The sequence below is a fragment of the Nocardia stercoris genome (assembly GCF_003696265.1).
In the GTDB taxonomy this organism is placed as follows: Bacteria; Actinomycetota; Actinomycetes; order Mycobacteriales; family Mycobacteriaceae; genus Nocardia; species Nocardia stercoris.
Genome location: NZ_RFFH01000005.1, coordinates 112,500 through 169,115, shown reverse-complemented (window position 1 = coordinate 169,115; position 56,616 = coordinate 112,500). Strand labels below are relative to the sequence as shown.

The window sequence follows — 56,616 nt, the reverse complement described above, 5'->3', positions numbered from 1 at the left end:
CGAACCCGAATTCGTCACCACGCCCCCGTCCAGTCCGATCCGGCGGGTGCGCTCGTCACCGGGTTCTCGGAATGCAGATCCGTCACGGCGAATCTATCGCACGCTCGAACCCGTTCGCTACACCCGGAATTCGTCACAAGCTCCGATAGCATCCGCCCAGCTTCCGAACAGGGCTTTCCCGAATTGCCCGATGTTGTCCGACCCCGCTCCGGGCGGTCGCCTAGACTGATACGGGCAAGGGCTTCCGGCCTCGGTGTGCGGAACGGAAATTTGACAGACCTGGGGAAGTCGACGGTGGTGGGGACGTTGCGGGTGCACATGACCGGGTCCGAATGGTTTTCCGCTGTCCCCGGCGGCCTCAATCGCTATTTCACCGATCTCTACCTCGCGCTGGCCGGCTGCTCCGGGCTCGAGGTGACCGCGTCGGCGTTCGGTGAACCGGCCGGCGCCGGCGGGTCGTGGGGTCCCGCGAGCGGATCCACGCTGCGGCGGGTGCGCACCACATTGCTCGACCGTCGCGAACTCACGCCCGGCACGGTGCTCGACCGCCATTTCTGCCTCTACGGCCCGATCGCCGCGGGCGCGCGCGGAAAGCTGCCGCTGGTGGTGCACTTCCACGGACCGTGGGCGGCCGAGAGCGCGCAGGCGGGCGAGAGTTCCCGCGCGGTACGCGCGAAATACCTGGTGGAACGCCTGCGTTACGCGCGAGCCGACCGATTCGTGGTGCTGTCCACGCACTTCCGCGACCTGCTCGCGGGCGACTACGGCATCGACCCGGCGCGGATCACGGTCATCCCGCCCGGCGTCGACCTGAGCGAGTTCCCCGACTCCGCGCCCCCGCCGCAGGACACGCCCCGCACCGTGCTGTGCGTGCGCCGGCTGGAACGCCGGATGGGTATCGACGTGCTGCTGGACGCGTGGCCACGGGTGATCGCCGCGCACCCCGGCACCCGGCTCACGATCGTCGGCACCGGCACCGCCGAGGCCGAACTGCGCACGCAGGCGGCCGCGCTCGACTCGGTCGAATTCACCGGCCGGGTCGACGACGCCACCCTCACCGAGCTCTACGGCCGGGCCACTCTGACCGTCGTTCCGACCCGGTCCTTGGAGGGATTCGGCCTGGTCGCGCTCGCGTCGCTGGCCGCCGGCCGGGCGCCCGTCGTCACCGACTGCGGTGGCCTGCCGGATTCGGTCCGCGGCCTGGACACCTCGCTCGTGGTCCCCGCCGGGGACCGGGACGCGCTGGCCGAGCGACTGATCGCCGCCCTCGACGGCAAAGTGCCCAGCGCCGAACGCTGCCGGGAGCACGCCGCCTCCTTCTCGTGGGACGCCGCGGCCCGGCGGCACCTCGAGCTGTACCGGGAGCTGGCCGGATGAGCACCGACCGGACCGGGACTGAATCCTCGCGCCCCACCCCGGACGGCCTGCGTGGTCACGCTGCGCTACCGCCTCCGGCCGCTGACCGGGGTGGGGCGGTGGTCTTCGTCCTGCACACCGCGGCGCCCTCGGGTGCGGAACTGGCGACACTGCGCCTGGCGACCGCGCTGCGCGCGCATCACGACGTCGCCGTCGTGTACACCGAGGACGGCCCGATGGTCGCCCGCACCCGTGATCGTGGTCTCGAGACGCGGCTGCTCCGCAACGATTTCGACAGCCGCGCGATGACCATTGCGAAGGCCGGTGTGCGCAGTCTGGTGCTGGGCGCCCTCACCCTGCTGCGGGTGGGCTGGGCGCTGGGCGCCACCGCGCGGGAGCTGGAGGCATCGGTGCTGGTCGCACAGAGTACGAAAACCCTGCTGATGGGCGCGGTCGCGGCCCGCCGCGCCCGGATCCCGCTGCTGTGGCAGGTGCACGACCGGATCGCCCCCGACTATTTCGGCCGCCCGCTCACTTGGATCCTGCGGGCCCTGGGCCGGGTTCTGGCCGACGGCTATATCGCCAACAGCCGCGCCACCCTGGCCACGCTGCTCACCGCCGGGCGCCCGGCGGTGGTCGCCTACCCGGGTGTCGAACTCGAAACTGTTGCGTCCCAACGTGATCCACAGCGCGCCCCGGACGACACCGTGGTGGCGCTGGTCGGCCGGCTGGCGCCGTGGAAGGGCCAGGACCTGTTCCTGCGCGCCGTCGCGCGAACCCGGACCGCCCCGCGCCGGGTGATCCTGGCCGGCGGCAGCTTCTTCGACGAAGACGACTACCGCGCCGAACTCGAGCAGCTGGCCACCGAGCTGGCCCTGCCGGTCACCTTCACCGGCCACGTCGACGATCCGGCGGCCGTGATGCGCGACGCCGACATCCTCGTGCACTGCTCGACGCTGCCGGAACCGTTCGGCCAGGTCGTGGTCGAGGGCATGGCCGCAGGTTGCGCGGTGATCGCCGCCGCCCCCGGCGGCCCGGCCGAGATCGTCGAACCGGAGGTGAACGGCCTGCTGGTCCCCGCAGGCTCCCCCGGCCACCTCACCGCCGCCCTCGACACCCTGATCGCGGACCCCGCCCTGCGCACCCGCCTCGCCGCCGCCGCCCAGGTCCGCGCCGCCGACTTCGACACCACCGAATCCGCCCGCGTAGTAGCGGAATTCCTGCGAACCACCGACCTCGGCCCGATCTGGCGCCGCCGGCGAGGCCGACATGACTGACATCCTCCCCGGCCGCCCCGCCTCGGGCGACGACAGCCTGCCGCCCCCGCCTAACCTCGGTCCCGCCCACCCCGCACCGGGCCACCCCGTCCCGGGCCACCCGGCGCCGTCTGCCCCGGAACCCGGCACCGCCGCACGCACCCGCCAGGTACCCACCCCCGCGGACTCGGGTTACCCGGCACCCACCGCCCAGCCGCTCGGCTCCGGAACATCCGCCACCCGGCCGGCGGGCCGCGAAACGCCCGTCACCCGCACACCCGGCAACGGAACCCCCAGCAACCCGACGCCCGGCAACGGAACCCCCAGCAACCACACGCCCGGCTACCCGACGCCCGCAAATCCGACGCCCGGCTACGGAACATCCGTCAGCCGGACCCCCAGCTACGCGCCATCGGCCAACCAGACCCCCGGCAACGGGACACCTATCGGCCAAACACCCAGCCATGCAACACCTTCGAGCCACACCGGCCAAGGAACCCCCGCCGACCCGCGGCGCACCTACCCAGCATCCGCGAGCCGACCGCTCGGCCGCACGGCATCCGCCGACCCGACCCCGGGCTACGGAACGCCTGCCGACGGGACACCTGGCCGCGCGACGCCCACCGGCCACGCTCCCGGCCGCCCGACATTCACCGACCCGACCCCCGGCGACGGCCCATCCGCCAGTCGATCACCCAGCGCCGGAACATCTCTCGATCCGACCTCCGGTCATAGGGCACCCCTCGACCGAACATCCGGCGACGAAACACGCCTCGGCCGAACTCCCGGCCACACCGCACCCGTCAGCCAGACATCCGGCGAGGGAGCACCTCTCAACCAGAGTCCCGACTACAGGTCTCTCGTCAGCCGAACACCCAGCGACGGAACGCCTCTCAACCCTGGTCACCCGACACCGGTCAGCAATACGGCCGGTCACAGCACACCCGCCGACCTGCTGCGTGTCCACCCAGCAGCCGCGGGCCGACCGCTCGGCCGCATGGCATCCGCCGACCCGACCCCGGGCTCCGGCACACCTGCCGGCGGGACATCCGGCCGCGCTGTGCCCACCAGCCACACTCCCGGCCACGGGACATCCACCGACCCGACGCCCGGCGACGGCCCATCCGTCAGCCGAACACCCAGCGACGGAACACCTCTCAGTCAAACACCCGGCTACCCGGCACCGGTCAGCAATACGGCCGGTCACGGTACACCCGGCGGCGGGATACCCGGTTTCGGAACGGGCACCGGCGAGGCGCCCGAAACATCCGCGAGCCGGACACCGGTCTTCGGATCGCCCTCCGATCGGACAGACGGACGTGGAACTTCCCTCGGCCAACCCCCCGGCTACGCAACGCCTGTCGATCGGACCGGCCGCGACGACGAGGGGGCGGGCACCGACTCCGGCTACCTGACACCCGCGCGCCAGGTGTTCCGCGATGCGGCGCCCGGTCACCACGCGTCGCGCGAAGTGACGCCGTTCCCGCCGGGGTCCCGCGACGCCGCATCCGCGCACCAGGCGCCGCGCGAGCCCGTCCCCGCGCGCCCGCTCCCCCGCGACGCGGCGCTGACCCATCAGGCACCCCGCGACTCCGTTCCGGCGTACTCGGCACCGGTCTATTCCGCCACCCCGGCCCGCGCTCACCACGTGCCGACGTCCGGGTTGCCCCGGCCGCGGCCGCGGCGGATCCCCGGCACCCAGCGCGAGGTGCCCGTATTCCGCACGGCCGGACCGTATTTCACCACCTCGTCGGCCTTGGCGCCGGATCCGTACGTCACCGCGATCCTGCGGGTGCCCGGCGATCTGGACGCCTCCGGCGACTCGGACGCGCCGCGGAAACGCAAGGGCGGCAAGCTCGGTGTCCTGCGCGATATCGGCCTGGTGAGTTTCGGCAAGTACGGGCAGTACATCATCACGCTGGTCACCCAGCCGTTGATCGCGCGTCAGCTCGGACCGCACGGTGTCGGGCTGCTGGCGATCGCGATCTCCGCGTATTTCATCGGCTCACTGCTGGTCGATCTCGGGATCACCTCGTTCCTCGCGGCGAAGGTGGAGGGCGCGAGCCCGGCGGACGTCGGCGGGTTGCGCGGCACCTATCTGGCGATCCGTGCCTCCACGGTCGGGGTCATGGGGCTCGCGTTGCTGGCCGGTGAGCTGGCCGGGGTGAGCGGCAGCGTGCGAATGATCTTGATCGGCTTGTTCACCGGCGGCTTCTGGTCCATCTCGGAGGACTGGCTGCTGCTCGGCCAGGGCCGGTTCGGCGCCTCCACGCTCTATCAAGGCATCGGCCGCGTCGGCTATCTCGTGTTGCTGCTCACGGTGCTGCCGCGCTTTCCGACCGCGGCCGTGGCGATGGGCTGCATGTTCGCTTCGGCGATCATCACGGTCTCGCTCACCTGGTGGGACGCGCTGCGCACCTACGGTCTGCCCGGCCGGCCCGACCGATTGCGTGAGGTGCTCCGGATCGGCGCCCCCGTGGTCGCCTCCCGCGTGCTGGTCACCAGTTACGGGCAGGGTTCGGCCACCGTCTATTCCTCGGTCCTGGACGCGGTCTCGCTGGGTCTGTATTCGACCGGCGACCGTCTGGTCCGCGCCATCCAGTCCATGCTGGACCCGATCGGCTACGCCCTGCTGCCCCGGATGGCCCGCAACACCGAGCAGGAATCGTTCTGGCGGACCTCGATTCGCTTCCTGACCGCGGTGGTGACGATCGCGGTGCTGGCGGTGATCGCGGTCTGGATCTCGGCACCGCTGCTCATCCACGTCATGTTCGGCCCCCAGTTCGCCAGCGCCGTCCCGATGCTACGGCTGGAGGTGATCATCCTGCCCGCCACCGCGATCACGTCGTTCGCCACCACCGCGGTGCTGTCGGTGCGCCAGGACACGATCGGCGTGCTGGTCGGCGCGATCATCGGAACCTGTGTCGCGGCAACGGCTCTGGGCTTCACCGCGCTGGCCACCCATTCGGTGTGGACGCTGGTTTACGGAACGGTAGCGGCCGAATTGTCGGTCGCGATGTGGTACATCATCAGGATGCGCTGGCTCGTGCTGCGCGAGAAGGCCGTTCGAGGCCGGGCGGGCACGGACGTGCCCGGCTCCGGGGAAGGTGCGCAGTCGTGAAGATCCTCTACGTCGGTGACGACTGGGTGGGCAGCAACGCGCGTTCGCTGGCCGACGGCTTCCGCGAGGCCGGCCACGAGGTGGTCGTGGTCGACACGACCGCGGTCACCCTCCCCACCCGCTTCGGTGTGCCGTGGACCTATTCCAAGGTGGCCGGTGGCCGCGCGCCCTGGACCCTGCGGGCCGTGCACGACCGGATCGACCGTATCGCCGCCGATTTCACCCCCGACCTGCTGTTCGCCTTCAAATCGGTGCACCTGGACCAGGAGCGGCTGCTCACCGTCCCCGCGGCGATCCGGGTGCACTACAGCCCCGACGACGTCGCCAACCCGGAGAACATCACCCGCGACTACCTCGACTACGAGGAGTACTGGGACCTGATCGTCACCACCAAGCGGCACAACGTCCCCGAACTGCGGGAGCGCGGGGCCCGGGCGGTCACGTTCGTGGCCAGCGCCTACGACCCGGCCTGGCACCGGCCCATGGCCCGGCGCGGCGCGCAGCGGCACGCGGCCGGCTTCATCGGCGCCCGCCGCCCCGACCGGGTCGAGCTGATGACCGCGCTGGCGAACCGCTACGGCCCCAGCCTGGCCGTGTACGGCCCGGGCTGGCGCCGGGAACCGGATCTGTGGCGCGCCGACGCCACCCTGCGCGGCCCGGTGTACGGCGAGCACTTCTCCACGGCCGTGGCCACGATGACCGCGAACCTGGTGCTGCTCAACTCCGCCAACCGCGACACCCACACCTGCCGCACCTTCGAGATCCCCGCCGCGGGCGGTCTGTTCGTGGGCGAACGCACCTCCGAGCACGCCGAGCTGCTGGCCGAGGGCACCGAGTGTTTCCTGTTCTCCGACCGTGCCGAACTGCTGGACATCATCGACCGCTGCGACCGGGAACCCGCGCTGGCCGCCAAGGTCGCCGAGGCCGGATACCAGCGCATCGTCACCGGTGGTCACCGCTACGTGGATCGTGCGCGGGAGATCATCGATGCGGTGCGGTAACACTCGTGCCCCCCACACGGACATATGCGTGAGGAGGGAAGCGAAGCAGTGATGGAATCCGCACAGCCGGTGGTATTTCTGATCGCCGCCGCACTGGCGACGATCGCGATTGCCGCGATGTGGCTGCCCGGACCGATCCGGGTGATGTTGATCGCCCAGGTGGCGCACTGGGCGCTGTCCTATCTGTTCCGCCCGGAGCTGCTGCTGATCGTGCAGCCGCAACCCGGATTCGGCGACAACATCCCCGACCCGCGGCTGTACGCGCTGGGTTACGACCCGGGGATCGCGGCGGTCCTGCAACCGATCGTGTTCGGACTGTGGTTCTACGCGGCCCTGGTCGTGGCGTTCGTGATCTGGACCCGGGTGACCGCGCGCCCCGACGCGCCCTCCCCCACCGCGTATTTCGCCGAGGACCCGGTCTTCATGCGGATGCTGTGGGTGCTGTACGGCGCGGGCATGCTGGCCCGGCTGACCGCGGTCGCGACCGGAAACACCAGCCGCGCGGGCGAAGTGGCCGCCCCGAACCCGATCATCAATCTGCTCACCGTGCTCGGCACGGTCGGCGCGCTGGGCTTGATCGTCTACGCCCGCCCGGTCCGCACTCGGACCACGCTGCTGTTGATCTCCGGCTTGATGTTCGGCGAACTGGTGTGGACCGCGCTGGTGCAGTCCAAGACTCCGATCATGGGCGCCGCCCTGGCGGTGGCCGTGCGCTGCGCCATGCTCGGCTGGACGCGGGCCACCGTGATCGCGGTGCTCGTGCTGACGGTGACGGCGGTCGCCGGATTCGGTCTGCTGCAAGGGCTCAAGTCCACCCCGGACATGAAGTCCGGCGCCGCGGTGGTCGACGCGCAGTACCCGCCGTCGGCCCGGCCGTTCCTGAGCATGTCCCGCCGCTTCGACGGATTGGAAGCGGCCACCGACGCCTACTACGCGGGCCCGAACTCGTGGCTCAGCCCGGCGCAGGTGGGCGAGCACCTGGTCGAGGTGCTGATCCCCACCCAGTTGCTGGGTGCGGAGAAGTTCCAGTCCGGCACCGCGTGGGCCAGCGAGGTCCGGGGCCGTTCGGTCGACATGGACGGCGTGGAAGTTTCACTGGCCGAAGGCAATATCAACGAGGGCTACGTCCTGGGCGGCTACACCGGGGTGATGCTGGATGTCACGCTCACCTTCGCGTTGGCCGTGTTGTGGTCGCGCAGCATGTACTCGCGCCGGCTGCCGCTGGCCGTGACCGCGCTGGCGTTGATCGAGGACCCGGTGCTGTTCGAGCGTGGCGCCATGGGCACCGCCGAAACGCTCGGCAAGTCGCTGCAGACACTGGTGCTGATCGCGATCTTCTACCTGGCGACGGAAGAAATTCTCCGGCGACAGCGGGCCGGCACGCCCGCTCTCCCGATCGCAGTCGAACGAACGGAAATGAGGGTCGGACAATGAGTCTGAGCGACATCGTGCGGTTGATCCGGCGACGATGGCCGATCGTGGCGGTGGCGCTGGTGCTGTGTGTGGTGGCTTCGTACGGGTACCTGAAGACGTTGCCGAAGACCTATACGGCGACGAGCACCTGCTACGTCAAGATGGCCACCGGCACCTCGGTCAACGACTCCTATCAGGGCGGGATGGCCGCCCAGCAGCGTGTCCGGTCCTACCTCGACATCGCGCAGAGCGAAACCGTCGCGCAGCGGGTGAAAGATCAACTCGGCCTGCACGATTCGGTGGACGGCGTGCGCGGCCGGATCTCGGCCGCCTCACCGCCGGCGTCGATGCTGATCTCGATCTCGGCCAAGGATTCCACCGCGTCGGGCGCCCGCACCCTGGCCGACGAGGCGGTGTCGCAGTTCCGGGCGCTGGTCGCGCAGCTGGAGTACATCCAGGTCGACGCCGCCCCGGCGGCCCGCGTGGACGTGATCGATCAGGCCGCGCTGCCCGCGGCGCCGAGTAGTCCCGCGCCCAAGCGGATCCTCATGCTGGGCATCCTCGCCGGGCTGTTCTTCGGTATGACCGGCGCTCTTGCGGTCGACCGGCTCGACCGGCGGCTGCGGACCGCCGAGGAGGTGGCCAAGCTGGTGCCGGCGCCGATCCTGGGTGTGGTCGACGAGGGTCGTCCGGGCGCCGAAGGCGAGCTGCGCCGGCTGCGGTCCCGGATCGACGACCGGCCGGACACCGACGTGGTCCTGCTGACCTCGCTGTCGCCGCGCACCCAGCCGGAGGTGGCGATCGGGTTGGCCCGCGCCTACGCCGACACCGGTGCGCACACGCTGCTGATCGACGCCGACACCACCGGCGGCGGCCCCACTCCGCTGGTCCCGGTGCGCGCTCGCGCGGGATTGTCCGAGCTGCTCCGGGAATCGGCGCCGTTGTCGGACGCGGTGGTGTCCTGGGGCGAGGCCGGGGTGTGGCTGCTGGGCCTGGGCACGGCCGACCGCCGCACGCCCGACCTGCTGGCCTCCCAGCGCTTCGCCGACCTGATGAAGAAGCTGCGCGGCGACTTCGACCACATCGTGATCGCGGCGGCCCCGGTCACCGTGGCCGCCGACGCGATCGCGCTGGCCGGCCGGGCCGACGCGACCCTGGGCCTGGTGGAGCTCGAGGTGGCCACCGGTCCCCAGATCAGCGGCGCGGTGGCCACCTTCGGTGCCGACGACCCGCGCCTGACCGGCGCCGTGGTGTTCTCCCGGCCAGCGTCCGGGTCCCGTAACCCGTTGCAGCGCTTGTGGAAACGCGGATGACCCGAGGCGAGCGCCCGCGCCCGGCGGAGTCCGTCGGGCGCCGGCGGATGCTGGCGGCCACACTCGGGGTCGCCGCGGCCGGTTCACTGGCGGCCTGCGGCACCGGCGGCGGCTCCGACACCCCGGCCGATGTCGAGTTCCGGTCACCGCACGTCACCGACGCGCCGTCGGCGCGCAACATCCGTGATTTCGGCGCGGTCGGTGACGGCAAGGCCGACGACACCGCTGCCCTGTTCTCGGCCGCGGCGGTCGCCGATCGCCCGCTGGTGCTCTACATTCCGGCCGGCCAGTACCGGATCACCCGCTGGCCCGAGCTGGCCGACTACGCGACCGTGCTCGGTGACGGCGCCGACGTGACGACGATCCACTACGAGGGCGACGGCACCCTGGTGTCGCTGCGCAAGCGGCAGCGAGTCCGGTTCAGCCGCTTGGGTTTCTACCTCACAGGCCCGAACGCGACCGCCGTGCAGCTCACCGAGTGTTTCCGCTGCAGCTTCGAATCGGTGCTGCTGCGCGGCAATCACGTGTCGGGCAACTTCCCGAAGTTCGTGCAGCAGCGCGGTGTGGTCCTCGACAGCAATACCGGCGGGACCGCGTTCATCGACTGTGACATCAACAATTTCGGCTACGGCATCGTCACGTCCTGCATCCAGAACTACGTCACATCCTCGAAGTTGACCAGCAACCGGATCGGGGTCCTCGGTACCGGTGGCGACGACAACGCCGGCTTGGCGCTGACCAATGTCGAGTTCGTCTCCGACAACGATCCGCGCACCACCGACCGGCACGTGCTGGTGGACGGGCCGGCCAACGACTGGTGGTTCACCAACGTCTGGTTCGAGGGTTCCGACACCGCCCTGTCGATCGGCTCCGACAAGGGCGGCCCGGCCCAGTTCGGCATGGTCAACTGCAAGATCGCCGCCCGGACGGTCTGTGTGGACCTCAAGTTCAGCCGGCAGCCGTACCTGGCCAATGTGCAGTTCGACGCGGACGGCGACAGCCAGCCGACCGAACTGCGGATCGACCCGGTGCGCTGCACGGAAGGCACTGCGGTGAACCTGATCTCGGGTTTCCGCGACGACATCGACCCGCGGGTGTTCCCCGAGAGCTGGCACGTCATCGCGCGTGGCCGCTCCGGTGCCCGGTTCGCGGGCACGGTGCAGTTGCGTGCGACCGCCGCCGATCCGGGCGACGTCCTGCAGGTGCTCGACCGCGATTCCGCGGTGCTGGCCGCGGTCCTGCCCGGCGGCAGCTGGCTGTCGGACCGGCCGGACAACGGCATGGTGTTGCGGGATCCGGACGGCGGCTACTGGCGCGTGGGTGTCACGTCGGACGGGACGCTGCACACCTCTTCCCTCGGCAGGCAACGGCCGATCGCATGAGCGAACTCCCCGTGGTGCCGCCACCCGAGTCCGCGCGGGTGCGTGCGGCCGAGGGCGGCCGCGCGCGGGGCGGTCTGCGGCGGCCCCGGCACCAGCTGGGGCCGATCCGGGTCGGTGCGAGCACAATGACACTGCGACCACCACGCCTGTCCGATTACCGGCAGTGGCGCGACCGCCGGATCGCCAATCGTGAGCTGATCGAGCCGTATTGGTACACCTCGGATCTGGACTGGCCGCAACGGCACACCGGTGCCGCCTGGGTGCGTGAGTTCCTGATCTCGTGGGCCGAGGCCAGGGCCGGCCACCGCCTCCCGCTGGTGATCGAGGTGGACGGCACGCTGGCCGGGCAGATCGAGTTCTGCCGCATCGATCCCGATTCCCGCACGGCCGAGATGAGCATCTGGACCGACGTGAGCGTCGCCCGGCGGGGCGTGGCCCTGACCTCGAGCGCGATGATGCTGGATTTCGGCTTCGCCGAATTGGGCCTGCACCGGGTGATCGCACCCATTTCGGTCTCCAATCATGCGATGGCGCAAGGAATCCCGGTTCTGGGCTTTCGACCCGAAGCGACGATGCGGCTGTACTTCGACGCGGGCGGGGCACCCGCCGATCACGTGTTGTGGGCCGTGACGCGCGACGAGCAGCCGCCGGGCGGTCAGCTGGCGCGGCTCATGGCCACTCGTTCGGTGACCGCTGCGCCGGCACCGGCCGATCCGGCATCGGCGCGGCCCGGCGCGGCAACTGCCGATCGGGGTCCCGGAGCGGCCGTGATCGCCTCGGTGGGCCTGCGGCTGCTGGTCTGGTACGCGCTGCAGCGGATCCGGCGCCGCATGAGCGACAGCGCGGTCCGGCTTACGGTCGCCGGCCATCCGGATGTGGTGTTGCGCACCAGGGTTCCAGCGGATCTCACCGCCTGGCGGACCGCCCGGCTGCGCAACCGCGACCGGATCGAGGTGGGCCGCACCCCGGGCGCCTGGCTGCGGCGGCACTCGGGTTCGGCCTGGCGCCGGGAACTGCGGACCGGCCGCGGCGGGCTGCGCTCGGCCGCCGGTCTGGTGCTCGTGCTCGAGGTCGCCGGGTCCTACGCCGGCGAGTTCCGGCTCTACGACCTCGAGATGTTCGACCGCAACGCGAAACTGTCCGGCTGGGCGGACCCGGGGCGGGCGAGCGCCGCGGTCCGGTCCGCCGCCCTGTGCGCGGTCCTGGACTACGGTTTCGATTCCCTCGGGTTGCGCCGCGTGGCCACCGAGATCCCCACTGCCGATACCGATTCCGCCGCGATCGTCGCGGCGGCGGGCTTCCTGGAGGAAGGCGTCATGCGCAACAGTTACGGCCCCACCGGCCTGCGCGCCGATCACACCCTGTGGGCGGCCTTGCGACCGGACGGTGCGGCCTGATGCGAAAGTACCTGCGCAGCAACGCCCTGCAGTCCCGACTGCACGACCTGGTTCCCGGTGGTTCGCACACCTACGCCCGGGGCGCCGACCAATATCCCGAGGACATGGCCCCGATCCTGGTGCGCGGCGCGGGATCCCGGGTCTGGGACGTCGACGGCAACGAGTACGTGGAGTACGGGATCGGCCTGCGGTCGGTGACCCTGGGGCACGGCTACCGCCCGGTGGTGGACGCGGCCGCCCGCGCCGCCGCGGACGGCGTGAGTTTCTCCCGCCCGACCGAGCTGGAACTGCTTGCGGCCCAGGACTTCCTGGCGCTGGTCCCGGGTGCCGACATGGTGAAGTTCGCCAAGAACGGCTCCGATGCCACCACCGCGGCGGTGCGCCTGGCCCGCGCGGTGACCGGCCGGGAGACGGTGGCGATCTGCGAGCAGCCGTTCTTCTCCGTCGACGACTGGTTCATCGGCACGACCGCCATGTCGGCCGGTATCCCGCCGGTGGCGACGACCCGGTTCCCGTACAACGATCTCCCGGCCCTGGAACGCGTGCTGAGCGAGCAGCCGACGGCCGCGGTGGTCCTGGAGGCCGCGACCGCGCTGGCCGAACCCGAACCCGGCTATCTGGCCGGGGTCCGCGCGCTGTGCGACCGCTTCGGCGCGCTACTGGTGTTCGACGAGATGATCACCGGGTTCCGCTGGTCTTCCGGTGGGGCGCAACAGGTCTACGGCGTGGTCCCGGATCTGTCCTGCTGGGGCAAGGCGATGGGCAACGGCTTCCCGGTCTCGGCGCTGGCCGGCAAGCGGGAGTTCATGGAACTCGGCGGCCTGCGTACCGAGCGGGAGCGGGTGTTCCTGCTGTCCACCACGCACGGCCCGGAGACGGCCGGCCTGGCCGCGTTCCGCGCCGTGGTGGCCGCCTACGCGACCACCGATCCGGTGGGGCGGATGGAACGCGCCGGTCAGCGCCTGGCCGACGGGGTGAACGCGGCGGCCGCCGAGCTGGGGATCGCCGACCGGCTCACCGTCACCGGCCGCCCGTCCTGCCTGATCTTCGTCACCCGTGACGCGGAAGGTGTTCCGTCGCAACCGTTCCGGACACTGTTCCTGCAGGAGCTGCTGGACCGGGGCGTGCTCGGCCAGTCGTTCGTCACCTCCGCGGCGCACACCGACGCCGATATCGACCACACCGTCGAGGCCGCCGCCGCGGCGGCCGCGGTCTACCGGCGTGCCCTCGAGCAGGGCAGCGTCGCGGGCCTGTTGCGCGGCCGTCCGGTCGCGCCGGCCATCCGCCGGCACAGCGCACCCCGCCACATCGCTCCCGCCACATCGGATTCAGGAGACCGCTGACCGTGTCCACACCCCGCGTCGCGATCGTCCACGAACGCTTCACCGAATACGGTGGCTCGGAGGCGGTGATCGCCGAATTCCTCCGGACCTGGCCCGGCGCACCGGTTTTCGCGCCGATCGCCACCGACGAGTGTGTGAGCGCGGTCCGAGCCGCCGCCGGTGCGCCCGACGCGGTGTTCCACCCGGCCGCGCTGAACCCGGCCTACCGCGCCTTGGGCGGGCGTTCGCACGCGCCGCTGCTGCCGCTGGTGCCGCCGGTGTTGCGGCGGCTGCCGCTGCGCGACTACGACGCGGTCGTGATCAGCCACCATTCGTTCGCCGTCTCGGCCGCGGCCGCCACCGGCGCCCCGGTGGTCGCCTACGTGCACAGCCCGGCCCGCTGGGCCTGGGACAAGGCGTTCCGGGCCCGGGAGGCGGGCGGGCGCGGCGGTGAGCTCGCGCTGGCGGCCCTGGGCGGCCTGGCGCGCCGCGCGGAGCTGCGTGCGGTGCCGCGCTTGACGCATGTGGTGGCGAATTCGGCGGCGGTGGCGGACCGGGTCCGCGACTGGTGGGGTCTGCCGGCCGCTGTGGTGCATCCGCCGGTGCGGATCGACCGCTTCGCACCGGATCCCGCGCTGTCGCGGGGTGAGTTCTTCTTGATGGCGGGCCGCCTGGTGCCCTACAAGCGGGCCGATCTGGCGATCCGGGCCGCGCAGCGGGCCGGGGTGCGGCTGGTCGTGCTGGGCGAAGGGCGGTTCCGGCCCGCGCTGGAGGCGATCGCCGGCCCGGAGACCACCTTCCTCGGCGCGGCCCCCGACGATGTGCTGCTCGACATGTACCGGCGCTGCCGCGCGCTGCTGATGCCGGGCGTGGAGGATTTCGGCATCGTGCCGGTGGAAGCGATGGCGTGTGGCACCCCGGTCCTGGCGGTGGGGAGCGGTGGCGCACTCGATACTGTGCTGCCCGGCCTGTCCGGCGCGCATGTCACACCCGGCGACGACGATGCCGTGGTGGCCGGATTGGCTACGGCCATGCGCGATTTCGACGACAGCGCCTACGACGCCGCCGCGATCCGGGAGCACGCGGTGTCGTTCGCGCCGGAGGCGTTCCGAGCCCGGATGGCCGATGTGGTGAACGATGTCGTCACCGGAGTTTCGCCGCGCTGATATCCGAAACTTCTTGTTACATATATAGGTCTGCCGCGCGGTGTGGTGACCATTCCCACAGGCTGAATTCGGGCATGCGTTTGCGTACCGTTCCGCTTGCACCGTAAAGTTACTCGCGAGTCGGGGCACGAGGACGTACCCACTCGATCCACTTTTCTTCATCGGGCCGGGCGCCACGGCTTTACGGCGCCCCCCGATATCTGCATTGTGCCCGCATTCATTGTCGCGTGCCGGTACCGCAGGGCGCACGACCCGTTCGTGCATTTCGATCACTTCGCGTGACAGCGCGTTTCGAATTCGCAGGGGAGCGACAATGGTTTCTTATGTGGTAACCGGTGGTACCGGATTCCTCGGGCGCCGGGTGGTGGCCGGCCTGCTCGCCGACGATCCGCACGCCGTCGTGCACGTCCTGGTCCGCGAGGCGTCGGTGGCCAAGCTCGACGAACTGGCCGCGACCTGGGGGGCGACGGACCGGGTGTTCGCCCTGGTCGGCGACCTCACCAGCCCGGACCTGGGCCTGGCCGACACCCCGCCCGCGGCCGACCATGTCGTCCACCTGGGCGCGGTCTACGACATGACCGCGTCCGAGGAGTCCGCGCGTGCGGCGAACGTGGACGGCACGACCGCGGTGATCGCGCTCGCCCGCACCCTGGGCGCGCGATTGCATCACGTGTCCTCGGTCGCGGTGGCCGGTGATTACACCGGACTCTGGTTCGAGCACGATTTCGACCTCGGCCAGAATCTGACTTCGCCTTATCACCGCACCAAATTCGAGGCCGAACGACTGGTCCGGGAATCGCCGGACCTGAGCTGGCGAATCTACCGCCCGGCGATCATCGTGGGCGACTCGCGCACCGGTGAGATGGACAAGATCGACGGCCCCTACTATTTCTTCCCGGCCATCGCCCGAATGGCGGCCCTGCCGTCGGAACTGCCGCTGCCACTGCCGAATCCGGGCACCACCAACATCGTCCCGGTCGACTGGGTGGCGGCCGCCATGGTGCGCCTGATCACCACCGCCGGCCTCGAGGGCCGCACCTTCCACCTGACCGATCCGCGACAGCAGCAGTTCACCGACGTCTATCGCGCGTTCGCCCGCGCCGCGGGCGCGCCCACCGGCATCGGCACCCTGCCCGGTTCCCGCGCGGCGCTGCGGCTGCTGGGCCGGGTGCCGGGCACCACCGCGGCCCGCGATCTGGTGTTGCGCGGCAACGGCATTCCCGCCGAGGTCGCCCCGCATCTCACCTTCAACGCCCGGTTCGTCTCCGACTCCACCCAGGTCTACCTGAGCGGGCTGGAGGTGCCGCCGCTGGAGTCCTACGCCGACAAGCTGTGGAACTACTGGCGCGAGCACCTCGACCCCGACCGTGCCCGACGCCACCGCGACGGTGACCCGCTGCGCGACCGGGTCGTGCTCATCACCGGCGCCTCGTCCGGGATCGGGCTGGCCACCGCGCACGCGGTCGCCGCGCGCGGCGCCACCGTGCTGATGGTGGCGCGCAATCCCGAGGACCTGAGCGCGGCCGCGGCCGAGGTGCGCGCCGACGGCGGTGCGGCGCAGGAGTATTCGTGCGACATCACCGACGAGAAGGCGGTCGAGCTGCTGGTGAAGCAGGTGCTCGCCGACCACGGACGGGTCGACTATGTGGTCAACAATGCCGGCCGCTCGATCCGGCGGTCGGTGCTGGCGTCCACCGACCGGATGCACGACTTCGAGCGCACCATGGCGGTCAACTACTTCGGCGCGGTCCGGCTGATCCTCGCGCTGCTGCCGGCCATGCGGGAGCGCCGCTTCGGTCACTTCGTGAACATCTCCTCGATCGCGGTGCAGACCAAGGTGCCGCGGTTCGCCGCCTATGTGGCCAGCAAGTCGGCGCTGGACACCTTCAGCGATGTGGCCGCGGTCGAGAACGCCGATGCGGGAATCACTTTCACCTCGGTGCGGATGCCGCTGGTGCGCACCCCGATGATCGCGCCGACCGAGGCCTACCGCTCGATCCCGGTCCACTCCCCCGAGCAGGCCGCGCAGCTGGTGGTCCGCGCCCTGGAGGACCGGCCGGCCCGCATCGACACCCCGATCGGCACCTTCGCCCAGTTCCTGGAGACGGTGCTGCCGTCGGTGCGGAAGACGGTGCTGCAGCAGGGATTCCGGCTGTCCGGCGATTCGGCGGCGGCCCGGGGCGAGCGGCCCGCCGCTGCGTCGGCGCCGCTGGAGCGGCCGGGTGCGCTGCAGCGCCTCGCTCCCCTGGTCCAGCCGCTGATGAGCCTGCCGGCCCCCGCCGCCCAGCTCACCAACGTCATCCCGGGCCTGTCCTGGTAGCCGGGTTTTCACCCTCCCGTTGCGCCGCCGCCCGCCGGACATGCCACAGTCGACGTCATGAACGTTCGTGCTCGCGTGTCCGGTGTGGTGGCGGCGCTGACGGCCGCGGTGCTACTGGCGGGCTGCGGTTCCCCGGGCCCCGCGGTGCCCGACCTCAGCGGGCCGCTGCCCGCCGGTCCCTTCCCCGCGATCAGCACCGGTGACCTGCCCGACGCCGCGCCGGGCGAGGTACATCTGTTCGGCCTCAACGACTTCCACGGCAATCTGGAACCGCCCACCGGCACCAACGGCCATATCGGCCCGTACGAGACCGGCGGCGCCGCCTACCTCGCGGCGCACCTGGCCCGGCTGCGGGCGAAGTATCCGGCCGGCGCCGTGCTGGCCGCGGGTGACGATGTGGGCGCCAGCCCGCTGACCTCCGCGCTGTTCCACGACGAGCCGACCGTGGACTTCCTGAACTCGATCGGGGTGGCGGCCTCCTCGGTCGGCAATCACGAATTCGACCACGGTGTCACCGAACTGGCGCGCCTGCAGCACGGTGGCTGCGCCGCCGACGGCTGCACGCCCGGCCCGCGGTTCACCGGCGCCGCGTTCCGCTATCTGGCCGCCAATGTGACCGACCCGGCCGGCAATCCACCACCCGGGACCACGCCGTGGACCATCGTCGACGTGGGCGGCCACAAGATCGGCGTGGTCGGCACCGTCACCCCGGACACCGCGTCCATTGTGCTGCCCGACGGCATCCGGGGTTACACCTTCGCGGACGAGACCGACGCGATCAATGCCGCCGTCCCGGCCATGAAACAGGCCGGCGCCGAGACCGTCGTCGCCCTGCTGCACGACGGCGGCGCGCAGAACACCCACGGCGGCCCGGTCGACCCCAACGGCTGCACCGACATCTCCCCCACCGTGACCGCGTTGGCCCACCGGGTCGATCCGGCGGTGAAAGTGCTGATCACCGGGCACACTCACCAGTGGTACAACTGCGCGATCGACGGGAAGGTGGTGACCCAGGCCGCCTCCTACGGCCGGATGATCACCGATATCGCGCTGCGGTTCCACGACGGCACGGTCGACGCGAAAGCCGTGAATCGCTTGGTGACCCACAACCTCGCGCCCGATCCGGCGACGGCGAAGACCGTCGCCTACTACGCCGGGCTCGCCGACCCGCGCGCGAAGCAGACCATCGGCACCGCGACCGCGCCGCTGCCCGTGGAGTCCTCGCCGGGCGGCGACTCCCCGCTCGGTGACGTCATCGCCGATTCGATGCTGGCCGCCATGGCGCCGCAGGGCGCGGTCGCGGCGTTCATGAATCCCGGTGGCGTGCGGGCGGAACTGTCCGACGGTCCGATCAGCTATGCCGCGGCCTACGCCGTGCAGCCGTTCGGGAACGAGGTGGTAGCGGTGACGCTGACCGGCCGTCAGATCCTGGCGCTGCTGGAACAGCAGTGGGACAACGTCAGCAAGCCGGCCGTGCTCGACATCGCCGGCCTGACCTACACCTACGACGACAGTGCACCGAAAGGCGCTCGGGTACTGCAGGATTCGGTGCGGATCGGTGACGCGCCGCTGAACCCGGCCGCCGAGTACAAGGTCGCCACCAACAGCTTCCTGCAGGCCGGCGGCGACGGTTTCGCGGTGTTCCGGGAGGCCACGGGCACCGCCGACATCGGTCCTGCCGACCTCGACGCCCTGGCGGCGTACCTGAAGTCGGCCGGCCCGATCGGCGCCCCACCACCGCGCGTACAGCGGCGCTGACAGCACCTCACAACTTCGACGCCGCCAGTCCGGCCGCGGACCGGATGTCGTTGCCGTAGTACAGGTGTGCGGCCGGGTCGAGCCCGCCCGCACACACCGGGTCGCCCGGTGCGCAGTAGTCCGCGGCCCGGTCCGAGTACGGCCCGGGGACGTTCCAGCCGAGTGCGGGCAGCGGGTCACCGAACAGCAGGATCAAGCTGATCCGGCCGGCGAGGTCCGGCAGCAGCAGCGCGGTCTGCACGACCACCGCCCCCTGGGAGTAGCCGGCGAGGATGAACTGCTGCTGCGGGCAGAGCGCCGACTGTTCGGCCAGGTGCGCGGCGAGGTCGGTTCGGCCGTCGCCCACCGAGTTCGGGTCGAGAAGGTTTGCGGGATACCGCACCTGGTAGGCATCGATGTCCATCGGGAGCGTGGCTTGCAGATCGCGGTAGAGCAGATCTCCCACGGCGGCGCCCAGATCGCCGGGTTCGGTGGTACCCCTGGCGTACACCAGTTGTACCGGCGCGCAATCCGGATCGGCATGTGCCGGTACGGCCGGGGCAGACGGGCCGGCCAGCAACAGTGCTGCCGCGACCATCCCCGCGATGCGCCACGTGACGGACAGAGTTCCCTTTCGGTAGCCCATTTCTCTCACCTTCTCACGTCGTTGTGAGTGGGCGAGGCGGCTCGCATCACAATTCTGTCAGTGACTATTGTCCTCGCCCATGCCTCCATGGTAAGAACGCCGGCCACGCACGGCCGTCGGGTGCGCCGGACGGATACGCAGTCGCCGCGCAACCGTCACCAGCGAATCTTCGGCCACGCCAGCATATTCCGGAGAAACTCGCTCGGTGCCCGGCCGACGCCGGAACTCCGTGCCGCCGCACGGCAGCGACCGTGCCCGCGCGCGACCAGGTCAGTCCCGGGGCAGCTCGACCCCGTCGGCGGCGGCCTTGGCGGTGACCTCGTCGGGAAACACGTTGCGGAACAGGTACAGATCCTGACCCAGCCGCCACCCGGGCGCCAACGCCACCGCGTACCGCTCGAAGTACCCGAGCTGCTTGCCCATCAGGATCAGCTGCTCGGGCCCGAACGCCCCACGCCGCTTACCGAATTCGACCAGGCGGGCCGCGACCTTACCCATATCGAGTTGCGCGAGTTTACCTTTGAGCACCGGTGCGAGCGCGGTGGCGAGCTGGCGGCCGACAGTGGCGTCGTCGCCGGCCTCGCTGTCGACCAGATCCAGTTCGCGTAGGGCCCGCGCCACCGGACGGAAGTCGCCGTCGATGGCGCTGGCGTGGAACAGGGCCCGCACGAAGTCGCGCCACGGGCCGTCCATGCGGCCCACGATCCCGAAGTCCAGCATGGCGATCCGGCCGTCCTCGAGCAGCCAGAGATTGCCGGCGTGGACGTCGCCGTGGAACAGCCCGTGCACCACCACGCTCTCCACCCATGCCTTCACCAGCCGGCGGATCAACAGCTCCGGATCCGGGTGCGCGGCACGGATATCGTCGAAGCGGTCCAACGGCATCCCGTACATGCGTTCCATGCACAGCACCCGCGGGCCGCTGTGGTCCCAGTACACCTCGGGGATCGCGACCGCGGTGTTGTCACCGAAGGCGCTCAGGTTCTCCCGGGCGCGGGTCTGGCTGTCGGCCTCGTTGCGGAAGTCGAGTTCGGCGATGGTGGCCTCGTACAGATCGCGGACCACGCCCTCGGTGTTGGCGACCCGGGCGTTCTCCGACCGCCGCCGCAGCCAGCCCGCGAGCCGGTAGGCCGCGCGCAGGTCGACGATCATCCGCCGGGCGATATCGGGCCGCTGCACCTTCACCACGGCGGCACGGCCGTCGGCCAGCACACACGCGTGCACCTGGGCCACCGACGCCGCCGACAGCGGCTCGTCGTCGAAAACGGCGAACAGCTCCTCGATCGGCCGGCCGAGGTCGGCGGCCACGATCTCGCGGGCCGCCACCGCGGGGAACGGGGGTACGTCGTCGAGGCAGCGCAGGCACGCGTCGGCCAGTTCGCGCGGGAACGCCGCCGGTGAGGAGGCGATCAGCTGGCCCAGTTTCACGAACATCGGGCCGAGGGTCTCGAACCCGTCGACCACGCCGGCGGCCATCGCGGTCCGCCGCCGGGACGGCCGCAGGCCGGTGCGCAGCACCCGCTTGGCGATCGACCCGCCCAGCACACTGCCGATCACCGCTGTCCGCCGCCATTCGGCGAAGCCGAACTTCTCCAGCTCGGGCCGATGCACGGCCTCCGGTGCCGCCGTGTCGAACTCTCGAGCTGTCACAGTGGACCCACCTCGCGTCCGCATCCTCGCTTGTCACCCGTCCTTGTCGCTGTGCGCCGTCCCGAGCGCGATCGTGACGAGCGTCGGCTCCGGGTGTCGGCTGCCGCACAGTGTACGTCGGACGCCGCGCGGGACCGGGCCTGGAGCCCGCCGGTGCCGCGAATCCACCCAGGCGATCGCGGCACGGTACGTCCGGCACGCCGGGAGATGTCCCGGAGACAGCACAACGCTCCGGGAACAGGCACAGTAGCGCGCCCGCGTCCGCAGCGCAGCCGAACGTGGCGGCCCGCATCCGCCCGGCGGCTGCCCGGACCGGGTATCAGCATTCGTCGGAGGCCGGAAGTCCTTGCAGCCGTTGGTCGATCCAGGTGACCATGCCGGGATAGCCGGTGTAGTTGGCGAGTTCGTGCTCACCGGGCACGCCCCGGTACACCGTGGGCACGCCCAGATCGCACTGCTGCCGGAAGTACGCCTTGGCACCTTCCACCGGAACCCAGAACTCCTGGTCCCCGTGGTAGATGTACAGCGGCACCGGCGATTTCATGCCTTCCATCCGGCTCAGGGTGTACATCGAGTCCGCCAGTTCGCTGTGGAGCGGGTCGGGGAAGTCGGCGGCCACGTCCATCGGCAGCATGAACACACCCGCCAGGCTGAACTCGCCCGAGCAGGTATCCTTCAGGGGCGAGCTGGCCGCCCAGGCCGCCGCTTTGTTCATGTGCTGCAACAACTCCGGGTGCTCGCGGGCGACCCCGAGCGCCGCGGCCAGGAAGACGCCGGAGGCCAGATTGGCGTTCATGCTCTGCGCGAGCAGGCCGAAGTCGGCGGGCACCCCGCCCAGCGCCGCACCCACCACCACGTCCGACAGTTCGGGTGCGTAGGAACCCATCAGCGCCACCGCGCCGTGCACGGCGATCGCGCCGCCGGAGTATCCGGTCATGGCGAACTTGCTGTCGCCGAACTCGCCGGGCAGGTTCGAGCGCACCGCGCGGATCGAGTCGAGGACGGCGTGACCGGCCACATAGGGTTCGGCGTAGGCCATCAGGGGGCCCTCGTGGTCGGGGATCAGCACCGCGTAGCCGCGGGAGAAGGCCAGCTGCTTGGACGGCGGCAGGAACGACTCCTCCAGCGGCGCCGACTTGGGGCCGTACCCGTGGGCCAGGTCGTAGCCGGGCGTGCAGTTCCGGCCCAGCGCGTCGATGGGCAGCGCGTCCACCACCACCGGGCGCGCGCCGGGGCCGGTCCACGCATCCGCCGGAACCAGCAGGGTGGCTGTCGCGAACGACGGATTGCCGTGGGCGTCGGTGGTGCGGAACTTCAACTGCTCGGCGCGCTGCAGCGGCCACAGCGACAGTAGGGTGGCGGTCGGCGTGACATCGCGCGTCTCGAGCACATCCCCCGGCGCGTAGTCGGCGAGGTCGGCGGGCCAGTTGTCGAACATCGGGTCGCCGACCGGGTCGGGCTGGACGGCCGCGGCGAGCCGGGCGAGATCGGTGGGCAGTCCGGCCGGTGTGGCGAGGGCGCCGGGCACCGGATTCAGCGGCGGCGCCGGCAGCGCGCGCTGAATCCACTGCTGCAGTTCGGGCAACGACAGTCCCGGCAGTCCCGGCCCCGGATCATCGGGCCCGGGCAAGGCGAAACCGGGCCCGGCCGGACCCTGCGCCTGCGCCGTCGGCGGAACGCTCAGAACGAGAAATGCGACAACCACCCCGATGATTCGCACGGCCCGAGGTTAACTCACCGGTAGGCGCATCCAGCGCACATACACGCGATCGAGACAGGCCCGGCAATTTCGGCGACGCAACCGTGACCAGGCGATCTTGCAGTTGCACGTGTATCGGTAAGCACGCGAACCGGTTCGGTTGCCCCGCGACAACTTTCGCGGTACATGTTCGAGTGTGATGGTGGACCGCGCTCAGACGTCGTCGCATCGGCAACGTTGGGCGCAGCTTCCGTCGGCGACCCGGGCGACGGTCGAGGCGCTGACCGGTCCGGTCACGCGCGCGGACTCGGTCGTCGCCGGATTCTCCAGTCACCTGGCCGAAGTCATCGACACTCCGTCGGGCCGGATCTTCGTCAAGGGCATCCCCACCGACGATCCGGAGGTGTGGTCGCAGCACCGCGAGGCCGAATTGAGCCGCTATGTATGGCCGATCGGGCCGCGGCTGCGCTGGCAGGTCGCGTCGGGCGGCTGGAATCTGCTCGGATTCGACCATCTGGAAGGCCATCTCGCGGATTACCGGTCACCGGCCGACCTGACCGCGACCGCCGCCGCCATGGCGGAGCTGGGCCGGCTGGCGTGCCCGCCGGAGGTCGAACTCAAGGATGCGGTCGCCCGATGGGGCCGCTATCTGCACGATCCGGCGGAGATCGCGCTACTGGCCGGCGATGCCCTGCTGCACACCGACTGGAACTACAGCAATGTCATCGTGACCCCGGACGGTTCCGCGCATCTGGTGGACTGGCCGTGGGCGACGCGCGGCCAGCCGTGGATCGATCCGTGCTGCTGGATCGTGTGGCTGATCTTCGCCGGACAGTCCCCGGCCGAGGCCGAACGGTGCGCGGCGCGGGTGCCGGCCTGGCACATGGCCGGTACCCGCCAGCTGTCGGTATTCGCCGCAGCCCTGGCCGCGGAGTGGCGAGCAACCGCGCAACGACGCCCGAATGTCTGGACCCACAGCCTCCGCGACGCCGCTGTGCGCTGGGCCACACATCGAACTCGGGCCTGAACAACGCTGTCGAACAACCGATTCCGCCGTTGCGCCACCGCGGCACCACCGCGGCGCACCACCGGCCAGACCTGCGGTGAGCAACCCGCCAGCACCCGAAATACGCACCGCGCGTAGACATTCGAAGTTGCAGATGTACTTGCATATGACCGGTACGCGCACCTAGACTTTGCTTTGTCAGGCAGTACAGGGGACTACCAGTAAGCCGCAGGGTGAACCGGAGGACAATTTCCGCCGTCGGTTGACTCGCGGCCTGGCGTCAGGGGCGCTCGAATGAATCAGCAATCGAACCTCGGCCGACTCGGAATTCTCGACCGGAGCCGGCGCGAGCGTGACTTCTTCTCGCGTGAAACAGCAACGCGATTCGTCATCGACGCGGTGGAATCCACCGGCGCGGCGACTCGCGAAGATTTCGATATCGACCGGATCGTCACCACCGCGCACGCGCAGGTGAACGATTGGGATTTCGACTCGATGCAGCCGGATGCTTTCTGGCGGATCGCCTCGAGTTGCATCAAGCAGTAACGGTCGCGGGCCGCCCGACGAGCCGGTAGCGGCTCGTCGGATTTCGAGTACCTCGAGCTATTTCCGAATTCGAAAGGGCCGCACACCTTCCGGTGTGCGGCCCTTTCGGTTTTCCGTTTTTCCGTAATCGGTCAGCCGACCGCGAGTTCGGCGACCCGCTTCTCCAACATCTTCCGCGACTGGTCCGGCGCTTCGGCCTGCACGCTGAGCCGGTCCATGACCTGCCGGTACAACTCCAGGTCCGCCTGCCGGTCGAGGTAGAGCGAACTGGTGAGCTGCTCCAGGTACACGATGTCGGGCAGTTCGGCCTCGCTGAAGCGCAGCATCGTGAACGAATTGCCCACGGACGCATGAACGCCGGCCGAGTAGGGCAGCACCTGAATGGTGATGTTCGCCCGCTGCGACATCTCGATCATGTGCTCGAGCTGGGCGCGCAGGACGGCGTTACCGCCGATAGGTCTGTGCAGCACCGCCTCGTCGATGACCGCCCACAGCGAGGCGCCGTTGCGCCGGGTCAGCACTTCCTGCCGCTTGCGCCGCAACTCGACTCGCCGCGTGGCCTCGACACTCTCGTTGCCCTGCATGACGACGGCACGCGCGTAGGCCTCGGTCTGCAGCAGACCCGGAACCAGCTGGCCCTCGTAGGTACGAATCGACTTGGCGACGTGTTCGAGACCCAGATAGTTCTCGAACCACTGCGGTAGCAGGTCGTTGTAGCGATGCCACCAGCCCGGCTGGTTGGCCTGGACGACCAGCTCCAGGAACGCTTCCCGTTCGGCGGGATCGACGACGCCGTACAGCGTCAGCAGATCCCGGACGTCACGCTCCTTGAAGCCGGTGCGGCCCAACTCCAACCGACTGATCTTCGCGTGAGAGCCGCGGATGTGTTCACCCGCGGCTTCGCGGGTGATCCCGCGTTCCTCCCGCAACTTGCGAAGCTGTCCTCCGACCATGATTCGCAATGCCGTCGGACCACGTTCCGCGACAAGCGATTCCACGCGACCGGGTACTGCGACCATGAGGCTCTACTCCGATGCTCGACGACCACCGGCAGTGAGGCCCTGCGTTGGTCTACCCCTGACCGCACCGCGCCGATTGCACAATCCTACCGCTCACAGCGCCAGATCGTCGAATTCTCCACTCTTGGCGCCGGAAAGGAAGGCGTCGATCTCCGGGCGGGTGTACACGAGCACGGCGCCCTCGGGGTCGCGCGAGTTGCGCACCGCGACCAGGCCGTTCGCCAGTTCGGCCAGTTCGACGCAGTTTCCGCTGGGGTTACTGAACGTGCTCTTGCGCCAGCCGACACCCGACAGGCGGGCGGCCGTGGTCTGAGTCATGTCCGTCATGTCCGTCTCCATGCTCTCGATCCGAATGATTCGAATGGCCCGCGAGACAGCAGGCCAGGCGCGTTCACCGTGTGCCGACGATTGCAGATGTGTGTTCAGATGTTCTTGCATTTGAACACTGCACGCAGACAGTAACACGCGTGTTGCCAGAGATCGAGACCTTGGCCCAAACGGGAAGGCTTGCGCACCAATGCCTTTGATCTTGGTCAACAGTGGGAAGTGAAACCGCCACAAGCCGGGCATCCGCCCGGTCGACCATGCAGATGTACTTGCATCTGCAACCGACGCGGCCGTAAACTCGCACACACGACCAACAAGGCCGTACAGGCGCCCCGGGCCACACCAGCCACGGCCGGCAGCCTCGCGGTTTCGGCGTCGCCACCGCGTTCCATTACTGCCGAGAGGCTTCCATGACCCAGTTGCTGCCGCAGTCCGGTACATGCGAAATCGCCGGTCATTCCGATAATTCCGCCGATTGCTCGGCCGAACCGCGCAATCTCACCTACCGCCGGGCCCGCGCCCTGCTCGGTGACCACGACCGCCACATCGGCTGCCGGGTCTGGATCGCGGCCGCCGCCTATCTGTCGTTCGACGTCGACGACGTATAACCGGCAGCGACCGCCGCGGTCCTAGGACCAGGCGTGCATCCCCCACCGGCGGTAAGCCGGTGCCGGACCCACCAATTCGTGCAGTCGCCGGTGCCGGTGCCGGAACAGATAGGCCACCGCCGAACGCAGCGCCTCGTCGAAGCCGGGAATCATGCGCAGCGGTAGCCGACTGCGGAACACCACCCGGTCCAAGATCTCCGTGCGCTCCCCCACCTGGCGCAGCGCCCGCTCGTGGCGCCAGCTCCGCAGGGCCAGCGTGACCGATTCCGCGCGCACCCGGCGGCCCGGCTCCACATGGGTCACCCGCAGGTCGTCACAGTCGATCGGCACCAGACCGAACAGCAGCAGCATGCTCGGCCCCAGCCGGTGCCCCGCCCGTAACTCCGCCGGCCCGATCCGATACACCGAGCGCGGCAACACTTTCCGGACATAAGGCCACATCTCACCGCTCACCCCGGCCGGCGACGCGATCGACCGCCACACCGTATCGATGGGCGCGTCCACCTCACTACGGATGTCGATGCGCTGCAACCGGCTCATCTGGCCGATGCTATCTCCGACATTGCGGACCTGTTCGGCAAAGCTCGCGATCGGGTGCGACGTAACCGTCACCGGTGCCGCACAATTGGCAGTGCAACGACATCGGCCAGAGGAAACCATGAACGCGCGCAAGATCTTTCTGGCAGTGGCACTGCTGCCGCTGCTGATCACCGGCTGCTCCAGCGGACATTCGGCCTCCACCTCGCAGTCTGTCGCCGAATCCGCCCCGCCCGGCCAGCCCGGCCGCGTGCCGGCCGGCCCGGGTCCGGCCGACACCTACACCGTGGCGGCCCAGCCCGCACCGGGAACCTGTCAGTACCGTAAGACCACTGACGGCCAGCCGCTGCCGGACCCGGCCTGCACCCCCGGCGCCACGAACCCGCGCGTCACCGCGCAGACATATAAGGACACGATCTGTAAAACCGGTTACACCCAGACCATCCGGCCGCCGAGCAATATCACCACGCCGGAGAAGAAGGCCAACGCCGCGTCCTACGGTTACACCGGCGATCTGCGCGACGCCGAATACGACCACCTGCTGTCCCTGGAACTCGGCGGCGACCCGAACGATCCGCGCAACCTGTGGGTCGAACCCCCGTCTCCCGGCCACACCCCCGGCGCCGGCCCGAACAACCCGAAGGACAGCGTCGAGAACAAGTTGCACGTCCTGATCTGCTCGGGCAAGGTCGCACTGACCGACGCCCAGAACGCCATCGCGTCGGACTGGACCACCGCGCTGACGGTGCTGGGTCACCCCAACGGAAACTGATCACACCCGGGCGGGTTGCGCCTGCGGTTTCCCGATTCGGACGATAACGTTTCGGACATGGCAACCGACGTCGAGCGGCCCCGACTCAGCTGGCGCCTGGTCGCGCGACCCACCCTGGTGGTGACTCTGCTGTCCGCGCTGCTGGCCGTGATGTATCTCGGCTACATCATGGACCCCGAGGATTCCCTGCACGATTTCCCGATCGCCGTGGTCGCCCAGGACGACGGTGACGTCCTGGGCGGCAAGCAGGTGAACGTCGGGCAGCAGATCGCGGACGGTATCCGCGCCCAGGTGCCGGCCGACAAGATCGATCTGCGGATGCTGGAGATCAGCGCCGCCGAGCGGCAGCTGCAGACCGGAAAGATCTACGGCGCCATCATCATTCCGCACGACTTCAGCAAGCGGCTCGGCATCCTGGGGGCGGCCGGTGTGGTCCCCGGCGACGTGGAACGCCCGGTGATCACCGTCGTAACCAATCCGCGCACCGGCACCTACGCGACAGCGCTCTTCCAGCGCATCGCGAACACAGCACTCGCCCAGGTGCAGACCACGGTCGGCAAGCAGCTGCTCGACCAGGTCGGCACCGCGCTGCAGCCGCCACCCGGCGGTGGTGCCGCACCACAGCTCACCGGTGCCGCGCGGTTGCAGCTGGCCGAGCCGATCAATGTGGTGGTGTCCGAATACCGTCCGCTGCCCACCCATACCGGCCAGGGACTGACGGCCTTCTTCTACACCCTGATGCTGCTGCTGGCCGGGTTCACCGGCGGCATGATGATCAACACCATGACCGACGGGGCATTGGGCTACTTCCCGATGGAGTACGGCCCGTGGTATCTGCTCCGGCGGCTGCACCCGATCTCCCGGCTGGGCATGCTGGTGTTCAAGTGGGCGATCACCGCGGTGATGGCCCCGGTCGTCTCCGGCCTCTATCTGGTGATCGCCGCGCTGATGCACATGCCGCTGGATCATCCACTCGGACTGTGGCTGTACTCCACCCTCGCCGTCTTCGCGATCGGCGTGACCGCGCTGTCCGTGCTGGCGGCGACCGGAACCGCGGGCCTGCTGATCAACCTGATCCTGTTCGTCGTTCTCGGGCTGCCGTCGTCGAGCGGCACCATCCCGATCGAGGCGGTGCCGCGGAACATCGCCTGGCTGGCCACGTTCGAGCCGATGCACCAGGTGTACCTGGCCGTCCGATCCATCCTGTACTTCAACGCGTCGGGTGAGGCCGGTCTCACCCGGGGCGTGTGGATGACCGTGCTGGGCCTGGCCATCGGCCTGATCCTCGGTCTCGCGGTGACCGTCTACTACGACCGGAAGGGATGGCGCCGGATCTACCAGCCGCCGGGCGAACACGAAGCCCTCTAGCAGATACGCCACGAAAGGATTGCGAGCCATGCCCGAAGCCACCCACTCGGTGATCGTCGAGCGCCCGGTCCACGACGTGTTCGAGTATTTCGCGAACCCCACCAACAGCGCCGCGTGGCGCCCGGGGGTGCAGGAGATCACCGGTCCCACCACACCCGCGGTCGGCGAGATCTACCGGCAGACGGTCACCGGCCCGGGTGGGCGCGGGGTGTCCGCCGATGTGGTCGTCACCGATCTGGTCCCGGATCGGCAGGTCGTATTGCAGGGTGTGTCCGGTCCGCTGCGGCCGCTGGTCGAGTACAGTTTCGCGCCGGCCGGCACCGGCACCATCGTCACTTTCAGCCTGTCGGCGCACCTGACCGGCCTGAAGAGACTGATCATGGGCCGGGCCGTGCAGAAGACGATGGACGCGGAGGTCCAGCGGCTCGAGCGGGCCAAGCAGCTGCTGGAGCAGTGAGCCGGTTCAGATTCGGGTGAGCTCGTACATCCGGAACACGCGGTTGCGGGCCAGCCGTTGTTCCATGCCGTAGCCGGACCAGTAGTCGGTGACGAACCGCCACATCCGATCTCGGTCCGCCCCGGTCAGCCGACGTACCCGCACCTTGAAAACGTCTCCGCCGACATTGATCTCGGCGTCGGCGACGGCGTTGAGGTTGGCCGACCACGAAGGATGTTCGGGCCGGCCCCAATTGGAGCCGACCAGCACGAAGGTGTCCGGACCGTGCGGCACGTACAGCAGGGAGACCGTCCGCAGCAGGCCGCTGCGCCGCCCCGGAACCGTGAGCTGCAGTGACGGCAGCCCGGCCAGATCGAGCAAACCCCGGCGGCCGCCGGTCAGCCGGCGCACCCACGGCTCGACCGCGGTGATCACGGGCCGCAGGCGCATCGTCAGCGGACGGGCGGCGACGAACCGGCCGAGCCGGGCCAAGGGTTGATGCTCCACGTGCACAACCGTAGCCGACGGCCACTCCGCCTGTACCTCGACCGGCCGATAGCTGTACTGTCGCCACATATTCCAACGATCGGCATGCTGCGACGCCGATCGCGGTAACACTGCCCACGAACGCGACGGCGACTCGGACGGAGACGGCTGAAAGTGGCAGGTACATTCGATTTGTCGCTCTTGTCGGGACCGTTGCCCGGCACCTTGACCCTGCTCGGCGCCGCCGGTGCCGCCTGGTTGCTGATCGGCCCGGCCCGCTGGTACTTCCGCTACGGGCTACCGATCGCGGCGGCCGTCGCGGCCCTGGCCACCGGGGCAGGGTACTGGGTGGTAGAGAAATCCTGGCGGCCGCTGCCCGAACCGCTCGATCCGGCGCTGTACCTGCTGGCCGGGGCGACGCTGCTGGCTCTGTTACTGGTGATCCCGCGGATCGTGGTCGCGCCGAGTGCCGCGGTCGCGGTGACCTCCGTGGTCGCGGCCAGCGCGGTCCTGGTGGCGGCCGGCGCCCGCGCCAATGTCATCTACGGTTCGTATCCGAGCCTGCGGGCGGCACTGGGGTTCACCGACGTCGCGCACGTGGACCTCGATCAGGTTGCGCCGCAACCGAAGACGATCACCGGCCGGCCGCTGCAGTCGGCCTGGCGCGACCCCGGGGGCCTGCCCGGCGGCGGCCGCATCCTCACCACCGCCATCGACCCGTTGATCTCCGGCTTCACGGCCCGGCCGGCCCAGATCTATCTGCCACCAGCGTATTTCGCGAATCCGCGCCCACTGCTGCCGGTCCTGATCCTGCTGGCCGGGGCGCCGGGGGCACCGCAGGACTGGATCGTCAGCGGACGCCTGGTCGAGACGATGGACGAATTCGCCCACGCCCACGAGGGTCTCGCGCCCGTCGTGGTGGTCGCCGACGGAACCGGTTCCCCGCTGGGCGATCCACTCTGCCTGGACTCGAAACTGGGCAACGCCGCGACCTATCTGTCCAGCGACGTGCCCGCCTGGATCCGCGCGCATCTGCAGATCGATCCGTATCCGGCGGCCTGGGCGATCGGCGGCGTGTCCTACGGCGGCACCTGCGCACTGCAGCTGGCCACCAACTATCCGCAGATGTTCCCCACCTTCGTCGACATCTCCGGCCAGGACGAGCCGTCCCTGGGCGACCGGCAGCGCACCGTGAACGCGGCCTTCGGCGGCGACACCGACGCGCTGCTCCGGGTCAATCCGCTGGATCTGTTGCGCACCAGGTCGTTTCCCGGGTCGGCGGGCGCGTTCGCGGTCGGCGCGGACGACGCCTTCCACCGCCCGCAGGTCGAGCGCGTGTATCACGCCGCGCAGCAGGCGGGCCTGGACGTCCGGCTGGCACTGCAACCCGGCGCGCACAGCGCCGCCGTCGCTGCCGCCGCGCTGCACGACGAACTGCCTTGGCTGGCAACCAGACTCGGGCTCACCACCGATTGAGCGAGTTCAGCGCAGCACCCGGTAGTCGGCGGGACGGAAGCGCGCCCGCGCCCGGTACTGCGGGCTGAGCAGCGGCCAGTTGGCGGTGATCCGGCCGGTCGCCGACCGGTACCAGGAGCTGCATCGGGTCCACACACTGTCGGCGAGCCGGCGCTGGATCTCTTCGTCGTAGGTACGTTCCACCTCTTCCTCGACGTCGAGGCAGCCGCCGGTCCGGGCCAGGTGCTCGACATAGTCGGCGAGGTAGCGGGCCTGAGCCTCCAGGAAGTAGATGATCGAACCGCCGCCGGTATTGGTGTTGGGCCCGTACATGAGGACCAGATTCGGGAAGTGCGGCACGGTCAGGCCGTAGTAGGCGTGCGCGCCGTCGCGCCACTCGTCGTGCAGGTCGCGGCCGCCGGCGCCGGTGACCGCGATCGGGGCCAGGAATTCGGTGGCCCGGAACCCGGTCCCCCAGATGATCACGTCGGCCTCGTGCTCGGCGCCGTCGGCGGTGCGCAGGCCGCGCGGGGTGATCTCGGTGATCCGGTCGGTCACCACCGACACGTCGGGCTGGGTGAGGGCCGGAAGATAGTCGTCGGAGAACAGGACGCGCTTGCACCCGACGGCGTAGTCGGGCCGGATCTTGTCGAACAACCCCGGCACGGATTTCGTCTGATTGAGCATGTGCCGTAGCGACACCGCCCGGATCCCCGTGGCCAGCGGCCGCGCGTACACCCACGCCACCGAGAGCCCCTCGACCAGGCCGAACCAGGTGGCCCGCTCGACCAGTTCGGTGATCGGCAGCTTCTCGAACAGCCGGTGGTGCAGCGGGGAGAACTCCCGGTCGGGCCGGGGCAGGATGTAGGGCGCGGTGCGCTGGAACACCGTCGTGTGCCCGGCCAGGCGCCGCACCTCGGGCACGAACTGGACCGCGCTCGCGCCAGTACCGACCACCGCGACCCGCTTGCCGGTGAGGTCGACGTCGTGATCCCACCGCGCCGAGTGAAAAGCGGGCCCCGCGAACGTGTCCCGGCCCGGGATATCCGGCAGCGCCGGTCGCGACAGCTGCCCCACCGCGGGTACCAGCACGTCGAACTCGGCGCGCTCGCCGCCGGCCAGCTCGACCGTCCAGCGCCCGGTGCCGTCGTCGAAGCGCGCGCCCGTGACCTCGGCCCCGAAGCGCACGTGCCGCAACACATCGTGGCGGGCCGCGACGTCGCGGATGTACTGCAGGATCGCGGGCTGCCGCGAGAATCGGTGCGGCCAGCGCGGATTCGGCTCGTAGGAGAAGGAGTAGAACGGGGACGGAACATCGCACGCGGCGCCGGGATAGGTGTTCTCGCGCCAGACTCCCCCGACGTCGCCGGCCTTCTCGAACACCACGATGTCGTCGAATCCGCGCCGTTTCAGCTCGATCACCGCGGCCAGACCACCGAAACCGCAGCCGATGACGGCCACCGAGACCGCTCGCACACCGACAGGAGCCATCGCACCCTCCTACGGTCAGGTGCCGTGCGGCACAGCTACGACGACCGGCTCCGGTTCGTCGTATTCATCCTGACACGACCGCGGCCGCGCCGCCGCGAGGGGCCGGGAGCGATACCGCGAGGCTCAATGCGATACGCGGGGCGGATGCGCCTTGGCCCAGTCGGCCCACTGGCCCAGGGCGGAGGTGAGCCGGATACCGGCCTCGGCCGCGATCCGCAGCGATTCGGTCTGCGGGTCGAGGTCGTCGTCGCGCGACATCACCATCGTGCGATAGCCCTCGGCGAGGGCGTGGTAGTAGGCGGCCTCCCGGTCGAGGTGTTCGATCAGTTCGGCGGGCTCGAGCAGCCAGAAGAAGACCGAGCGCAACAACGGCTCGAGCCGCAGCGTGTGGTCGACTTCGACATCGGCGAGCCAGTGCCGCACCTCTTTGGCGCCGGCGTCGGTGATCCGGTAGTCCTTGCGGCCCCGCGGGCCTTCGCCGTCGATTTCGATCAGGCCGTCGACCTGGAGTTTTCGTAGTTCACCGTAGATCTGCGGATGTCCGGCAGGCCAGACCGAACCGAGCAGTCGATCGAACCGGCGACTGAGATCCCAGCCGCTGGCCGGCTTCTCGGCGAGCAGTCCGAGCAGGGCGTGCCGTAATGACATGAATACCCACCTCCGTCTTGTTCGCGCAGGTAAAGACGTGTGCAAGCTAACATGTCAACTCGGACATTCGGCGGAAACGCGCTCTAATCGGGCTACGACCGGCCGGGTGGTCAGCTGGCTTCGGCGGGCCGGCGCGCGAGCTGGTCGCCGCCCCCGCCGGCCCGCAGCGGGCTGCTGTCGATGAAGCCCGCCGCGACCGCGATGTCGACGGCCAAACCCAGCAGCGCCCGTTCGGCGCCCGCGGTCAGATCGTCCAGATCGGTGTGTGCCGGGCCGCTGTACTCGGCGAGCACCCGGGTCGGGGTGAGCTGTGACAGCGGCATCGGACCGAACCGCCGGTGCAGGGCGGCCAGGTGGTCGGCGATCAGTTCGGCACCGCTCGGGCCCAGGGCGGACGCGGTGTCGGGGCGCTCGATCCAGAAATCCAGAACCTCGCCGACCGTCGGCTCCTGCCCATCCCTGCGCTCGTTTGCCATCGGTTGCCTGTTCTGTGTGCCGCGCGGCGGACGCACCGTCTACTGTCCTGAATTCTTGCAGCCGAGTAGCGAAAATGCAGGGTAGTGCCGGAAACATACCGATCGCATGTTTTGTTCGCGAACTTGCCTGCGGGTAACCCATTCAGGGGCCTCGACAGTACACCGGGCCGCGTGGTGCCACCGGCCTTCCGCCGCGGATAATTGGCGCGTGAAACGTACTCGCGTGGCCCTCGTACTCGGCGGCGGCGGTGCGCGCGGCTTCGCGCACATCGGAGTCATCGGCGAGCTGCTGCGGCGCGACGTCGACATCGTCGGTATCGGCGGCACGTCGATGGGCGCCCTGGTCGGCGGGCTCTACGCGGCGGGCGCACTACCGCAGTTCGAGACCTGGGCCGCCGCACTCACCCAGCGCGACGTACTGCGGCTGATCGATCCGTCGCTCACCGCGCCCGGAGGTATGGTCCGGGCCGAACGGCTGCTCGACTTCGTGCGCGAACTGCTCGGCACGACCCTGGTCGAACAGCTGCCGATCCCGTTCACCGCGGTCGCCACCGACCTGATCACCGGGCGGCCGGTGTGGTTGCAGCACGGCCGGCTAGACGACGCGATCCGCGCCTCGATCGCCATCCCCGGCGTGATCACCCCGCATACGGTCGGCGGGCGCCTGCTGGCCGACGGCGGCATCCTCGACCCGCTGCCGCTGGCGACGGTCAACCATGTCGACGCCGACATCGTGATCGGCGTGGACGTCGGCGCGGATTCCGCCGCCGATCGGGTTCGGTTGCGCGCCAACGCCGAATCGCGACCGGTGGAGGAACTGGTGGATCGGTTGCGGCGCAGCACGAATCAGCTGATGGACACCGAGTTCGTCCGGACCGTGCGGGACCGGTTCCGGCCGGTGGAGTCCGAACAGGCGGTCGAGATCCCCGGTGTGGCAACGCAATCCGAGCTGCGACTGAACCAGATCGAGGTGCTGAACCGCGCGCTGGAACTCATGCAGACCAGCCTCACCCGGCTGCGGATCTCCGCCGACCCGCCGGATCTGCTGATCGAGGTCCCGCGCGGCACCGCCCGCGCCCTCGACTTCCACCGGGCCGCGGAACTCATCGCGGGCGGCCGGGAACGCGCGATCGCCGCGCTGGACAGCTCGGGCTACCCGGACCTGGTCCAGCCGGTCTGATCGCTACAGCACGACGATCCGGTCCTCGACCACGGTGCCGCCCACCGACACCCAGCCGTCGGAACCCCACGTCGTCCGCAGGCGGGAGCCCTGCCCCTGCACCATGTCCAGATCGGCGCTCAGCTCGGCGGTGAGGGCGGCGGCGGCCGCGCCGTTCGCCTCGTCCTCGGCGAGGCCGTACGCCGGTGCGAACATCCGCGCCCGGACCGCACCGCGGGTCTCGTCGTCGAAGGCCCAGATCAGGTGCAGGCCGTCGGCGAAGTCGGCGGTGTCGACAGTGCCGATCTCGTCCGTGCTCCCGAACTGATGCAGGGTGATGTCGCGAACCCAGTCCGGGTGGACCCGCGCCCAGGTCTGCGCGTCCTCCACCGAGACCTCGGCCGGTCCGGCCGGCGAGACCAGCCGGCTCACCGGGGTCACCGGCGACGATCCCACGTTCAGCCACCAGGCCGCGCCGAGCACCGCGGCCGCGCTGAACGACAGGTCCGCCGTGGCGGTGTAGCTGCGCAGCTCGGCGGCCCGCGCGTCCGGATCGCCGACGATGGCGGTCTCGGCGCCGTCGACCCGCGCGGCGAGCGCGTGCGGGTCGATGTGCTCGACATAGCGGCGCCGGACCACGCCGACCGGCTTACCGAACCGGCCCGCCGCGTCGGCGAACACCCGCAGGACCTCGATCTGAGCGCTGTCACTCTCGACGCCGGCCATGACGGCACGATACCGCCGCGACGGTGAAACGCCTGATCCGGCGTGGTATCGATAGAGTGACGGCCGGAGCGATCGGCCGTCGCGCCGCCCCACGCGAAAGGCAGCTGCTTGTGACCCGAGTGACCACGCGCCGCCCGACCCTGCGGATCACCGCCGGCGGCCCCATCCGCCGCCCCGACACCCTCGCGGTGGAGGAACCGCTGGAGATCCGCCTCGACGGCGAGCCGCTGACCGTCACCATGCGTACCCCGGGCGACGATATCGACCTGGTGCACGGATTCCTGTTCAGCGAGAACCTCATCGAGGACGCGCAGGACATCGTGTCGGCCCGCTACTGCGCCGGCACCGGGCCCGACGGGCAGAACACCTACAACCTGCTCGACATCCGGCTGCGCACGGCGGTCCCGGTCCGGCCGCGCGCCTTCGTGACCAGCAGTTCGTGCGGGGTCTGCGGCAAGACCGCGCTCGACGAGGTCACGACCCGCACCCGCCACCCGCTGCGGGCCCCGGCCGCTCCGCTCGTCGACACCGACCTGCTGGCCCGGATGCCCCGCGAATTACGCTCCCGCCAAAAGGTTTTCGACACCACCGGTGGCCTGCACGCGGCCGGGCTGTTCTCCGCGACCGGCGAACTGCTGGCCGTGCGCGAGGACGTCGGCCGCCACAACGCCGTCGACAAGGTGATCGGCTGGGCATTGCAGCACCGGCGGCTACCGGCGCCCGACCTGATCCTGGTCGTGAGCAGCCGCGCCTCCTTCGAGCTGGTACAGAAGGCCGTGATGGCCGGTATCCCGCTGCTGGCGGTGGTGTCGGCACCCAGTTCCCTGGCCGTGGACCTGGCCGGCGAGGCCGGGATGACACTGGTCGGCTTCCTGCGCGGCGACACCATGAACATCTACACCGGCGCCGAACGCATTCGGCTGGCGGGCGCGCCCGACGAGGTGCCCGATTCCGGCTACGAGACGGTGGCGCACCGGTAACCGGTCCCAGGCGGGACCGGAGGTCACAGGGCCAGGCGGACCAGCTCGATCCGGCTGGTCACACCCAGTTTCGGGAAGGCCCGATACAGGTGGTGGCTCACCGTGCGCGGACTGATGAACAGCTGCGCGGCGATGTCACGGTTACTCGAACCCTGGGCCGCGAGCCGTACCACCTGGCGTTCCTGCGCGGTCAGCGAGCCGATGCCGTCGGCCGCGGTCGCCACGGTCGGAGTCGCCTCGCCGGCGGCACGGAGTTCGGCTCGTGCGCGCTCCGCCCACGGCCGGGCACCGGTATGGGTGAACCGGTCCAGCGCGGTGCGCAGGTAGACCCGGGCCTCGGTCGCTCTTCGATTGCGGCGCAACCATTCCGCGTACAGCAGTTCGGTGCGCGCGTATTCGAACGGCCGGCCGGAATCGGTGTGCAGATTCAACGCCGACCGGAAATGGGTTTCCGCCGCATCGTCCTCGGATACCAGTGCGAGACAACGTTGTTCGATCGCGCGGGCCCACGGCAGGTTCACGATCGCGGCCCAGCGGGTGAAGCGGTTCAGTGGCGTGCGGGCCCGATCGGGATCGCCGAACCGGATCGCGGCCTCCACCTGGTCGGGCGCGCTGTAGATGACGTCCATCTGGTGCCGGGCCGGACCGGCGGCGTTCGCCTCCAGCCGGTCCAGCATCGGTTCGTAGCGCCCGAGCCCGAGATCCAGCACGGCCAGTGCCCAGTGCGCCACCGTGGCACCGTTGATCGCGCCGTCCACCGCGAAGGCGGACAGCGCCTGCCCGGCCAGCTCGCGGCACGGTTCCTCGTCGCCGCAGTACGCCAGGGCCAGGGCGCGGGCCGCCCGCAAGTGCGCGACGTAGTAAGCCTGGCCGGTGTCCTCCTCGAGGCGCAGCCCCTCGTCGCACGCGGCGATCGCGTCCTGGAAGTGGTTCTCGAAGGTGTCGGCCAGGGCCCGGATCTGCAGGGTGGCCGGTAGGCCGCCGATCGTGCCCAGCGTCCGCTGCTGGGCCACCACCGCCACCGCGATCTCCCGGGCCGCCGCGAATTCGCCGTTCACCAGGGCGATTCCGGCGCCGTTGATCCGGTTCGGCAGCGGGGTCCGCGGATTGCGGGCCGCGTCGACCATGGCCCGGATGACCGGCTGCGCGAGATCGTGCCGCCCGTCGGCCAGCTGTTCCAGCGCCAGCCCGCCGCGGGCTCGGTTGCGCAGCTCGTCGTTCGGCCACGGTCCGGCGCGCAGCAGATCCGCGGACCGGCGCAGTAGCTCGAGGTCGCCGACGAACCAGGCCAGCCGGATCGAATCGACGAGGATCGCCAGGTTCAGTTCGGGGTCGAGCGTGGCGATCCGGCCGGACGCGGCGATCAGGATGCCGTGCGCCTGCCGCAGCGCGCTGTTGCCGGCGGCGACCTGCGCCCGTAGCCGGGCCAGGACCGCACCGGCCGCCGGGTCGTCGGTCAGCCGTTCCGCCTTGTCGATCAATGTGCCGGCGCGCGAACGTAATCCGGCCTGCAGGGCGGCGTCGGCCGCGGCGGTCCAGCGGGCGGCCCGCCGCGCCGGGTCCCGGGACAGCGTCCCGGCCCGTTCCAGGGCCGCGGCCGCGGCGGCGAAGCCGTGCCGGGCGCGGGCCCGTTCGGCGGTGTCCTCCAGCTCCGCGGCGATGGTCTCGTCCGGTCCGGGTGCGGCCTCGGCGCGGTGCCAGGCTCGGCGGTCGGCATCGTCCGCGGCGTCCAGGACGGCGGCCAAGGCACCGTGGGCCGTGCGGCGCGCACCGGAGGTTTCCCCGTGGTAGGCGGCGGCCCGGACCAGCGGATGCCGGAAGGTGAGGACCGGACCGGTGACCGTGACCAGATCGCTGCGCTCGATCTCGTCCAGCGCTGTGTCGTCGAGATCGAGGTACGCGCCGGCCCGTTCGGTGACGGCCAGATCGCCGGTCCCCTCCGCGGCCGCGATCACCAGCAGCCGCCGCGCGTCCGCGGACAGCCCGGCGATCCGACGGCCGTAGGCGTCCTGGATCCGGCGGGGCAGCGGCAGCGTGCCGAGCGCGGTGCTACCGGCAAGCGAGCCCGGAAGTTCTTGCAGCGCCAGCGGATTGCCGCCGGATTCGGCGAGCACCCGGCCGCGTTCGTGCCGGGTGAGCGCGGGCGCACTGCTGTCCAGCAGCTGGGCCGCGGCCTCGGGAGCCAGCCCGCCCACCGGATGCGTGGCGAGCCCGGCGGGCAGCGGGAACTCGTCGCGCTGGGCGAAGACCAGGACCACGCCCTCGGCGTCGAGTCGCCGGGCGGCGAACAGCAGCGCGTCCAGCGACGCCTGGTCCAGCCAGTGCGCGTCGTCGACCAGGCACAGCAGCGGACCGTCGGCGGCGTACTCGGCGAGCAGCGACAGTACGGCCAGCCCGGTGAGAAAACGGTCCTGCCCGGCCGCGGTACCGCAACCGAAGGCGGACCGCAGCGCTTCGGCCTGCGGTCCGGGCAGGCGGTCGATCAGGCCGGCGGCCGGGCGCAGCAGCCAGTGCAGGGCCGCGAACGCCAGCTCGGCCTCGGATTCGATTCCGGTGCACCGCAATACGGTTACCCCGGCGGCGTCGGCGGCGAATCCGTCCAGCAGCGCCGACTTCCCCACCCCCGGCGGGCCGTGCAATACCAGTGCGGCACTACGGCCCCGGCGGGCCCGGGTCAGCAGTTCCGCGAAGGTCTGCCGTTCCCGCTCCCGGCCGTAGAGCACCGCACCACCAGTCATCCACCCACACTTGCCGATCCGTTGCGGGCGCGCGCCGCAACCTCCGAATCACACACACCCGTGCCGAACACGGCAGAGCATAGTACCGGCCGCCGCCGGCTCCCACCCGTGGCGAGCCGAGGGCGGGCACCGACCGACCGGTGCCCGCCCTCGTCCGCGTGTGCGGCCCGAAGCTAGCTGTTGCAGTCGACCGTTTCACCCGGGAACTGCAGGGCCAGGTTGACGGTGCCGAGATCGGCGACGTTCAGCGGAATCGGGCCCACCGTGACGCCGGAGGCCGGCACCGGGATGACGATCCGCCGCACGCACGGCCCGGAGTGGTTGACCTTGGTCAGCAGCACGACCTGCGGCTGAGGCGAGGCGAACTTCACCACCTCGGTTATCGCCGAGAGATTGCCGCGGGGATCGATCGAGCCGGCACCCACGGACACCATCGCCGCATCGGCCTCCGCCAGCTGCATTCTGGTTTCCGGCTCGGTGGTCGGAACCCCGTTGTTCGTGATCACGCCCCTCACATTGATCGAGTACTGACCACCCAACCCCGGCAGCGCCGCCGCCGGCGTGACCGCGACCGCGGCCGGCCACAGCAGCAGCGCGGCCGATGCGACCAGCGCCACCCGTACCGTGCCTCGTCGCGAGCGAATCCTGCGGTGTCCGGTGGGAGTTGATCGATTCATGACGACTCCAATCCATGTTGTATCGGAGCTCGGGTCGTCCCGACACGTGACGGATCGCGCCGTATCGTGGAGAGTGCTCGCCCGCGCTCTCGATCGTCCATTGATGCTGGGCCGCCGCCGAATCTATCGAACTCGGACGAAAACGTGCAGGTACCACACCGCGAACCCGACTTTTCGCGCCGAGATTCGCGATGTGGGACGGGCCGTCCCGCTCCGGCCTTCGCCCTACCCGAGCCGACATGGCGGGCCGAGAGGCGAAACGGCCGCGCGCACTCCCGTTCATTGCGCTGCAACATGTTCCAGTTAGGGTGGCCGCGTGTTGCTTCGCCGTTCCCCGGCTCTGCCCGGGCCGGCGCGGGATCCCCGCGCCGACAAATATCCGATGCCGACCGTTCCCGAGGGCTGGTACGCCCTGCTCCGCAGCGCCCAGCTGAAACCCGGCAAGATCGTGAATCTGCACTACTTCGGCCGGGCGTTGATCGCGTACCGGGGCGCCGACGGCCGGGCCACCGTGCGCGACGCGCACTGTCCGCACTACGGTGCCCACCTCGGGGTCGGCGGCCGGATGGTGGACGGCCAGGTGGAGTGCCCGTTCCACGGCTGGCGCTTCGACGGTGACGGCGCGTGCGTCTCGGCGCCGTTCGCCGCGCGACCGCCCCGAGTCCGGCTGGGCGGCTTCCCGATCCGCGAGCACAGCGGCCTGATCTTCGTCTATTCCGGTGCGGGAGAACCGGAATGGGAGGTACCCGAGATCCCGGAGGCCACCGGCGCGGGCTATGCCCGGCCGATCGACGACGCCTTGCGGGCGCGTATCCACATCCAGGAGATGCGCGAGAACATCGTCGATGAGTCACACTTCCACTACATCCACGGCCAGAGCGAACCCCCGGTCCAGGATCTGCTGCCCGACGGCCCGTTCGCCGAGATCCACAGCCGCTTCCGCAAATCCGTACTCGGCTACGAGCTCGACAACAGCTTCGACGTCACCATGTACGGACCCGGCGTCATGGTCGTGCGCACCACCGGCGCGCTGATCACCATGACCGCGATCGCCCTCACCAACCCGGTCGACGACACCACCAGCGAACTGCGCATGCTCTATTTCGTGCGGCGCCCGGCCGGAATCCCTTTCGCCGCACCGGTTCTCAAGCTGGCATTCCGTCTGGTCGCCTTCGGCGAGGTGCGCGAGGAGCTCGCGATCTGGGACCACAAGATCCACCGCGACCGCCCGGTACTGCTGCCGCACGAGAAGGGCATCAAGGCACTGCGCCGCTGGTACGCCCAGTTCTATCCGCCGCAGGCGCCTGCGGCGGAGACGGTACACACACCGAATCGCGAACTAGATCCGCAACCAATCAGCTAATGATTGCGTCCCGGTCCACGTTCCAGGGCCGACGCGAACCCGGACCGAGCGCCCCAGCCATCGCAGATAACAGTTCAGGCACGTATTCGAGCGGACATCGCACAACCGCTCAGCTCCCGCGAGCCACGGTCGCAACCCGCCTCCCGCACGGCGTAGTCTCAGCCGAGTCGACCCGAACCGGCATACAGCTACACAGCCGCAATCAGGAACGGAGCTGACCCGATGGCACTGGACTACGCCGATCGCACCGACTTCGAGAACGCCGATCGCGGCTTCATCGCGACACTCACGCCGATGACCATCGAGAACGCGAACGGTGACATCGTCTTCGATACCTCCGGGTACGCGTTCCTCGACGGCGATTGCCCGGACACGGTGAACCCGAGCCTGTTCCGCCAAGCCCAGCTGAACGTGAAGAACGGCCTCTACAAAGTCGTCGAAGGCATCTACCAGATCCGGGGCTTCGACATCTCCAACATGACCATCGTCGAAGGCGACTCCGGGGTCATCGTCATCGATCCGCTCATCTCCGCCGAGTGCGCCGCCGCCGGCCTGGCACTGTATCGCGAGCATCGCGGTGACCGGCCGGTCACCGGGGTCATCTACACCCACTCGCACGCCGACCATTTCGGCGGCGTCGAGGGGGTGCTGCCCGACGGTCGCGGCGACGTACCCGTCCTGGCGCCGGCCGGATTCATGGCTGAGGCGGTGGCGGAGAACGTGTACGCGGGCACCGCGATGTCGCGCCGGGCGAGCTTCATGTACGCGATCCGGCTGAGCCCCGGCCCGGAGGGCCAGATGAGCACCGGGCTGGGTATCCAGGCCTCGACCGGCTCGTTCGGGCTGATCCCGCCGACGATCGACATCACCGAAACGGGTCAGCGGGAGACCGTCGACGGCGTCGAGATCGTGTTCCAGATGACACCGGGTACCGAGGCGCCGGCGGAGATGAACTTCTACTTCCCGCGCTTCCGCGCGCTGTGCATGGCCGAGAACGCGACCCACAACCTGCACAATCTGCTGACCTTGCGCGGCGCGCTGGTCCGCGACGCGCGAGTCTGGTCGCACTACATCGACGAGGCGATCGACATGTTCGCCGCCGACTCCGATGTCGCGTTCGCCTCCCATCACTGGCCCACCTGGACCGAGGAGAACATCGTCGCGTTCCTGTCCGAACAGCGTGACCTGTACATGTACCTGCACGATCAGACACTGCGCATGCTCAACCAGGGGTTGACCGGCGTGGAGATCGCCGAGCAGATCGAACTGCCGCCCGGGCTGGCCGACGCCTGGTCCGCGCGCGGTTACTACGGCTCGGTGTCGCACAACGTGAAAGCGATCTACCAGCGCTACCTGGGCTGGTTCGACGGCCACCCCAGTTCGCTGTGGCAGCACCCGCCGGAAGCGGCCGCGAAGCGCTACGTCGACGCGTTCGGCGGGGTCGAGGTGGTGGTCGGCAAGGCAGCGGAATTCGCCGCCACCGGTGATCTGCGGTTCGCGGCAGAGCTGCTCAAACACGCGGTGTTCGCCGACCCCGGCAATCGCACGGCCAAGTACGCGCTGGCCGATGTGTACACCCGGCTCGGGTTCGGTGCCGAGAACGCGACCTGGCGTGGCTTCTATCTGACCGGCGCCAAGGAACTTCGGGACGGGGTGCTGCAGACCCCGCTGAATCTGGGTGGCGGCATGGCAGCCGCGCTGTCCGTCGAACAACTCTTCGACACCGTGGCCATCCGGATCAACGGCCCGCGTGCCGCCGCGGACTCGTTCGTCATCGACTTCCGGTTCACCGAGCCGAAGACGACGATGCGCCTGACATTGTCGAACGGTGTCCTCATCCGCACCGTCGATCCGCGTCGCAAAGCCGTTCCCGACCTGACGTTGACGCTCACCAAGACTCAACTCATCGGCCTGCTCACGGGTCAGGGCCTCGACGGTATCGAGCACACCGGCGACCCGGGTGTACTGCAGCGCCTGATCGGCCTGCTCGATCAGCCCGACCCCAACTTCGCGATCGTCACACCCTGACGCCCAGTGGGCGCGAATTCGACACCGTAGCAACGGATTCGGCGGCTCGAACCCGAGCCGCAACGGCGGCCGGGCTCAGTCCCGGCCGTGCTGCGCGGCGTAGCGCAGGAACGGCCCGAGCGTCTCGTCGCGGAGGTTCGGGCCGCTCACGGTGACGTTCGCGTCGCTGGAGGCGATCACATCGGCGCAGCTCAGCGAGAAGCGCGGATGGCCGCCGATCACGGCCGCGAAGTCCGCTTCCGCGGCGCCGTAGACGACGTGGGTGATGCCCGCCCACACCACCGCCGCACTGCACATCGGGCACGGCTCTCCGCTGGCGTAGATGGTGGCCCCGGCCAGATCGTCGGCCCGGCCGGCCTCGATCGCGGCGGTGATGGCGGTCAGCTCGGCGTGCTCGGTCACCATGCCGGTCGCGGCGACCCGGTTCTGCCCCTCGGCGACCACCTCGCCCCCGGGCGCGACGATCACGGCCCCGAACGGGCGATTTCCGGCGGCTCCGGCCTCCTCGGCCAGTTCGATCGCCCGCCGCAGCAGATCGTCGTTGTTCATCGCTCACCCTTCGTCGACTTCGGACACCGGCAACCGATTCTCGGCTCCCGGCCTGAGCGCACAATCATCGCCTCCCACCGGCGGAATTTGCCCGCTCGCCACCGACATTGTGTGTTGGATCGGTCCGGGGCCGCCGCGAACCGCCGGACTCGCTCGACCGACCCCCGGATACGACGAATCCCGGTGCGCCTCTGCGGCACACCGGGATTCGCGGTTGTCGAACCACCCGTGGGGTGACGGCGCGGTGCCCGTCTCAGTGGGTGTGGGCGGGCGCGGAGCCCGAGAGGCTGGCCGAGCCGCTGGCCAGGCTGCTGATGCCCTGACCGATGCTCACCAGGGCGTTGACCATGTTCAGAACGGCGGAACCGGTGCTGATGATGTCCATGCGATATCTCCAAAAGCAGCTGTGCTCAACTTGCAACCGAAACGGTATGAGCAAACTTCTGGCGACACAATCATTGGGCGAAATATGGGAGTTAGATCACGCCGATCAGGGCCGGTCAAGATGATTTGGCTACCTAGCCGCTACCTGATGGCAACCCTACTGGCCCGGCGGCGGCGCGGCGACCGCCGGGCCCACGGTCATCGCGAGCAGCGTCAAGGCGTCGTGCGCGGCGCTGCCCGGCGGGGCCTGATAGAGCAGCACCCGGTGACCGTCGGCGTGTGTCACCACCTCGTTGGCGAGGGTGATCGCGCCGATCACCGGATGCCGGAACGCCGTCTCGCCGCCCCGCTTCACCCAGATCTCGTGCTGCCGCCACATCGCCGCGAATTCCGGTGCCGCAGCACATAATTCGTCGGCCAACGCCGCGACGCCGACGGGGTCGGCCGGCTCGACCGCATGCAGATGCGCGACACTGTTGCGCGCCACCCGATCCCACTCCGGAAACACCTCCCGCGCCGCCGGATGACAGAACGCGTACCGAATCATGTTCCGCCGCAGCGGTGGCCAGTCCGCCAGCCCGCAGAACAACGCCAGCCCTTCGGGATTCGCCGCCAGCACATCGTTGACCTGATTCAACACGAACGCCGGGCCCGGCCGCACCGCCTCCAGCAACAGCATCAGCCCCGCCGGCGGCGGCTCCCGCCGCGCCGCGCGCCGCCGCGGCGCCCGCCCCGCCGCCCGATCCGCCAACGCCAGCAGATGCTCGTATTCGTCGTCCCCCAGCCGCAACGCCCGCGCCAGCGCATCCAGCACCGCGGCGCTGGGCGCGGTCTCCCGCCCCTGCTCGATCCGCGTGTAGTAGTCGACACTCACCCCCGCCAGCGCTGCCAACTCTTCGCGCCGCAACCCCGGCGTCCGCCGCAACCCGGGCCCGGCCGGCAAGCCCACATCGGCGGGCCCGATCGCGCCGCGCCGGATCTTGAGGTAGTCGGCCATGGTGTGCACAGTCCGAGTCTGCCAGCACCGCCTGGCACCGGCGGCGCCGAGCGAGGCCGGGAAAGCCCCCTTACTCGGTTCTCTCCTCGAGTTTTCGTGACTCGGGTCACGATCGCGCGGAACTCGAGATACTCAGATACAGCTCTTGTATCTCCGTATCACTGCAGGGGCTGTCACCACGAGTTACGAGGACGTGAGTCGATGAACAACCTGAACAGACGTGACGCATTGAAGGCCGGTGGGGTCCTGGCGGGGATCGGGGCGCTGTCCCTGTCGCTGTTCTCCGCCCCGCCCCGCGCGCAGGCCTGGAGCTGGCCGGCGAGCGGGTCGATCGCCGGCAGCGGCAACGGCGTCGACCCGATGACCGTGTGGGATCCGGCTGCCGACCAGGTGATGGCCGCCGTGCTCGACAGCGGGCAGGTGCCGGCGATCAACGCGAAGCTGGCGAACTGGACCACCAACAATCAGCCGACGCCGACCGGACTGCCCGCGGAGCTGACCGCCTTCATCGAGCAGGCGCGGCAGCTCCCGTCCTGGACCGATCAGTCGAAACTGGCTGCGGCAGACGACTTCAACGCCAAGCAAGGGCCGTTCATCGGGGTCGGGTACGGGTTCGCGAGCGGCATGCTGGCGACGGCCATCCCGCACGAGTCGCGCGCGGTGTACTACTCCAAGGGCGGTGCGAACATGGAGGACCGCATCGCCAAGACCGCGAAGCTCGGCTACGACCTGATGGCGCAGCAGCCGTTCGGGCCCAACGGCCACATGATCGTGACCTGCGTCAAGACGCGCATGGTGCACGCGGCGGTGCGGCATCTCCTGCCCACCTCGGCGCCCTGGCTCGCGGTGGCGACCGAGTCGCCGAAGATCCCGATCAGCCAGAACGACATCCTGGTCACCTGGCACAGCCTGCCCACGACGATCATGAGCAAGCTGAAGGCCTGGAAGGTCCCCATGACCGCCGCCCAGTCCGCCGGGTTCCTGCACGCGTGGCAGGTGACCGCGCACCTGCTCGGCGTGCAGGACCAGTACATTCCCGCGACCTGGGACAGCGCGAACGCGCAGTCCCAACAGGTGCTGACCCCGGCCCTCGGGCCCTCCAAGGAGGGGACCGCGATCGCGGACCAACTCCTCACGCTCGGGCCGGTACTCGCCGCCACCAGCTTCATCACCAAGCCGATGCTCGGCTCGTTCACCAAGTTCGTGCTCGGCTCGCAGGTCGCCAACTGGATCGGATTCCAGACCGACCCGTTCTGGGACGGTGCGTTCGCGACGTTCTGGGAACCGTTCGTCGGGCTCTACGAACTCGGCGAGATCGTCCCCGGGGTCAATGCCATCTTCTTCACCCTGACCGAATTCATCAAGGCCGCGGCACTGCTGTACCTGAACAACGGCGACCTCGTGCTCGACATCCCGGTCCCGACCACCAACAACCCGTCGATCACCGGCACACCGACCGCGACCGCCACCACGACGCCCTATCCGGCAGCAGCGGTGAAAACCACACCGCTCGTGACGAATACGCCCACAACAACAGGTAATCCGCCCCCGACGACCACTCCGCACAGCTAGCGCCGCCGACGGCCGGTCGGGGCCGGACGCTTCCCTCGTCCTCGCCACGACCGGCCACATCCCGAGATCGACAGCATGCCGGACATCGCGGCAAATCGGCCCGCACACGGCGGACGGACCGCAATTTCGCTGGACGGCAATATCATTCGATCGACGGCGGCGCCCGGAATCCGCCGAACCGACTCGGCTACCCGACCCTTCGCACCCGAAATGAGGCGAATCACGTTGCCCGCATCGGTGATCCACGACGCACGCTTCACTCCGCTCGATGCGGCCGGCACGGTGTCGCAGTGGAACGGCCGGACCTGGTGCGGACGTAGCGATCCCGCAGCCGGGACATGCGATCGGGTGGGTGTCCCCGTACGCTCGATGCGCGGCGGAACGGCAGGATCCCGCCCGTCCCGGAAGGTGTACCGATGTCGAAACGTCTCGTGCTCGTGGCGGCGGCGGTGACACTGTGGTGGATGACGGCGGCGACCGCGGTGGCAGCTGCCCCGGGATACCGGCCGGTGGCTACCCGGCGGCGCCACAGCCACTTTCATTTCCACCCGGGTTTCTGGCACTACGGTTACGGCCACGGTGTGAGCGGACTGGCGCTGGGCTTGTTGTGCCCGCTCGTGGTCGTGGTGACGGTGGTCGTGCTCGTCGTGCGAGCAATTCGCCGCCGGCGCTGACGATCCGAGACCCGATTCGCCGGGCGCGCTCGGTTCCGGCGAGGTGTGCCGCGGGAACAGCTCACCCGGCCGGCGGATCCCGGTGGACGGACAGATAGTCGGTCAGCTCGTCCGCCGCGGCCCGGCCGGCGCGGTTCGCGCCGATGGTGCTGGCCGACGGCCCGTAGCCGATCAGGTGGATGCGTGGGTCGGCGGCGACCTGGGTCGCCAGGCGGCCGGTCATGGTGATGCCACCGCCGGGTCCGCGCAGGCGCAGTGGGGCGAGATGGTCCAGTGCGCTGCGGAAACCGGTGGCCCACAACAGGACCTGCGCCGCCTGGAATCGGCCGTCGGACCAGCGCACCCCGTCGGGCTCGATCCGGGCGAACATCGGATTCCACTGCAGCGCACCACGTTCCCGTGCGGCTCGAACCCGGTCGTCCACCGGCAGCCCGGTCACCGACACTACCGATCGGGGCGGCAGCCCGCGCCGCACCCGGTCCTCGACCAGCGCGACCGCGCGGCGGCCCTCGTCGACGGTGAAAGGTCCTTCCCGCCACCGTGGTTCGGTCCGTGACACCCACGTCGTGGTCGTGATCTGGGAGATCTCGTCGAGCAGCTGCACCGCCGACACACCGGCACCGACGACGACCACATGCTTGCCCGCGAACTCCGCCGCGGTCCGGTAGTCGTGCACGTGTAACTGCCGGCCGGCGAACGTCTCCGCGCCCGGATAGTACGGAACGAACGGCTTGTCCCAGGTCCCGGTCGCATTGATCACGCCCCGAACCCGCACCGTCGCGTCCTCGAGCTCGGCGTGCAGCAACCCGTCGACCGCACCGGCCGGGCAAGTCGCCGCGGTCGCCCGATCACACACCGCCCGCACGGTCGCCGGCCGCCGAACCCGCAGCTCGAACCGCTTCTCGTACAACTCGTAATAGTGCGGCACCGCCGTAGCCGCAGGCGCGGCCTCCGACCCGGCCGGCAGCGTCTCCGCGAACGACATCCCCGGGAGATCATGAACCCGATTCACCGTACTCAACGTCAACGACTGCCACCGGAACTGCCACGCCCCACCCGCCGCCGCCGAGTGATCGACCACCAGAAATTCCCGCTCCGGCCGCAACCCCAACCGCCGCAGGTGATATGCGGCCGACAACCCGGCCTGCCCGGCACCGATCACCAGGATGTCGAAGTCCGCGTCACTCACCGGGGTCACGCTACCCCCGAACCCCACCACCCAGTTCCAGGCATCCGACCCCACGGCTCCCCCGCCCCGAAATGCCTCCCCGCTGACCGTGCACGCCGGTGCTGCGTCCGGGCACGCAGCCACCGAGTCCCCTTCGTCACACCGCTTCCCGGTGGATTCACACCATAATCAATTGTGTGAGTGTGGATTTGGCCGCAATCGGGGTTGCCACCGTCAGCGTCACCGGCACGCTCGGCGCGGCGGTCGTGACCCAGTTCGCCGTACTGCGCGGAAAGCGGATCGAGGGCGAGAACCAGCGGCTCGAGCACGACGACGAGCGCCGCGACGCAGCTCGCCGGGCCGCCGCGGACACCATGCGCTCCACCTACGCCGATCTGAACTCGGCGACCCGCGCCTACCGCACCGCCATTCGCGATCAGCTGGCGGGCTTCACCGACGAACCGGACGTCGAACGAGTGGAGCTCGCCCGCAAGGCATTCCACGACCTGTACGCCGCCGCCCAGATGATCATGTCCGAGCATGCATTGGAGGTCGCCGGCGAGGTCAACCTGTGCCTGGGTCTCGGCTACGGGGCCTGGCGCAACGCCCGCATTCCCGAACCCGAGCTGGATGCGTGGTTCGCCGGCCCGGGCTCGGAGGCGGCATGGCTGCTTCGCCACGCGCTACGAGTCGACCTGGGTGTCATCGAGCCCGACCCGAAGACCGCCGACCGCCTACGCACTCTCCGCGCGCAACGCATCGACCTGTTCGGGGACGACCCGGACAACCCGCGTCGCGGCTGACACACACCACCGGAGCGGCAAATGTCCCCGGATTGCCACCATCTCTCCCATTTGAGTGGCATTCGGTATGCATTTCGCCATGGCGAGGGACATTTCCCGGGCCCATAGCACGATTGCGAGCATGACAACCGACGCTGTACCGACTGGCGCGGTGATCATGTACTGCCCCAGCGCAAACCGGTCCTCAGCGCACCGCGCGGAGCGGTTGTCGACCGGCCAGTCGGTCCAGGGCGGCCGCGGTCGCGTCGTCGGCCGGCAGCAGGACGAGGATGTACTGGTCGTCGTCGGCGGACAGGTCCAGGCGCTCGTAGGCCAGGCGTAGTGCTCCGGCGTCCGGATGTTCCATGCGCACAACACCGTTCGAGTCGGGCAGGCCCGGCACGCTCTCCAGCCGCCGGGTGAACTCCACGCCACCGACGACGATCAGCTCGTCCACCAGAGCGGAGACCAGCGGGTCCGAGCGGAACGGGCCGCATTTCACCGTGGCAACGGCCTTGTCCGCCTTGCGTTCCCAGTCCGGGTAGGTGGCGCGGGCGCGCGGATCGGCGAACAACCATCGGGTGTAGTTGGCCGGCAACCCACCGTCGAGCTGACCGGTCGGCTCGGTCAGCCGGCGATACCCGTCGGTGCAGGCGAGTGCCTCCCCGAGCCGGTTGAACACGGCGGCGGCGGTCGGTTCCATCCCCTGCAGGATCTGCGACACCGCCGGCCGCACAACCCGATTCGGCTGCCAGCCGCCGAGACAGTTGAAGCTCGGATCGGCACTCTTGGCCAGGCGATACAGGTGCACCCGCTGACTCGGAGTCATCCGCAACGCGTCCGCGAGCGCACCCACCACCGCCGGCGACGGATTCCGATCCCGGCCCTGCTCCAACCGGATCAGATACTCGACACTCACCCCAGCCAGGGTGGCGAGTTCGGCACGGCGCAGCCCCGGTGTGCGCCGCCGCGTCCCGGCGGGCAGCCCGACATCCGCCGGCGTCACCGCCTCACGCGTCACCCGCAGGAACAGACCGAGCTCGTTGTCACCCATGGGTCGACGGTAACCGGACACAGCGGGCGGAGGGTATTCCCTGTCGCTACCACCCTCACGGGCCGACCGGATGTGCGGCCTCGCCGCCGAAGTCAGGCGCGGGCGGGTACGCCGAGGTCGGCGAGCAGGCCGCGCACACGCTGTTCGATCTCGTCCCGGATCGGCCGGACCGCTTCGATGCCCCGGCCGGCCGGGTCGTCGAGTTTCCAGTCCAGGTACTGCTTGCCCGGCACGTACGGGCAGGCGTCGCCGCAGCCCATGGTGATGACGACGTCGGAGGTTTGCACCGCGTCGACGGTGAGGATCTTCGGATGCTCGGCGGACAGGTCGATGCCGACCTCGCTCATCGCCCGCACCGCGGTCGGATTCACCCGGTCGGCCGGTGCGGACCCCGCGGAACGGACTTCGACGGCGTCGCCGGCGAGGTGGGTCAGGTAGGCGGCGGCCATCTGGGAGCGGCCGGCGTTGTGGACGCAGACGAACAGCACGCTGGGCTTGGCAGATGTCATCGGTGGGCGGAGTCTTTCGGGTGGTCCGGGTGGGAGATGTTCTCGGCCGGGGTCGGGGCCGGGTAGAGCACGCCGACGACGGCGAGTCCGAGTGCGGCGCCGACGATTTGGGCCGCGATGTAGCCGGGCACCGAGGCCGGGGCGATGCCGGCGAAGGTGTCGGAGAAGATGCGGCCGATCGTCACGGCGGGGTTGGCGAACGAGGTGGAACTGGTGAACCAGTAGGCGGCACCGATGTAGGCGGCGACCGCCGCCGCCGCCGACCGGGCGGCGCGACCGGTGCGGGCGAGGGCGAAGATGACGGCGATCAGCCCCGCGGTGGCGACGATTTCGCCGACCAGATGCCCGCCGGTGACCCGGTGGTGGGTCGAGATCTGCCAGGCGGGCAGGTCGAACATGACGTTCGCGAGCACCGCCCCGGCCACACCGCCACCTATCTGCGCAGCGAGATAGCCGGGTAGTTCGGCACCGGTCAACCCGGATCGCTGACACCGTCCGGCCCACCAATCCGCCACGGACACAACAGGATTGAAATGCGCACCCGACACCGGCCCCAGGACCAGGATCAGCACGCCCAGCCCGAACACGGTGGCGGTCGAGTTCTCCAGCAGTTGCAGCCCGACCTCGCCCGGCGACAGCTGCTGCGCCATGATCCCGGACCCGACCACCACGCACACCAGCAGCGCGGTCCCGAGGAACTCGGCGAGCAGCTTGCGCGTCACCGACCGGCCGCCTCAGGCAGCGTGATGTCCAGCAGCGCCGACAACTGCCGCAGCGCACCCGGTTCGACCCGGTAGTACACCCACGACCCGCGCCGCTCGCTCGACAGCAGACCGGCCTCCCGCAGCACCTTCAAGTGGTGGGAGATGGTCGGCTGCGACACATCGAATCCGGCCGACACGTCACATACGCAGGCCTCCTGCCCGGCATGACTGGCCACCACCGACAACAGTCGCAGTCGCACCGGATCCGACAGCGCCTTGAACACTGCCGCCAGATCGGTGGCGGCTCGCGGGGTCAGCGGTTCCCGAGCCAGCGGCGTGACCTCGCACGCGGGCGAGGTCACCTCCGTCAAGGGCAGCTCTCGATTCGACACGCATCGATATTGACCGATGTCGAATCAGGGAGCAAACGAACACCCGGTGAACCGCGCGCGGTCAGCCGCAGCAGGACCCCCCGGATGCCACCGCGGTCTCCTTGGCCGCGCTGCCGCAGCACGCCCCCTCGGCCGCGGCCTCCTGCGCGGTGCCGCAGCACACCCCGATCGCCTCCTCGTCGGACGGCAGCCGGCCGGATGCGGTGACCACGGTGCCGAACGTGTCGCTGTCGGCGAGCACGGTGTAGACCTCCCAGCGTTCGGCGTCGGGTGCGCTGACCCACACCTTGTCCTGGGTGGCGAAGCAACAGGTGGTCGCGATCTGTTCCTCGGTGAACATTCCCGCCTCCGAAAGCCGGGCGATCTCGGCGTGCACCTGCTCACTCGACTCGACCTCGACGCCGAGGTGGTTGAGACTGCCGCCGTGGCCGGGATTCTCGATCAACACCAGCTTCAACGGCGGTTCGGTGATGGCGAAGTTGGCATAGCCGGGCTTGCGCTTGGCCGGTTCGGCGCGGAACAGGGTCGAGTAGAACCGCACCGCCCGGTCGATGTTGTCGACATTGAGTGCCAGCTGGACGCGGGACATGACCGTACCTCCATTTGTTTGACATATATCGAAGAACTGACAGCCCCGAGTCTGCCGCACCTTTTCGACATATGTCAACACATTCGGTAGCATCGATGCCATGCCCAAGGCGCTGCCCGTGATCGACATGTCCGCCCCCGTCTGCTGCACCCCGGTCGCGGCGGCGCCGATCGACGAGGACACCGCGTTGCACGTGGCGCTGCGCCTCAAAGCGATCGCCGACCCCGCCCGCGTCCGCCTGCTGTCCCTTCTGCTGACCAGCCCCGCCGGCGAGGAGAACGGCGGCGACCTGGCCGCCGCCGTCGGACTCGGTGAATCGACCGTCAGCCACCACCTCACCCAGTTGCGGACCGCCGGCCTGATCGAGTCCGAACGCCGCGGCATGAACACCTACCACCGCGCCCGCCGCGACGCCCTGGCCGCGCTGTGCGTGGTCCTGGACCCCAACTGCTGCCGCTGACGAACCGGCTCGAGGGTGTCCCTCGTACTACCACCCTTACGGCGGGCTCCCTGCGCTGCGCCGAATTCGCGAAAGTCGTTCGTGCACGGCGGCACCGAGCCGCCGGGAGCGCGAAGGAGAGTCCGATGTCGAGTACTGGTATCCGTCTGGCCGTGGTCGTCGCGAGTGTGCGGGAGGGCCGGTTCGGGCCGGTGGTCGCGAACTGGTTCAGCGAGATCGCCCGGGGCGACGAGCGGTTCGAGGTCGATCTGATCGACCTGGCGGATTATCCGCTGCCGCATGAACTTCCGGCGGTGCCGCTGATGATGGAACCGGATCCGGCCCGCCCGGAGGGAACCGCCGAGCTGACCCGCCGGCTCGAGGCGGCCGACGCGATGGTGATCGTGACCCCGGACATCAACCGCAGCTACCCCGCCTCGATCAAGACCGCGATCGACTGGCACCTGCGGGAGTGGCGGCACAAGGCGATCGGGTTCGTGGGCTACAGCGGCGCCAGCGGCGGGCTGCTCGCCATCGAGCACCTGCGGCAGGTGTTCAACGAACTCGACGCCCACACGGTGCGCAGTTACGTCACCTTCCCGCGCTACTACCTGCTGTTCGACGAGAACGGCCGGCTGCGGGAACCCGAGGGCCCGGCGGACGCGGCGGCCGCGGTGCTCGACGAGCTGCACTGGTGGGGCACGGCGCTGATCAACCACCGGATGTCGGTGTCCGCGGCCTGATTTCACCGTCCGGCGGTGCCGAGGCAGGGTGGCCGTGTCGCACCCAGGAACAACGCGGCCTTCCTGCACACCCGCGAAAAGCCGACGCTGAGTGCATGACCGACACACTCATCATCGGCGGCTCCTCCGGCATGGGCCTCGCCCTCGCGCAGCTGCTCGTGGCCGACGGACAGCACGTCACCCTGGCCGGGCGTTCGGCGGACCGGCTCGACGCCGCGCGCCGCCTGCTCGCGACCGGACCCGGAACCGTGACCGTCCGGCAGGCCGACATCACCCGCGAATCCGATATCGCCGCGCTGTTCGAGCACGGCCCGATCGAACACGTCGCGGTGACCGCCGCCGACGCGACCGGCGTCTACGGCCCGGTCACCACCGTGCCCAGCGAGACGGCGCGCGGGATGCTGGCGGCGAAGGTCCTGGGCGCCTGGCTGATCGGCAAGTACGGCGCCGGGACGGTGACCGGGTCGATCACATTCACCTCGGGGTTCAACTCCTACCGGCCCAACGGGTCGAACACCATTGTCGCCGCGGCGAATTCGGCACTGGACGGCCTCGCGCGGGGGCTCGCGATCGAACTGGCGCCGGTGCGGGTGAACGTGGTCTCCCCCGGCTGGGTGGACACCCCGATCTGGGACGGGCTCCCCATGGACAAGGAGGCCGCGTTCGCCGAACTCGCCGCGCGCCTGCCGGTCCGCCGCGTCGGCCGGCCCGACGACATCGCGGACGCGTTCCTGGCCTGCATGCGCAACACGTTCATGACAGGCAGCGTGCTGCACGTCGACGGCGGTCACCGGTTCGTGTAGCGGAGCCGGTTTCACCGGGCGCCGAGCCGGTCCTCGATCGCCTTCACCGCCACGCCGGCGCCGTCCTCGGTGGCGATCCGGGCCGCCAGCCGAGCGGCGTTGGCGCGGTAGGAGTTCTCCGTGGTCAGGGTCCGCAACGCACCGAGCAGGCCGTCCGCCGAGAGCTTCCGCAGCGGGATCGTCGCCGGGCTCACCCCGAGCGCGCGCATGCGGCGCGCCCAGAAACCCTGGTCCGCTTGGCCGGGAACCGCCGCGAACGGCAGGCCCGCGCGCAGGCTCGCGGATGTCGTACCGGCGCCGGCGTGGTGGACGGCGGCGGCGAGCCGCGGGAAGAGCCAGTCGTAGGGCACGCTGCCGAGGGTCAGGACGTCGTCACCGGCGACGTCGAGTTGCAGCCAGCCCGCCTGCACCAGCGCCCGGCCGCCGAACCGGCGCAGCGTCTCGTTCACGATCGCCGAGAGTTCGTCCTGCCGCCCCCGGCCCTCGGTGGTGCTGCCGAATCCGACGAACACCGGCGGCGGTCCGGCCGCGAGGAAGTCCACCAGGTCGGCCGGTGGCTCCCAGTCGTCGGGCTGCGGCGGCCACCAGTACCCGGTGACCTCGAGCCCGGGCCGCCAGTCCGCCGGGCGCGGCGACACGCTCGGCGAATACCCGTGCAGCACCGGCCATTCCGCGGCCGTACGGCGGCGGCGCAGTTCGCGGGCGGACACCTTCGGCAGGCCCAGGTCCCGCCGGAAGCCGGCGACGGTCTCGCGATAGAGCGCGTCGAAGAACCAGGTCCCGAATTCGGCCGCGAACCGGTTGCCCGGGCGCCCGAAGTCGTTGTCGCCGAACAGTGCCGGCGGATGCTGCCGGGTCGCCGACAGCGGGAACGGCCGCAGGCCGATGGCCGGGATCCCCTTCGCCTCCGCCAACTGCAGACCGGCGTACTCGGTGATCGGGCTCAACAGCAGGGCGTCCATGGGCTCGTCGACCAGAGCCTCCAGCAGGCCGTTGCCCAGAAAGCGTTGCCCCACCGGCCACGTGAGCTTTTCCGGCGGCACCAGATCGGGATGTTCGCCCAGGTCGACGGCGAACGGGTCGGACAGGTCGACCTCGACATCGGCTCCCATCAGCCGGAATTCGAGCCCGGACTCGGTGACCAGTCCCCGGAACAGGCAGTGCGCGGCCACCACCACCTCGTGTCCCGCCTCGCGCAGCCGCAGTCCCACGTCCAACAGCGGCGCCACATCGCCGCGGGTGCCCATGGCCGCGATGACGAGCCTGCTCACCCGATCACCCCGGCCGGACCGTGCGAACGAACATCGTTGTGGCGCAATGCATTCATCGATCGACTATCGAACTCCGCGCTGCCGCCCGGCAACCGTTCGGATACCCCGGTAGGGGTGTCACCGCACGGCCGCGACCACCGGCCCGGTCACCGCCGGCCACCGCAACCACCGACAGGAGTCGTGACACCGACCGTCCGATCCGGTACAACCGTTCCGCGCCGATACCAGTCATCCGTCCGATACCGCCGAGCCGACCGCGACCGTAGCGTCGTGGTCCAGGGGCGGTACTCGGAAGGATGAACGATGCGAACAGAATTCGTGGATGTCGACGGCGGGCGGATCGCCTACGACGTGCAGGGCG

At 69.8% G+C, this 56,616-nt stretch carries 53 protein-coding genes (1 of these 53 cut by a window edge); 30 read left to right on the top strand and 23 right to left on the bottom strand.

The window, feature by feature from the left end; all coding sequences use genetic code 11:
* The first annotated feature begins 318 nt into the window (after positions 1–318).
* The 12 genes from EBN03_RS14395 (at position 319) to EBN03_RS14340 (ending at position 18,805) form a co-directional block, all read left to right on the top strand.
* Complete coding sequence (locus EBN03_RS14395) at positions 319–1,377, top strand: glycosyltransferase family 4 protein (protein ID WP_122188533.1); 1,059 nt, start codon at positions 319–321, stop codon at positions 1,375–1,377.
* A complete protein-coding gene (locus EBN03_RS14390) occupies positions 1,374–2,633 on the top strand; it encodes a glycosyltransferase family 4 protein (protein ID WP_122188532.1) in 1,260 nt (419 codons plus the stop codon). The genes EBN03_RS14395 and EBN03_RS14390 overlap by 4 nt, the downstream gene beginning before the upstream one ends.
* 1,783 nt (positions 2,634–4,416) lie before the next feature.
* Entirely contained in the window at positions 4,417–5,733 is a 1,317-nt protein-coding gene (locus tag EBN03_RS35050) for a lipopolysaccharide biosynthesis protein (protein WP_233608404.1), read from the top strand.
* Entirely contained in the window at positions 5,730–6,734 is a 1,005-nt protein-coding gene (locus tag EBN03_RS14380) for a CgeB family protein (RefSeq protein WP_122188530.1), read from the top strand. Before EBN03_RS35050 ends, EBN03_RS14380 begins: the two co-directional genes overlap by 4 nt.
* A 51-nt stretch (positions 6,735–6,785) precedes the next feature.
* Complete coding sequence (locus EBN03_RS14375) at positions 6,786–8,168, top strand: hypothetical protein (RefSeq protein WP_122188529.1); 1,383 nt, start codon at positions 6,786–6,788, stop codon at positions 8,166–8,168.
* Entirely contained in the window at positions 8,165–9,460 is a 1,296-nt protein-coding gene (locus tag EBN03_RS14370) for a Wzz/FepE/Etk N-terminal domain-containing protein (RefSeq protein WP_122188528.1), read from the top strand. Before EBN03_RS14375 ends, EBN03_RS14370 begins: the two co-directional genes overlap by 4 nt.
* On the top strand, positions 9,457–10,842 hold the full coding sequence (locus EBN03_RS14365; RefSeq protein WP_233608384.1) for a glycoside hydrolase family 55 protein: 1,386 nt from the start codon (positions 9,457–9,459) through the stop codon (positions 10,840–10,842). Before EBN03_RS14370 ends, EBN03_RS14365 begins: the two co-directional genes overlap by 4 nt.
* Entirely contained in the window at positions 10,839–12,239 is a 1,401-nt protein-coding gene (locus EBN03_RS14360; RefSeq protein WP_122188526.1) for a GNAT family N-acetyltransferase, read from the top strand. Before EBN03_RS14365 ends, EBN03_RS14360 begins: the two co-directional genes overlap by 4 nt.
* Positions 12,239–13,582 carry a glutamate-1-semialdehyde 2,1-aminomutase gene (locus EBN03_RS14355; RefSeq protein WP_122188733.1) on the top strand — a complete coding sequence of 448 codons (1,344 nt, stop codon included), beginning with the start codon at positions 12,239–12,241 and terminating at the stop codon, positions 13,580–13,582. The genes EBN03_RS14360 and EBN03_RS14355 overlap by 1 nt, the downstream gene beginning before the upstream one ends.
* A 2-nt stretch (positions 13,583–13,584) precedes the next feature.
* The gene (locus tag EBN03_RS14350) at positions 13,585–14,727 is read left to right on the top strand and encodes a glycosyltransferase (protein ID WP_122188525.1); all 1,143 of its coding nucleotides are present in this window, start codon (positions 13,585–13,587) and stop codon (positions 14,725–14,727) included.
* Positions 14,728–15,040: 313 nt separating this feature from the next.
* The gene (locus EBN03_RS14345) at positions 15,041–17,047 is read left to right on the top strand and encodes an SDR family oxidoreductase (protein WP_122188524.1); all 2,007 of its coding nucleotides are present in this window, start codon (positions 15,041–15,043) and stop codon (positions 17,045–17,047) included.
* A gap of 57 nt (positions 17,048–17,104) precedes the next feature.
* Positions 17,105–18,805, top strand: coding sequence for a bifunctional metallophosphatase/5'-nucleotidase (locus EBN03_RS14340; protein WP_122188523.1), 1,701 nt, complete (start codon positions 17,105–17,107; stop codon positions 18,803–18,805).
* A gap of 7 nt (positions 18,806–18,812) precedes the next feature.
* Here the strand turns inward: EBN03_RS14340 and EBN03_RS14335 are convergent, their stop codons facing one another.
* From EBN03_RS14335 to EBN03_RS14325, 3 genes are all read right to left on the bottom strand, one after another.
* Positions 18,813–19,430, bottom strand: a complete 618-nt coding sequence (locus tag EBN03_RS14335; protein ID WP_122188522.1) for a cutinase family protein — start codon at positions 19,428–19,430, stop codon at positions 18,813–18,815.
* A 270-nt stretch (positions 19,431–19,700) separates the two neighbouring features.
* Positions 19,701–21,080, bottom strand: coding sequence for an ABC1 kinase family protein (locus tag EBN03_RS14330; RefSeq protein WP_233608383.1), 1,380 nt, complete (start codon positions 21,078–21,080; stop codon positions 19,701–19,703).
* 319 nt (positions 21,081–21,399) lie between these two features.
* Positions 21,400–22,800 (bottom strand): lipase family protein, encoded by a 1,401-nt coding sequence (locus EBN03_RS14325; RefSeq protein WP_233608382.1) that lies wholly within the window; start codon positions 22,798–22,800, stop codon positions 21,400–21,402.
* A gap of 178 nt (positions 22,801–22,978) precedes the next feature.
* Between EBN03_RS14325 and EBN03_RS14320 the strand changes: the two genes are divergently transcribed.
* Positions 22,979–23,806, top strand: coding sequence for a phosphotransferase family protein (locus EBN03_RS14320; RefSeq protein ID WP_122188520.1), 828 nt, complete (start codon positions 22,979–22,981; stop codon positions 23,804–23,806).
* Between the two features lie 273 nt (positions 23,807–24,079).
* Positions 24,080–24,331, top strand: coding sequence for a hypothetical protein (locus EBN03_RS14315; protein WP_122188519.1), 252 nt, complete (start codon positions 24,080–24,082; stop codon positions 24,329–24,331).
* 131 nt (positions 24,332–24,462) lie between these two features.
* Here EBN03_RS14315 and EBN03_RS14310 read toward each other — a convergent pair whose 3' ends face one another.
* Positions 24,463–25,350: a helix-turn-helix domain-containing protein gene (locus tag EBN03_RS14310; protein ID WP_122188518.1), complete on the bottom strand. Its 888-nt coding sequence runs from the start codon at positions 25,348–25,350 to the stop codon at positions 24,463–24,465.
* A gap of 93 nt (positions 25,351–25,443) precedes the next feature.
* Positions 25,444–25,677, bottom strand: coding sequence for a DUF397 domain-containing protein (locus tag EBN03_RS14305; RefSeq protein WP_122188731.1), 234 nt, complete (start codon positions 25,675–25,677; stop codon positions 25,444–25,446).
* A 410-nt stretch (positions 25,678–26,087) separates the two neighbouring features.
* Here EBN03_RS14305 and EBN03_RS14300 point away from each other — a divergent pair, with 410 nt between their 5' ends.
* A complete protein-coding gene (locus tag EBN03_RS14300) occupies positions 26,088–26,285 on the top strand; it encodes a hypothetical protein (RefSeq protein ID WP_122188517.1) in 198 nt (65 codons plus the stop codon).
* Between the two features lie 21 nt (positions 26,286–26,306).
* Here the strand turns inward: EBN03_RS14300 and EBN03_RS14295 are convergent, their stop codons facing one another.
* Complete coding sequence (locus tag EBN03_RS14295) at positions 26,307–26,825, bottom strand: SRPBCC family protein (RefSeq protein WP_122188516.1); 519 nt, start codon at positions 26,823–26,825, stop codon at positions 26,307–26,309.
* 118 nt (positions 26,826–26,943) lie between these two features.
* Between EBN03_RS14295 and EBN03_RS14290 the strand changes: the two genes are divergently transcribed.
* Genes EBN03_RS14290 through EBN03_RS14280 form a run of 3 tightly spaced genes read left to right on the top strand, consistent with a single transcriptional unit; the run spans position 26,944 to position 29,419 of the window.
* Entirely contained in the window at positions 26,944–27,594 is a 651-nt protein-coding gene (locus EBN03_RS14290; protein ID WP_122188515.1) for a hypothetical protein, read from the top strand.
* A 57-nt stretch (positions 27,595–27,651) separates the two neighbouring features.
* Positions 27,652–28,962 carry a YhgE/Pip domain-containing protein gene (locus tag EBN03_RS14285; protein WP_122188514.1) on the top strand — a complete coding sequence of 437 codons (1,311 nt, stop codon included), beginning with the start codon at positions 27,652–27,654 and terminating at the stop codon, positions 28,960–28,962.
* Positions 28,963–28,990: 28 nt separating this feature from the next.
* Entirely contained in the window at positions 28,991–29,419 is a 429-nt protein-coding gene (locus tag EBN03_RS14280) for an SRPBCC family protein (RefSeq protein ID WP_122188513.1), read from the top strand.
* A 6-nt stretch (positions 29,420–29,425) separates the two neighbouring features.
* On the opposite strand, the gene EBN03_RS14275 is transcribed toward EBN03_RS14280, so the two are convergent.
* Complete coding sequence (locus EBN03_RS14275) at positions 29,426–29,905, bottom strand: nitroreductase family deazaflavin-dependent oxidoreductase (protein ID WP_122188730.1); 480 nt, start codon at positions 29,903–29,905, stop codon at positions 29,426–29,428.
* Between the two features lie 171 nt (positions 29,906–30,076).
* Here EBN03_RS14275 and EBN03_RS14270 point away from each other — a divergent pair, with 171 nt between their 5' ends.
* A complete protein-coding gene (locus tag EBN03_RS14270; protein WP_233608381.1) occupies positions 30,077–31,360 on the top strand; it encodes an alpha/beta hydrolase in 1,284 nt (427 codons plus the stop codon).
* Between the two features lie 6 nt (positions 31,361–31,366).
* On the opposite strand, the gene EBN03_RS14265 is transcribed toward EBN03_RS14270, so the two are convergent.
* The 3 genes from EBN03_RS14265 to EBN03_RS14255 form a co-directional block, all read right to left on the bottom strand.
* Positions 31,367–32,830, bottom strand: coding sequence for a flavin-containing monooxygenase (locus tag EBN03_RS14265; protein WP_122188511.1), 1,464 nt, complete (start codon positions 32,828–32,830; stop codon positions 31,367–31,369).
* 123 nt (positions 32,831–32,953) lie between these two features.
* Positions 32,954–33,478 (bottom strand): PadR family transcriptional regulator, encoded by a 525-nt coding sequence (locus tag EBN03_RS14260; RefSeq protein WP_122188510.1) that lies wholly within the window; start codon positions 33,476–33,478, stop codon positions 32,954–32,956.
* 110 nt (positions 33,479–33,588) lie between these two features.
* Positions 33,589–33,954, bottom strand: coding sequence for a hypothetical protein (locus tag EBN03_RS14255; RefSeq protein ID WP_122188509.1), 366 nt, complete (start codon positions 33,952–33,954; stop codon positions 33,589–33,591).
* Between the two features lie 208 nt (positions 33,955–34,162).
* On the opposite strand from EBN03_RS14255, the gene EBN03_RS14250 reads away from it, so the two are divergent.
* A complete protein-coding gene (locus EBN03_RS14250) occupies positions 34,163–35,134 on the top strand; it encodes a patatin-like phospholipase family protein (protein WP_233608380.1) in 972 nt (323 codons plus the stop codon).
* 3 nt (positions 35,135–35,137) lie between these two features.
* Here the strand turns inward: EBN03_RS14250 and EBN03_RS14245 are convergent, their stop codons facing one another.
* Entirely contained in the window at positions 35,138–35,839 is a 702-nt protein-coding gene (locus EBN03_RS14245) for a PhzF family phenazine biosynthesis protein (RefSeq protein ID WP_122188507.1), read from the bottom strand.
* 110 nt (positions 35,840–35,949) lie between these two features.
* Between EBN03_RS14245 and fdhD the strand changes: the two genes are divergently transcribed.
* A complete protein-coding gene (fdhD, locus tag EBN03_RS14240) occupies positions 35,950–36,819 on the top strand; it encodes a formate dehydrogenase accessory sulfurtransferase FdhD (protein ID WP_122188506.1) in 870 nt (289 codons plus the stop codon).
* A 23-nt stretch (positions 36,820–36,842) separates the two neighbouring features.
* Here fdhD and EBN03_RS14235 read toward each other — a convergent pair whose 3' ends face one another.
* Entirely contained in the window at positions 36,843–39,557 is a 2,715-nt protein-coding gene (locus EBN03_RS14235) for a helix-turn-helix transcriptional regulator (protein ID WP_199742769.1), read from the bottom strand.
* A gap of 173 nt (positions 39,558–39,730) precedes the next feature.
* Positions 39,731–40,234, bottom strand: coding sequence for a hypothetical protein (locus EBN03_RS14230; RefSeq protein WP_147471583.1), 504 nt, complete (start codon positions 40,232–40,234; stop codon positions 39,731–39,733).
* Positions 40,235–40,616: 382 nt separating this feature from the next.
* Here EBN03_RS14230 and EBN03_RS14225 point away from each other — a divergent pair, with 382 nt between their 5' ends.
* Together EBN03_RS14225 and EBN03_RS14220 are read left to right on the top strand one after the other, a co-directional pair.
* The gene (locus EBN03_RS14225; RefSeq protein ID WP_122188504.1) at positions 40,617–41,597 is read left to right on the top strand and encodes a Rieske 2Fe-2S domain-containing protein; all 981 of its coding nucleotides are present in this window, start codon (positions 40,617–40,619) and stop codon (positions 41,595–41,597) included.
* 222 nt (positions 41,598–41,819) lie between these two features.
* A complete protein-coding gene (locus EBN03_RS14220) occupies positions 41,820–43,625 on the top strand; it encodes an alkyl/aryl-sulfatase (protein WP_122188503.1) in 1,806 nt (601 codons plus the stop codon).
* Between the two features lie 75 nt (positions 43,626–43,700).
* On the opposite strand, the gene EBN03_RS14215 is transcribed toward EBN03_RS14220, so the two are convergent.
* The 3 genes from EBN03_RS14215 to EBN03_RS14210 all read right to left on the bottom strand — a co-directional run bounded on the left by EBN03_RS14215 (position 43,701) and on the right by EBN03_RS14210 (position 45,555).
* Positions 43,701–44,174 (bottom strand): nucleoside deaminase, encoded by a 474-nt coding sequence (locus EBN03_RS14215; RefSeq protein WP_122188502.1) that lies wholly within the window; start codon positions 44,172–44,174, stop codon positions 43,701–43,703.
* Between the two features lie 253 nt (positions 44,175–44,427).
* Entirely contained in the window at positions 44,428–44,559 is a 132-nt protein-coding gene (locus EBN03_RS35535) for a hypothetical protein (RefSeq protein ID WP_267899289.1), read from the bottom strand.
* A 156-nt stretch (positions 44,560–44,715) separates the two neighbouring features.
* Positions 44,716–45,555: a helix-turn-helix domain-containing protein gene (locus EBN03_RS14210; protein WP_122188501.1), complete on the bottom strand. Its 840-nt coding sequence runs from the start codon at positions 45,553–45,555 to the stop codon at positions 44,716–44,718.
* A gap of 201 nt (positions 45,556–45,756) precedes the next feature.
* Between EBN03_RS14210 and EBN03_RS14205 the strand changes: the two genes are divergently transcribed.
* Both EBN03_RS14205 and EBN03_RS14200 read left to right on the top strand, forming a co-directional pair.
* Positions 45,757–47,127, top strand: a complete 1,371-nt coding sequence (locus EBN03_RS14205; protein WP_122188500.1) for an oxygenase MpaB family protein — start codon at positions 45,757–45,759, stop codon at positions 47,125–47,127.
* Positions 47,128–47,543: 416 nt separating this feature from the next.
* Positions 47,544–47,801 carry a hypothetical protein gene (locus EBN03_RS14200; RefSeq protein ID WP_147471582.1) on the top strand — a complete coding sequence of 86 codons (258 nt, stop codon included), beginning with the start codon at positions 47,544–47,546 and terminating at the stop codon, positions 47,799–47,801.
* A 61-nt stretch (positions 47,802–47,862) separates the two neighbouring features.
* Here EBN03_RS14200 and EBN03_RS14195 read toward each other — a convergent pair whose 3' ends face one another.
* Positions 47,863–48,999 (bottom strand): NAD(P)-binding domain-containing protein, encoded by a 1,137-nt coding sequence (locus tag EBN03_RS14195; RefSeq protein ID WP_122188498.1) that lies wholly within the window; start codon positions 48,997–48,999, stop codon positions 47,863–47,865.
* A gap of 167 nt (positions 49,000–49,166) precedes the next feature.
* Between EBN03_RS14195 and EBN03_RS14190 the strand changes: the two genes are divergently transcribed.
* Positions 49,167–49,772 carry a hypothetical protein gene (locus EBN03_RS14190; RefSeq protein WP_147471581.1) on the top strand — a complete coding sequence of 202 codons (606 nt, stop codon included), beginning with the start codon at positions 49,167–49,169 and terminating at the stop codon, positions 49,770–49,772.
* Between the two features lie 184 nt (positions 49,773–49,956).
* On the opposite strand, the gene EBN03_RS14185 is transcribed toward EBN03_RS14190, so the two are convergent.
* The 5 genes from EBN03_RS14185 to EBN03_RS14165 all read right to left on the bottom strand — a co-directional run bounded on the left by EBN03_RS14185 (position 49,957) and on the right by EBN03_RS14165 (position 52,999).
* Positions 49,957–50,805, bottom strand: a complete 849-nt coding sequence (locus EBN03_RS14185; RefSeq protein ID WP_122188496.1) for a helix-turn-helix domain-containing protein — start codon at positions 50,803–50,805, stop codon at positions 49,957–49,959.
* A gap of 92 nt (positions 50,806–50,897) precedes the next feature.
* On the bottom strand, positions 50,898–51,314 hold the full coding sequence (locus EBN03_RS14180) for an arsenate reductase ArsC (protein WP_122188495.1): 417 nt from the start codon (positions 51,312–51,314) through the stop codon (positions 50,898–50,900).
* The gene (locus EBN03_RS14175; RefSeq protein ID WP_122188494.1) at positions 51,311–52,036 is read right to left on the bottom strand and encodes an aquaporin; all 726 of its coding nucleotides are present in this window, start codon (positions 52,034–52,036) and stop codon (positions 51,311–51,313) included. Before EBN03_RS14175 ends, EBN03_RS14180 begins: the two co-directional genes overlap by 4 nt.
* On the bottom strand, positions 52,033–52,410 hold the full coding sequence (locus EBN03_RS14170; RefSeq protein ID WP_122188493.1) for an ArsR/SmtB family transcription factor: 378 nt from the start codon (positions 52,408–52,410) through the stop codon (positions 52,033–52,035). Before EBN03_RS14170 ends, EBN03_RS14175 begins: the two co-directional genes overlap by 4 nt.
* Positions 52,411–52,471: 61 nt before the next feature.
* The gene (locus tag EBN03_RS14165) at positions 52,472–52,999 is read right to left on the bottom strand and encodes an ArsI/CadI family heavy metal resistance metalloenzyme (RefSeq protein ID WP_122188492.1); all 528 of its coding nucleotides are present in this window, start codon (positions 52,997–52,999) and stop codon (positions 52,472–52,474) included.
* A 100-nt stretch (positions 53,000–53,099) separates the two neighbouring features.
* Between EBN03_RS14165 and EBN03_RS14160 the strand changes: the two genes are divergently transcribed.
* The 3 genes from EBN03_RS14160 to EBN03_RS14150 all read left to right on the top strand — a co-directional run bounded on the left by EBN03_RS14160 (position 53,100) and on the right by EBN03_RS14150 (position 54,984).
* Positions 53,100–53,459 (top strand): Rv2640c family ArsR-like transcriptional regulator, encoded by a 360-nt coding sequence (locus tag EBN03_RS14160; protein ID WP_122188491.1) that lies wholly within the window; start codon positions 53,100–53,102, stop codon positions 53,457–53,459.
* A 125-nt stretch (positions 53,460–53,584) separates the two neighbouring features.
* The gene (locus EBN03_RS14155; RefSeq protein WP_122188490.1) at positions 53,585–54,181 is read left to right on the top strand and encodes an NADPH-dependent FMN reductase; all 597 of its coding nucleotides are present in this window, start codon (positions 53,585–53,587) and stop codon (positions 54,179–54,181) included.
* 95 nt (positions 54,182–54,276) lie between these two features.
* Complete coding sequence (locus tag EBN03_RS14150; RefSeq protein ID WP_122188489.1) at positions 54,277–54,984, top strand: SDR family oxidoreductase; 708 nt, start codon at positions 54,277–54,279, stop codon at positions 54,982–54,984.
* Between the two features lie 11 nt (positions 54,985–54,995).
* On the opposite strand, the gene EBN03_RS14145 is transcribed toward EBN03_RS14150, so the two are convergent.
* Entirely contained in the window at positions 54,996–56,255 is a 1,260-nt protein-coding gene (locus tag EBN03_RS14145; RefSeq protein WP_233608379.1) for a glycosyltransferase, read from the bottom strand.
* Positions 56,256–56,558: 303 nt separating this feature from the next.
* Between EBN03_RS14145 and EBN03_RS14140 the strand changes: the two genes are divergently transcribed.
* Positions 56,559–56,616, top strand: partial view of an alpha/beta fold hydrolase gene (locus EBN03_RS14140; protein WP_122188488.1) — the beginning only. The gene runs 794 nt beyond the window's last position; the window shows 58 of its 852 coding nt (coding positions 1–58); the start codon lies at positions 56,559–56,561; its stop codon lies beyond the right edge, outside the window.

What these genes read in the sequence shown, in the direction of transcription:
- EBN03_RS14160 (WP_122188491.1), top strand. Translation starts at nt 53,100, where the DNA reads ATGCCCAAGGCGCTGCCCGTGATCGACATGTCCGCCCCCGTCTGCTGC.
- EBN03_RS14155 (WP_122188490.1), top strand. Translation starts at nt 53,585, where the DNA reads ATGTCGAGTACTGGTATCCGTCTGGCCGTGGTCGTCGCGAGTGTGCGG.
- EBN03_RS14205 (WP_122188500.1), top strand. Translation starts at nt 45,757, where the DNA reads ATGAACAACCTGAACAGACGTGACGCATTGAAGGCCGGTGGGGTCCTG.
- EBN03_RS14295 (WP_122188516.1), bottom strand. Translation starts at nt 26,825, where the DNA reads ATGAGCCGGTTGCAGCGCATCGACATCCGTAGTGAGGTGGACGCGCCC.
- EBN03_RS14180 (WP_122188495.1), bottom strand. Translation starts at nt 51,314, where the DNA reads ATGACATCTGCCAAGCCCAGCGTGCTGTTCGTCTGCGTCCACAACGCC.
- EBN03_RS14390 (WP_122188532.1), top strand. Translation starts at nt 1,374, where the DNA reads ATGAGCACCGACCGGACCGGGACTGAATCCTCGCGCCCCACCCCGGAC.
- EBN03_RS35535 (WP_267899289.1), bottom strand. Translation starts at nt 44,559, where the DNA reads ATGGACATCATCAGCACCGGTTCCGCCGTTCTGAACATGGTCAACGCC.
- EBN03_RS14355 (WP_122188733.1), top strand. Translation starts at nt 12,239, where the DNA reads ATGCGAAAGTACCTGCGCAGCAACGCCCTGCAGTCCCGACTGCACGAC.
- EBN03_RS14165 (WP_122188492.1), bottom strand. Translation starts at nt 52,999, where the DNA reads ATGTCCCGCGTCCAGCTGGCACTCAATGTCGACAACATCGACCGGGCG.
- EBN03_RS14340 (WP_122188523.1), top strand. Translation starts at nt 17,105, where the DNA reads ATGAACGTTCGTGCTCGCGTGTCCGGTGTGGTGGCGGCGCTGACGGCC.
- EBN03_RS14315 (WP_122188519.1), top strand. Translation starts at nt 24,080, where the DNA reads ATGAATCAGCAATCGAACCTCGGCCGACTCGGAATTCTCGACCGGAGC.
- EBN03_RS14265 (WP_122188511.1), bottom strand. Translation starts at nt 32,830, where the DNA reads ATGGCTCCTGTCGGTGTGCGAGCGGTCTCGGTGGCCGTCATCGGCTGC.
- EBN03_RS14200 (WP_147471582.1), top strand. Translation starts at nt 47,544, where the DNA reads ATGTCGAAACGTCTCGTGCTCGTGGCGGCGGCGGTGACACTGTGGTGG.
- EBN03_RS14225 (WP_122188504.1), top strand. Translation starts at nt 40,617, where the DNA reads ATGCCGACCGTTCCCGAGGGCTGGTACGCCCTGCTCCGCAGCGCCCAG.
- EBN03_RS14305 (WP_122188731.1), bottom strand. Translation starts at nt 25,677, where the DNA reads ATGACGGACATGACTCAGACCACGGCCGCCCGCCTGTCGGGTGTCGGC.
- EBN03_RS14320 (WP_122188520.1), top strand. Translation starts at nt 22,979, where the DNA reads ATGGTGGACCGCGCTCAGACGTCGTCGCATCGGCAACGTTGGGCGCAG.
- EBN03_RS14345 (WP_122188524.1), top strand. Translation starts at nt 15,041, where the DNA reads ATGGTTTCTTATGTGGTAACCGGTGGTACCGGATTCCTCGGGCGCCGG.
- EBN03_RS14285 (WP_122188514.1), top strand. Translation starts at nt 27,652, where the DNA reads ATGGCAACCGACGTCGAGCGGCCCCGACTCAGCTGGCGCCTGGTCGCG.
- EBN03_RS14300 (WP_122188517.1), top strand. Translation starts at nt 26,088, where the DNA reads ATGACCCAGTTGCTGCCGCAGTCCGGTACATGCGAAATCGCCGGTCAT.
- EBN03_RS14370 (WP_122188528.1), top strand. Translation starts at nt 8,165, where the DNA reads ATGAGTCTGAGCGACATCGTGCGGTTGATCCGGCGACGATGGCCGATC.
- EBN03_RS14255 (WP_122188509.1), bottom strand. Translation starts at nt 33,954, where the DNA reads ATGGCAAACGAGCGCAGGGATGGGCAGGAGCCGACGGTCGGCGAGGTT.
- EBN03_RS14365 (WP_233608384.1), top strand. Translation starts at nt 9,457, where the DNA reads ATGACCCGAGGCGAGCGCCCGCGCCCGGCGGAGTCCGTCGGGCGCCGG.
- EBN03_RS14235 (WP_199742769.1), bottom strand. Translation starts at nt 39,557, where the DNA reads ATGACTGGTGGTGCGGTGCTCTACGGCCGGGAGCGGGAACGGCAGACC.
- EBN03_RS14375 (WP_122188529.1), top strand. Translation starts at nt 6,786, where the DNA reads ATGGAATCCGCACAGCCGGTGGTATTTCTGATCGCCGCCGCACTGGCG.
- EBN03_RS14245 (WP_122188507.1), bottom strand. Translation starts at nt 35,839, where the DNA reads ATGGCCGGCGTCGAGAGTGACAGCGCTCAGATCGAGGTCCTGCGGGTG.
- EBN03_RS14150 (WP_122188489.1), top strand. Translation starts at nt 54,277, where the DNA reads ATGACCGACACACTCATCATCGGCGGCTCCTCCGGCATGGGCCTCGCC.
- EBN03_RS14290 (WP_122188515.1), top strand. Translation starts at nt 26,944, where the DNA reads ATGAACGCGCGCAAGATCTTTCTGGCAGTGGCACTGCTGCCGCTGCTG.
- EBN03_RS14220 (WP_122188503.1), top strand. Translation starts at nt 41,820, where the DNA reads ATGGCACTGGACTACGCCGATCGCACCGACTTCGAGAACGCCGATCGC.
- EBN03_RS14335 (WP_122188522.1), bottom strand. Translation starts at nt 19,430, where the DNA reads ATGGGCTACCGAAAGGGAACTCTGTCCGTCACGTGGCGCATCGCGGGG.
- EBN03_RS14185 (WP_122188496.1), bottom strand. Translation starts at nt 50,805, where the DNA reads ATGGGTGACAACGAGCTCGGTCTGTTCCTGCGGGTGACGCGTGAGGCG.
- EBN03_RS14310 (WP_122188518.1), bottom strand. Translation starts at nt 25,350, where the DNA reads ATGGTCGCAGTACCCGGTCGCGTGGAATCGCTTGTCGCGGAACGTGGT.
- EBN03_RS14280 (WP_122188513.1), top strand. Translation starts at nt 28,991, where the DNA reads ATGCCCGAAGCCACCCACTCGGTGATCGTCGAGCGCCCGGTCCACGAC.
- EBN03_RS14360 (WP_122188526.1), top strand. Translation starts at nt 10,839, where the DNA reads ATGAGCGAACTCCCCGTGGTGCCGCCACCCGAGTCCGCGCGGGTGCGT.
- EBN03_RS14215 (WP_122188502.1), bottom strand. Translation starts at nt 44,174, where the DNA reads ATGAACAACGACGATCTGCTGCGGCGGGCGATCGAACTGGCCGAGGAG.
- EBN03_RS14260 (WP_122188510.1), bottom strand. Translation starts at nt 33,478, where the DNA reads ATGTCATTACGGCACGCCCTGCTCGGACTGCTCGCCGAGAAGCCGGCC.
- EBN03_RS14395 (WP_122188533.1), top strand. Translation starts at nt 319, where the DNA reads ATGACCGGGTCCGAATGGTTTTCCGCTGTCCCCGGCGGCCTCAATCGC.
- EBN03_RS14230 (WP_147471583.1), bottom strand. Translation starts at nt 40,234, where the DNA reads ATGAATCGATCAACTCCCACCGGACACCGCAGGATTCGCTCGCGACGA.
- EBN03_RS14210 (WP_122188501.1), bottom strand. Translation starts at nt 45,555, where the DNA reads ATGGCCGACTACCTCAAGATCCGGCGCGGCGCGATCGGGCCCGCCGAT.